The 57,671-nt window shown below is 72.5% G+C and carries 42 protein-coding genes, 1 pseudogene and 2 CRISPR repeat arrays; of the genes and pseudogenes, 27 read left to right on the forward strand and 16 right to left on the reverse strand.

The features are described from left to right. The first annotated feature begins 170 nt into the window (after positions 1-170). Together FHX40_RS00005 and FHX40_RS00010 are read left to right on the forward strand one after the other, a co-directional pair. Positions 171-920 carry a DUF3027 domain-containing protein gene (locus tag FHX40_RS00005; protein WP_244941574.1) on the forward strand — a complete coding sequence of 250 codons (750 nt, stop codon included), beginning with the start codon at positions 171-173 and terminating at the stop codon, positions 918-920. A gap of 108 nt (positions 921-1,028) precedes the next feature. Beyond that, complete coding sequence (locus FHX40_RS00010; RefSeq protein WP_142257678.1) at positions 1,029-4,139, forward strand: sacsin N-terminal ATP-binding-like domain-containing protein; 3,111 nt, start codon at positions 1,029-1,031, stop codon at positions 4,137-4,139. Positions 4,140-4,191: 52 nt separating this feature from the next. On the opposite strand, the gene FHX40_RS00015 is transcribed toward FHX40_RS00010, so the two are convergent. Then, complete coding sequence (locus FHX40_RS00015; RefSeq protein ID WP_229788777.1) at positions 4,192-4,545, reverse strand: DUF2530 domain-containing protein; 354 nt, start codon at positions 4,543-4,545, stop codon at positions 4,192-4,194. Between the two features lie 267 nt (positions 4,546-4,812). Between FHX40_RS00015 and FHX40_RS00020 the strand changes: the two genes are divergently transcribed. Beyond that, positions 4,813-6,243, forward strand: coding sequence for an NCS2 family permease (locus FHX40_RS00020; protein ID WP_142257679.1), 1,431 nt, complete (start codon positions 4,813-4,815; stop codon positions 6,241-6,243). A gap of 87 nt (positions 6,244-6,330) precedes the next feature. Here the strand turns inward: FHX40_RS00020 and pdxR are convergent, their stop codons facing one another. Then, positions 6,331-7,824: a MocR-like pyridoxine biosynthesis transcription factor PdxR gene (gene pdxR, locus FHX40_RS00025; protein ID WP_142257680.1), complete on the reverse strand. Its 1,494-nt coding sequence runs from the start codon at positions 7,822-7,824 to the stop codon at positions 6,331-6,333. Between the two features lie 140 nt (positions 7,825-7,964). Between pdxR and FHX40_RS00030 the strand changes: the two genes are divergently transcribed. From FHX40_RS00030 to cas2e, 12 genes are all read left to right on the forward strand, one after another. Beyond that, complete coding sequence (locus FHX40_RS00030; protein ID WP_142257681.1) at positions 7,965-8,417, forward strand: carboxymuconolactone decarboxylase family protein; 453 nt, start codon at positions 7,965-7,967, stop codon at positions 8,415-8,417. Positions 8,418-8,745: 328 nt separating this feature from the next. Next, on the forward strand, positions 8,746-9,195 hold the full coding sequence (locus tag FHX40_RS00035; protein WP_142257682.1) for a MarR family winged helix-turn-helix transcriptional regulator: 450 nt from the start codon (positions 8,746-8,748) through the stop codon (positions 9,193-9,195). A 20-nt stretch (positions 9,196-9,215) separates the two neighbouring features. Next, positions 9,216-10,673, forward strand: a complete 1,458-nt coding sequence (locus FHX40_RS00040; RefSeq protein ID WP_306465703.1) for an MFS transporter — start codon at positions 9,216-9,218, stop codon at positions 10,671-10,673. Positions 10,674-11,228: 555 nt separating this feature from the next. Next, positions 11,229-12,032: an SAM-dependent methyltransferase gene (locus FHX40_RS00045; protein ID WP_142257683.1), complete on the forward strand. Its 804-nt coding sequence runs from the start codon at positions 11,229-11,231 to the stop codon at positions 12,030-12,032. Positions 12,033-12,088: 56 nt separating this feature from the next. After that, positions 12,089-15,292: direct repeats of the CRISPR family, unit length 29 nt; unit sequence CGGCTCACCCCCACGTGCGTGGGGAGGAC. A 201-nt stretch (positions 15,293-15,493) separates the two neighbouring features. Next, positions 15,494-18,223, forward strand: a complete 2,730-nt coding sequence (gene cas3 / locus FHX40_RS00050) for a CRISPR-associated helicase Cas3' (RefSeq protein ID WP_142257684.1) — start codon at positions 15,494-15,496, stop codon at positions 18,221-18,223. Between the two features lie 29 nt (positions 18,224-18,252). Beyond that, positions 18,253-19,791 (forward strand): type I-E CRISPR-associated protein Cse1/CasA, encoded by a 1,539-nt coding sequence (gene casA / locus FHX40_RS00055; RefSeq protein ID WP_142257685.1) that lies wholly within the window; start codon positions 18,253-18,255, stop codon positions 19,789-19,791. Then, positions 19,791-20,459 carry a type I-E CRISPR-associated protein Cse2/CasB gene (casB, locus tag FHX40_RS00060; RefSeq protein ID WP_142257686.1) on the forward strand — a complete coding sequence of 223 codons (669 nt, stop codon included), beginning with the start codon at positions 19,791-19,793 and terminating at the stop codon, positions 20,457-20,459. The genes casA and casB overlap by 1 nt, the downstream gene beginning before the upstream one ends. Further along, entirely contained in the window at positions 20,456-21,577 is a 1,122-nt protein-coding gene (gene cas7e / locus FHX40_RS00065) for a type I-E CRISPR-associated protein Cas7/Cse4/CasC (RefSeq protein WP_142257687.1), read from the forward strand. Before casB ends, cas7e begins: the two co-directional genes overlap by 4 nt. Beyond that, complete coding sequence (cas5e, locus tag FHX40_RS00070) at positions 21,574-22,314, forward strand: type I-E CRISPR-associated protein Cas5/CasD (protein WP_142257688.1); 741 nt, start codon at positions 21,574-21,576, stop codon at positions 22,312-22,314. Before cas7e ends, cas5e begins: the two co-directional genes overlap by 4 nt. Continuing rightward, a complete protein-coding gene (gene cas6e, locus FHX40_RS00075) occupies positions 22,311-22,937 on the forward strand; it encodes a type I-E CRISPR-associated protein Cas6/Cse3/CasE (RefSeq protein WP_142257689.1) in 627 nt (208 codons plus the stop codon). The genes cas5e and cas6e overlap by 4 nt, the downstream gene beginning before the upstream one ends. Beyond that, entirely contained in the window at positions 22,934-23,932 is a 999-nt protein-coding gene (gene cas1e, locus FHX40_RS00080; protein ID WP_142257690.1) for a type I-E CRISPR-associated endonuclease Cas1e, read from the forward strand. The genes cas6e and cas1e overlap by 4 nt, the downstream gene beginning before the upstream one ends. 12 nt (positions 23,933-23,944) lie before the next feature. Then, complete coding sequence (cas2e, locus tag FHX40_RS00085; protein WP_229788909.1) at positions 23,945-24,268, forward strand: type I-E CRISPR-associated endoribonuclease Cas2e; 324 nt, start codon at positions 23,945-23,947, stop codon at positions 24,266-24,268. Positions 24,269-24,286: 18 nt separating this feature from the next. Beyond that, positions 24,287-26,384: a CRISPR direct-repeat array (repeat unit 29 nt; unit sequence GTCCTCCCCACGCACGTGGGGGTGAGCCG). Between the two features lie 460 nt (positions 26,385-26,844). Here the strand turns inward: cas2e and FHX40_RS00090 are convergent. Genes FHX40_RS00090 through FHX40_RS00100 form a run of 3 tightly spaced genes read right to left on the reverse strand, consistent with a single transcriptional unit; the run spans position 26,845 to position 32,028 of the window. Further along, positions 26,845-30,225: an ATP-binding protein gene (locus tag FHX40_RS00090; protein ID WP_189136214.1), complete on the reverse strand. Its 3,381-nt coding sequence runs from the start codon at positions 30,223-30,225 to the stop codon at positions 26,845-26,847. Continuing rightward, positions 30,225-30,950: a helix-turn-helix domain-containing protein gene (locus FHX40_RS00095; RefSeq protein WP_142257692.1), complete on the reverse strand. Its 726-nt coding sequence runs from the start codon at positions 30,948-30,950 to the stop codon at positions 30,225-30,227. Before FHX40_RS00095 ends, FHX40_RS00090 begins: the two co-directional genes overlap by 1 nt. A 1-nt stretch (position 30,951) precedes the next feature. Further along, complete coding sequence (locus FHX40_RS00100) at positions 30,952-32,028, reverse strand: endonuclease domain-containing protein (RefSeq protein ID WP_142257693.1); 1,077 nt, start codon at positions 32,026-32,028, stop codon at positions 30,952-30,954. A 632-nt stretch (positions 32,029-32,660) separates the two neighbouring features. Between FHX40_RS00100 and FHX40_RS00105 the strand changes: the two genes are divergently transcribed. Both FHX40_RS00105 and thpR read left to right on the forward strand, forming a co-directional pair. After that, the gene (locus FHX40_RS00105) at positions 32,661-33,809 is read left to right on the forward strand and encodes an endo-1,4-beta-xylanase (protein WP_142257694.1); all 1,149 of its coding nucleotides are present in this window, start codon (positions 32,661-32,663) and stop codon (positions 33,807-33,809) included. A 182-nt stretch (positions 33,810-33,991) separates the two neighbouring features. Next, a complete protein-coding gene (gene thpR, locus FHX40_RS00110; protein WP_142257695.1) occupies positions 33,992-34,591 on the forward strand; it encodes an RNA 2',3'-cyclic phosphodiesterase in 600 nt (199 codons plus the stop codon). 599 nt (positions 34,592-35,190) lie between these two features. Here thpR and FHX40_RS00115 read toward each other — a convergent pair. After that, positions 35,191-36,161 (reverse strand): annotated as a pseudogene (locus FHX40_RS00115) (aldo/keto reductase). Between the two features lie 128 nt (positions 36,162-36,289). Between FHX40_RS00115 and FHX40_RS00120 the strand changes: the two are divergent. Then, positions 36,290-37,462, forward strand: a complete 1,173-nt coding sequence (locus FHX40_RS00120) for a hypothetical protein (RefSeq protein WP_142257696.1) — start codon at positions 36,290-36,292, stop codon at positions 37,460-37,462. On the opposite strand, the gene FHX40_RS00125 is transcribed toward FHX40_RS00120, so the two are convergent. Then, the gene (locus tag FHX40_RS00125) at positions 37,440-37,826 is read right to left on the reverse strand and encodes a hypothetical protein (RefSeq protein WP_142257697.1); all 387 of its coding nucleotides are present in this window, start codon (positions 37,824-37,826) and stop codon (positions 37,440-37,442) included. The genes FHX40_RS00120 and FHX40_RS00125 overlap by 23 nt on opposite strands. A gap of 231 nt (positions 37,827-38,057) precedes the next feature. Here FHX40_RS00125 and lhgO point away from each other — a divergent pair, with 231 nt between their 5' ends. From lhgO to FHX40_RS00140, 3 genes are read left to right on the forward strand one after another with little or no spacing between them, the layout of a single operon-like run. After that, positions 38,058-39,239 carry an L-2-hydroxyglutarate oxidase gene (gene lhgO / locus FHX40_RS00130; RefSeq protein WP_142261449.1) on the forward strand — a complete coding sequence of 394 codons (1,182 nt, stop codon included), beginning with the start codon at positions 38,058-38,060 and terminating at the stop codon, positions 39,237-39,239. A gap of 34 nt (positions 39,240-39,273) precedes the next feature. Continuing rightward, positions 39,274-39,987 (forward strand): response regulator transcription factor, encoded by a 714-nt coding sequence (locus tag FHX40_RS00135; protein WP_142257698.1) that lies wholly within the window; start codon positions 39,274-39,276, stop codon positions 39,985-39,987. A 21-nt stretch (positions 39,988-40,008) separates the two neighbouring features. Further along, on the forward strand, positions 40,009-41,553 hold the full coding sequence (locus tag FHX40_RS00140; RefSeq protein ID WP_280525097.1) for a sensor histidine kinase: 1,545 nt from the start codon (positions 40,009-40,011) through the stop codon (positions 41,551-41,553). Between the two features lie 61 nt (positions 41,554-41,614). Here the strand turns inward: FHX40_RS00140 and FHX40_RS00145 are convergent, their stop codons facing one another. After that, on the reverse strand, positions 41,615-43,498 hold the full coding sequence (locus FHX40_RS00145) for an efflux RND transporter periplasmic adaptor subunit (RefSeq protein WP_170198658.1): 1,884 nt from the start codon (positions 43,496-43,498) through the stop codon (positions 41,615-41,617). A 193-nt stretch (positions 43,499-43,691) separates the two neighbouring features. On the opposite strand from FHX40_RS00145, the gene FHX40_RS00150 reads away from it, so the two are divergent. The 5 genes from FHX40_RS00150 (at position 43,692) to FHX40_RS00170 (ending at position 48,580) form a co-directional block, all read left to right on the forward strand. After that, complete coding sequence (locus FHX40_RS00150; RefSeq protein WP_142257700.1) at positions 43,692-44,861, forward strand: efflux RND transporter periplasmic adaptor subunit; 1,170 nt, start codon at positions 43,692-43,694, stop codon at positions 44,859-44,861. Then, complete coding sequence (locus tag FHX40_RS00155) at positions 44,858-45,658, forward strand: ABC transporter ATP-binding protein (protein ID WP_142257701.1); 801 nt, start codon at positions 44,858-44,860, stop codon at positions 45,656-45,658. The genes FHX40_RS00150 and FHX40_RS00155 overlap by 4 nt, the downstream gene beginning before the upstream one ends. Continuing rightward, complete coding sequence (locus tag FHX40_RS00160) at positions 45,655-46,911, forward strand: ABC transporter permease (RefSeq protein ID WP_142257702.1); 1,257 nt, start codon at positions 45,655-45,657, stop codon at positions 46,909-46,911. The genes FHX40_RS00155 and FHX40_RS00160 overlap by 4 nt, the downstream gene beginning before the upstream one ends. Positions 46,912-46,971: 60 nt before the next feature. Beyond that, the gene (locus tag FHX40_RS00165) at positions 46,972-47,667 is read left to right on the forward strand and encodes a DUF5666 domain-containing protein (protein ID WP_142257703.1); all 696 of its coding nucleotides are present in this window, start codon (positions 46,972-46,974) and stop codon (positions 47,665-47,667) included. Positions 47,668-47,848: 181 nt separating this feature from the next. Next, the gene (locus tag FHX40_RS00170) at positions 47,849-48,580 is read left to right on the forward strand and encodes a response regulator transcription factor (protein WP_142257704.1); all 732 of its coding nucleotides are present in this window, start codon (positions 47,849-47,851) and stop codon (positions 48,578-48,580) included. A 102-nt stretch (positions 48,581-48,682) separates the two neighbouring features. On the opposite strand, the gene FHX40_RS00175 is transcribed toward FHX40_RS00170, so the two are convergent. The 6 genes from FHX40_RS00175 to FHX40_RS00200 all read right to left on the reverse strand — a co-directional run bounded on the left by FHX40_RS00175 (position 48,683) and on the right by FHX40_RS00200 (position 54,358). Continuing rightward, on the reverse strand, positions 48,683-49,774 hold the full coding sequence (locus FHX40_RS00175; protein WP_142257705.1) for an SPFH domain-containing protein: 1,092 nt from the start codon (positions 49,772-49,774) through the stop codon (positions 48,683-48,685). A 4-nt stretch (positions 49,775-49,778) separates the two neighbouring features. Further along, positions 49,779-50,210: an NfeD family protein gene (locus FHX40_RS00180; protein WP_142257706.1), complete on the reverse strand. Its 432-nt coding sequence runs from the start codon at positions 50,208-50,210 to the stop codon at positions 49,779-49,781. A gap of 437 nt (positions 50,211-50,647) precedes the next feature. Next, the gene (locus FHX40_RS00185; RefSeq protein WP_268241043.1) at positions 50,648-50,947 is read right to left on the reverse strand and encodes an EF-hand domain-containing protein; all 300 of its coding nucleotides are present in this window, start codon (positions 50,945-50,947) and stop codon (positions 50,648-50,650) included. Positions 50,948-50,975: 28 nt separating this feature from the next. Beyond that, positions 50,976-51,428, reverse strand: a complete 453-nt coding sequence (locus FHX40_RS00190) for an ATP-binding protein (protein ID WP_142257708.1) — start codon at positions 51,426-51,428, stop codon at positions 50,976-50,978. Between the two features lie 153 nt (positions 51,429-51,581). Beyond that, positions 51,582-53,162, reverse strand: coding sequence for a serine/threonine-protein kinase (locus FHX40_RS00195; RefSeq protein ID WP_170198659.1), 1,581 nt, complete (start codon positions 53,160-53,162; stop codon positions 51,582-51,584). A gap of 194 nt (positions 53,163-53,356) precedes the next feature. After that, on the reverse strand, positions 53,357-54,358 hold the full coding sequence (locus FHX40_RS00200; protein ID WP_142257710.1) for a LacI family DNA-binding transcriptional regulator: 1,002 nt from the start codon (positions 54,356-54,358) through the stop codon (positions 53,357-53,359). A 599-nt stretch (positions 54,359-54,957) separates the two neighbouring features. Here FHX40_RS00200 and FHX40_RS00205 point away from each other — a divergent pair. Further along, positions 54,958-55,971 (forward strand): winged helix-turn-helix transcriptional regulator, encoded by a 1,014-nt coding sequence (locus FHX40_RS00205; protein ID WP_170198660.1) that lies wholly within the window; start codon positions 54,958-54,960, stop codon positions 55,969-55,971. 39 nt (positions 55,972-56,010) lie between these two features. On the opposite strand, the gene FHX40_RS00210 is transcribed toward FHX40_RS00205, so the two are convergent. Both FHX40_RS00210 and FHX40_RS00215 read right to left on the reverse strand, forming a co-directional pair. After that, a complete protein-coding gene (locus tag FHX40_RS00210; protein WP_142257712.1) occupies positions 56,011-57,177 on the reverse strand; it encodes a cation diffusion facilitator family transporter in 1,167 nt (388 codons plus the stop codon). Beyond that, a complete protein-coding gene (locus tag FHX40_RS00215; protein WP_229788780.1) occupies positions 57,170-57,586 on the reverse strand; it encodes an ArsR/SmtB family transcription factor in 417 nt (138 codons plus the stop codon). Before FHX40_RS00215 ends, FHX40_RS00210 begins: the two co-directional genes overlap by 8 nt. Positions 57,587-57,671: the final 85 nt, after the last annotated feature.

Genomic DNA, 57,671 nt, shown 5'->3' on the forward strand with positions numbered 1-57,671 from the left:
CTCGTCGGCCTTCGTCCTATCGCACCGGCTCGGTCCCGTCCGCTCGTGGCATGGGGGAAAATTGAACCGTGAGTCGTACCCGCACCCGAACCCCCGTCGCCGACCCGGCCTGCGTGGGACGCCGTCGACCTGGCCCGGAAGGCGGCCGAGGAGATCGCCCGCCGGGTGAGGTGGGCGAGCACCTGGGTTTCGACGTCGAAGGCGATCGCGTCATCACACATTACTTCGCCTGCCTGGACCGGGCCTACCGTGGGTGGCGGTGGGCCGTCACCGTGGCGCGCGCCGCCCGCGCCCGCCACGTCACCGTGAGCGAGACCGTGCTGCTGTCCGGCGAGGGCGCGCTGCTGCCGCCCACCTGGGTGCCGTGGAGCGAGCGGCTGCGCCCGGGGGACCTCGGGGTCGGCGACATCCTGCCCGCCCCGGCCGACGACGACCGGCTCGTGCCGGGCTACACGTCGGCCGACGACGAGTGCGACCACCAGATGATCTGGGAGCTCGGCCTGGGCCGGGCCCGCGTGCTCTCCGCCCACGGCCGTGACCTGGCGGTGCGCCGCTGGTACGGCGGCGACCACGGCCCGCACACCCCGATCGCCTACGCGGCCCCGGCGCAGTGCTCGACCTGCGGCTTCTACTGGCCGCTCGCGGGCTCGCTCGGGCACATGTTCGGCGTGTGCGCCAACGAGTACGCGCCGGACGACGGCCGCGTGGTCTCGGCCGACCACGGCTGCGGCGCCCACTCCGAGGCGGCCGTGCCGTCCCCGGCCACCGAGACCGCCCCGCCGATCCTCGACGACATGGGGTACGACCTCATGGACGAGCCCGACGAGCTGCGCGCGGGCGAGGAGGGCAAGCCCGGCGAGGACGAGGTGCCGCCGGGTTCGGTGGACGAGACCGCCTCCGAGCCGTTCGGCCATTCCTGACCCGAGAAGTGACGGCGGCGTCCGGCGGACCGGGCGTCGCCGTGTCGTTTGCCGGGCCGGCCGTACCGCCGGCCCCGTCACCAGGACCTTCGACAGGAACGCAGACTCATGAGCGACACCTTCGACACCGCGCGGATCCGGCGGACCGTGCTCGCCGCGTGGGCCGCCTCCCCGGCGCGGTTTCGCGAGGACGCGAACGCCGAGGAGGACTTCGCGCTCGGCGGCTACCGCGACCGGCTCGTGGTCGAGCTCGCCCAGAACGCGGCCGACGCGGCGGCGCGGGCCGGCATCTCCGGGCGGCTCCGCCTCACCCTGCGCGACGGGGTGCTCATTGCCGCGAACACCGGCGCGCCGCTCGACGCCGCCGGGGTGGCGAGCCTCGCCACGCTGCGCGTGTCGGACAAGCGCGGCGAGACGAACGTGGTCGGCCGCTTCGGGGTGGGCTTCGCCGCCGTGGTGTCGGTGTGCGACGAGCCGCTGATCTATTCCCGGGCCACCGGGGGCGTGCGCTGGTCCCGCGCCGAGACCGCCGAGCTGGTCGCCGCCGAGCCCGCGCTCGCCGAGGAGCTCGCCGCCCGCGACGGGCACGTGCCGCTGCTGCGCCTCCCGTTCCCCGCCGAGGCCGAGGTGCCCGAGGGCTTCGACACCGTCGTGGTGCTGCCGCTGCGCGACGAGGCCGCCGAGCGCGCGGTACGGCGCATGCTCGAGGAGACCAGCCCGGCGCTGCCGATCGCCATGCCGTCGCTCGGCGCGATCGAGATCGAGCTCGACGGCGAGATCCGCACGGTCACCGCCGAGGGCTGGCGGGTGGTCGAGGCGTCCGGCCGGTTCACCCCCGAGCAGGTGGCCGAGCTGTTCGCGGACCGGCCCACCGAGGAGCGCACCCGGCCGTTCTGGCTGGTGCGCTGGGCCGTACCGGTCGGGGACGGCGCCACCGGTACGGCGGGCGAGCCCGGCCCGCTCCCCAAGGACGTGCGGCCGGTGGTGCACGCGCCCACGCCCAGCGACGAGCCGCTCGACCTGCCCGCGCTGCTCATCGCCACGTTCCCGATGGCGACCGACCGCCGCCACGTCGCGCCCGGGCCGCTCACCGACTTCCTCGTCGAGCGGGTCGCCGAGACCTACCTCGACCTGCTCGCCGCGCTGCCGCGCACCCCGCGGCTGCTCGACCTCGTGCCGGGGCCGATCGGCCGGGGCGAGCTCGACGCCGCGATCCGGCGCGCGATCCTGCGCCGCCTGCCCGACACCCCGCTGCTGCCCGCGCTCTCCCCGCCCGCCGACGACGAGGACGGCACCTCCGGCTGGTCCGCCGGGGACCGCCCCGCCACCGCCGCCACCCCCGGCGACGGCGCCGAGGCCCCGTGGATCGTGTCCGGGCGGCAGGCCTCGGTGGTCGCCGGGCCCGCCGAGTTCCTCGCCAAGATCGCCGAGTTCGTGCCGGGGCTGCTGCCCGCGGGCTGGCCGTACCGGAGCCCGGCGCTGACCGCGCTCGGGGTGAAGCGGGTGGAGCTCGCCGACGTGGTCGACATGCTCTCCGGCGAGGCGGTCGAGGACAAGGACCCGGCCTGGTGGCGGTCGCTGTACGAGGTGCTGCCCGCCGACGACCTGGAGGCGATCGGCGCGATCCCGGTCCCGCTCGCCGACGGCCGCCTGGTGCGCGGCCCGCGCGGCACCCTGCTCATGTCCGAGCCGGGCGCGCGCATCGACCCCGAGGTGCTCGCCCCGCTCGGGCTGCGCATCGTGCACGCCGACGCCGCGCACCCGCTGCTGCTGCGGCTCGGCGCGGCCGAGGCCACCCCGCGCACCGTGCTGGAGGACCCGCTCACCCACGCCGCGGTGACCGGGTCGCTCGACGCCGACGACCCCGAGCCGGTGGCGCAGGCCGTGCTCTCCCTCGTCGAGGCCGCCGGGCTCACCCCCGGCGAGGCCCCCTGGCTCGCCGAGCTCGCGCTGCGCGGCGCGGACGGCGAGCTGTACCCGGCGAGCGAGCTGCTGCTGCCGGACGGCAAACTCAGCAAGATCGTCGCCCCGGACTCGCCGTTCGGGGTGGTCGCCGCCGACCTCGTCGCGCGGTACGGCCCGCGGGTGCTGGAGGCGGTCGGCGTGCTCGACGGCTTCGCCACGGTCGCCGACGCGGACGTGCTGCTCGACCCGGACGAGTGCGACCACGCGCTCGACCGCGAGGACGAGTGGCTCGAGGCGATCCGCGAGCTGCTGCCGGACGCCGACGTGCCGCCGATCGGCCGGGAGTTCTACGCGGTGCGCGACCTGGAGTTCGTCGCCGACTGGCGGGGCGCGCTCGAGCTGCTCACCCGGCCGCCGCTGCGCGCCGCGCTGCAGCCGATGCGGGTGCTCGCCGGCGGCGAGATCGTCGAGGTGCCCTCCTACACCGCCTGGTGGCTGAGCACCCACCCGGTGCTCGACGGCCGCCGCCCCACCACGCTGCGCGTGCCCGACGGCGACCCGCTGCTGTTCGGCCTGTACGGCGACGCGCCGGAGGGCATCGACCGCACCGCGCTCGCGCTGATCGGCGTGCGCACCACGCTGGCGGACCTGCTCGCCTCGCACGGCGGGCCGGACGAGCTGCTCGGCCTGCTCGCCGACCCGGAGCTCGAGGTCGACCGGGCCCAGCTCCGCGCGCTGTGGACCGCGATCGCGGCGGTCCCGCCGGAGCGGGTGCGGCCGCCCGCGGCGGTCCGGGCCGTGCTGGGCGGGGAGATCGTGGTCGCGGACGCCGAGGACGGCGCCGTGATCGGCCCGGACGGCACGCCGGAGGGCGCCGAGCCGCCCGGCTGCCCGGTGGTGGTCGAGGCCCCCGACCTGCTGCCGCTCGTCGCCTCCCGGCCGCTCGTGCTCGCGCCGTTCGACCTCGCCGAGGCGCTGTCGGAGGTGCTCGACCTGCCGCTCGCCGGGGAGATCGTGCCGGGCGAGGTCACCTCGACCGGCGTGGAACGGCCGGTGCCCCCGCAGGTCCGCTCGCTGCTGCCGACCGCCCCCGCCACCTATGTCGAGCACGAGCGGCTGCTCGTCGACGGTAAGCCCGCCGCGTGGCGGTTCCACGAGGGCGTCGTGCACGCCTCCGGGATCGAGGGGCTCGCCCGCGGCCTGGCCTGGGCGAGCGGCCAGTGGAGCGACCGCCTCGCCGTGGCGGCGTTGCTGCACAACCCCGAGGCGGTCCCGCTGCTGCTCGCCGAGGCCGACCTCGACGGCTCCGCCTGACCGAGCCTGAGCCGCCCGGGCGCACGGTCCCGCCTGGGCGGCGCGGGCCAGGTCAGCGGTTGTGCTCGGCGGGCGGCACCGCGTGCGGCTCGGCCGTACGCGCCTCGCCGGCCGTGCCGTTCGCCGACGTGTGGCCGGTGGCGGGTTCGCCGGTCGGCGCCCCGGTCCGCTCGTCGGTCGCGGGCCCGATCGGGTTACGGGCCTTGTAGCGGCGGGAGTACCACAGCCCGAACAGGCCGCCGCCGATGCCGGCCACGCAGGTCCAGACCCACCAGGGCTCCGCCACGGCGGGGCGCGCGATCAGCAGCACGACCAGCGCGATCGCCCACAACGCGGTGCCGACGAGGAACGTCGCCGTGTCGTTCGTCTTCATCGGCTGCAGGTCCGGGCGCTTCGGCTGGCTCACGTCTCAAGACTAAGCGACGGCCTCAGCCGGGGGCCGGAAGCGGGGAGGGCCAAAGCACCTGGTAAGAGCGGTTACGGTAACGTGAGCGTGGTTCGGTGCTGTGCGAAGCAGCGCGGGCCGCGAACGAATTGGTTGCGATCCCGTCACCGTCCTTCGGCAGGTCTTCCCGCATGTGAAACCGGCTGTCACGCTGCGCGCGTGAGCGTCACACGTGCCGCACCTTCCCCCAAATCCCCCAGTCCCCCAAAAACACCCTCGAGTAGTTCAATGGACCGTTTCTTCCGCATCAGTGAGCGTGGCTCCACCATCGGCCGCGAGATACGCGGCGGCCTCGCCACGTTCTTCACGATGGCGTACATCGTGGTGCTGAACCCCCTGATCATCGGCACCGCGCAGGACGCCGACGGCCAGTACCTCGGCGACGGCTCCGCGCCGAACTTCGCCCTCGTCGCCGCCGCCACCGCGCTCGTCGCGGGCGTGCTCACCATCGTCATGGGCCTGGTGGCGAACGTCCCGTTCGCCATCGCCGCCGGGCTCGGGATCAACGCGTTCCTCGCGTACGGCATCGCCTCCCACATGTCGTGGGAGGACGCGATGGGGCTCGTGGTCCTTGAGGGCATCGTCATCACGATCCTCGTGCTCACCGGCTTCCGGGTCGCGGTGTTCCGCGCGATCCCGACCGAGCTGAAGACCGCGATCAGCGTCGGCATCGGCCTGTTCATCGCCCTGATCGGCTTCGTGGACGCCGGGTTCGTGCGGTCGGGCAGCGGCGTGCCGGTCGAGCTCGGCATCGGCGGCACGCTCACCAGCTGGCCCGTGCTCGTCTTCGTGATCGGCCTGCTCGTCACCGCGGCCCTCGTCGCCCGGCGGGTCCGCGGCGCGATCCTCATCGGCATCGTCGGCATGACGATCCTCGCGATCATCGTCGAGGCGATCGTCGGCGCCGGCGGCTCGCAGACCGCGGACGGGCAGCCCAACCCCGGCGGCTGGCGGCTGAACGTGCCGCAGCTCCCGGAGAACATCATCAGCCTGCCGGACTTCTCGCTGCTCGGCCAGTTCAGCCTGTTCGGCGCGTTCGGCAAGGTGTCGGTGATCTTCGCGCTGCTGCTCGTCTTCACGCTGCTGATCACCGACTTCTTCGACACCATGGGCACGATCGTCGGCGTGGGCCGGCAGGCCGGTCTCGTGCAGCCGGACGGCACGCTGCCGAAGACCCGGGAGATCCTGCTCGTCGACTCGGTCGCCGCGATGGCCGGCGGCGCCGCGTCCGTCTCGTCGAACACGACCTACGTCGAGTCCGCGGCGGGTGTCGGTGAGGGCGCCCGCACCGGTCTGGCGAGCGTGGTCACCGGTGTGCTGTTCCTGCTCGCCACCTTCCTGTCGCCGCTGGTCGAGGTCGTGCCGCACGAGGCGGCCGCGCCCGCCCTGGTCGTGGTCGGCTTCCTGATGATGACCTCGATCAAGGAGATCGACTTCAGCGACTACGAGGTCGCGATCCCGGCGTTCTTCACCATCGTCCTCATGCCGTTCACCTACTCGATCGCGAACGGCATCGGCGCCGGCTTCGTCTCGTACGCGCTGATCAAGGTCATCAAGGGCAAGGGCCGCGAGGTCCACCCGCTGCTGTGGATCGTCGTCGTGCTGTTCGTCCTCTACTTCGCCCGCGGCGCGATCGAGATCCTGTTCGGCGTGTCCTGACGCCGCATCGGGCCGTCCCGGGGCACCCGCTCCGGGGCGGCCTTTCCTCTTTGCCCGATCCGGCCCGGGTACGGCCTGCCGTACCGGTCACCCGGCCGCCGCCTCGGCGGCCGTCTCCGCGGTGGCCGCGCGCACGGCGGCCGCGAGGCGGCGCAGGCCCTCGTCGATGCGCTCGAGCGGGATCGCGCCGTACCCGAGCACGAGCCCGGGCCGGTGCGGGCCGGGCTCGGCGTGGAACGCGGACAGCGACTCCACCCCCACCCCGAGCTGCCGGGCGCGGGCCACCGCCTCGCCGAGGTCGGCCGCCGCCCCGGGGGCCAGGTGCGCGCACAGGTGCAGCCCGGCCGCGGAGGGGACCGGGTCGAGCAGGCCGGCGAGGTCGCGGCGGAGCACGGCGAGGATGCGCCGGTGCCGGGCCGCGTAGACGCGGGTCGCCTTGCGGATGTGCCGGGCGAGCAGCCCTTCGTCGATGAAGTCCGCCATCGCCGCCTGCTCGTGGTACTGCCCGTGCCAGTCCGCCAGCCGTTTCGCGGCGAGCAGCGCGGGCCGCAGCGAGGCCGGGGCGACGAGGAAGCCGAGCCGCAGCATCGGCAGCGTCGACTTGGAGAACGAGCCCACGTAGATCACCCGGCCGCCCCGGTCGAGGCTCTGCAGCGGCTCCAGCGGCCGGTCGGAGAACCGGAACTCGCTGTCGTAGTCGTCCTCGATCACCGCCGCGCCGTGCCGCTGCGCCCACTCCAGCAGCGCCGCCCGCCGCGCCGCCGACATCGGCGTGCCGAGCGGGAACTGGTGCGACGGCGTCACGTAGACCAGCCGCGTCCCCGGCGGGATCGCGGCCACGTCGATGCCCTCCGCGTCCACCGGCACCCCGGCCACGCGGGCGCCGAGCGAGCGGAACAGCAGCCGGGCCGGTGGATAGCCCGGCTCCTCGACCGCCACCAGGTCGCCCGGCTCGATCAGCACCCGCCCGACGAGGTCGAGGGCCTGCTGCGCGCCCTGGGTGACGATCACGTCGTCCGCGCCCGCGCGCACCGACCGGGAGACCCCGAAGTGCCGCGCGATCGCCGCCCGCAGCCCGGCATGCCCGGCCGGGTCCGCGTACCGGCCGTCGGCGAGCGTCGCGGCCCGCAGCCTGCGGGCGACCAGCCGTCGCCACGACTCCAGCGGGAACAGCGTCGCGTCCGGCACGCCCAGCTTGAAGTCGTACGGCAGGGCTTCCCCGGCGGCGCCGCGCGGCCACACCGGGATCGTCCGCCACACCGGCCGCGGCGCGATGTCGCCCGGCGGGGCCTCGCGGGCCGGCGCCCCGGGCGTGCCGCCGCCGGTCCGCTGCGCGGCGGGCGGGCTGAGCGAGACGAACGTGCCCACGCCCACCCGGCCGGTGACGAACCCTTCGGCGGTGAGCCGGTCGTACGCGGCGGCGACCGTGTTGCGTGAGACTTGGAGCCGTTCGGCCAGCTCGCGGGTGGGCGGCAGCCGGTCGCCCGCGCGCAGCCGGCCGTCGAGGATCGCCTCGAGCAGCTGCCGGTAGATGCGGGCGGCGAGGTCGCCACGGCCGGTAAGGGTGACGTGCACCTCCATCGCCCGCGCCCTCCCGATTGGCCCAATGGACTTCGCTGGAAATTGGATCTTATGTGCGACAAATGACCTCTCTATGGTGGGGCACGGTCCAATGGGGGGCCGGTACGGCCGTGCCGTACCGGCGACGAGAGGAGACCGGCATGACCGCACGCATGAACATCGCCGAGCTCGAGCCCGGCGCGTACCAGGCGATGCTCGGCCTGGAGAAGTACCTGAGCCGGTCCACGCTGCCGAAGTCGTTGCGGTACCTGGTGGAGCTGCGGGCCAGCCAGATCAACGGCTGCGCCTACTGCGTGGACATGCACAGCCGCCAGGCGAAGGCGGAGGGGGAGAGCGACGCGCGGCTGCACGCGGTCGCGGTGTGGCGCGAGGCGCCGTTCTTCGACGAGCGGGAGCGCGCGGCCCTGGAGCTCACCGAGGCGGCCACCCGGCTGAGCGACGGCCACGGGGTGCCCGACGACGTGTGGCAGCAGGCCGCGAAGCACTTCGACGAGCACGAGCTCGCCCAGCTCGTGGTGCTGATCGCCACGATCAACGCGTGGAACCGGATCGGCGTCACCACGCACATGGTGCCCGAGTCCTACAAGGGCTGAGCGAATCCGGCCGGACACGAGGGGCGGCGGTGCGTACGGGGACCGCACCGCCGCCTTCGTCGTGCCGGGCCGTGGATGGTTTCGTGCCTCGTGGCGGTTGAAGTGATGGGTGGTTCGTCCGAGCTAATGGCGATACGCGCAGTGTGAGCCGATATCGGGGGCTTGCTTCGCATACGGGCGGATGTTCGGGTCATCCTGGAAGGACGGCGCCGAGGCCCGGCGGGTCGTCGGATGGGGGACGGCGGTGCACCGGCGGAGGCTCGGGAGCCGCGCCCTGCCGGAAGGGGAATAGGATGACGGACCCGATTGTTAGCAAAGGTAATGACTTATGCTAACGAATTCACCCAAGACGAGCCTGCGCGGCGATGCGAGGCTGGCCTCGGCGCTGCGCGTATCCCTGACCAGGCTCAACCGGCGGCTACGAAGGCAGGCCGCCGGGCACTCGCTGACACCCACCCAACTCGCGACGCTTGCCGCCGTGGAGCGGCATCCCGGAGTGACCCCCGGCGAGCTGGCCGAGCACGAGAAAATGCAGCCGCCGTCGATGACCCGGGTGATCTCCGTGCTCGTCGAACGCGGATTGGTCGAGCGCACACCGCACCCGACCGATCGTCGCCAGGTGACCGTGACCTGCACCGAGGCAGGGGCCGCGCTGCTGCGCCGGGAACGGCAGATGAAAGAGGCCTGGCTCGCGCAGCGGCTGAAGGAGCTCTCGCCGGAGGAGCGGGAGGCGCTGCGGGCGGCGGCGCCGGTGCTGGAGAAGCTGTCCCAGATGTAGGCGCGGGCGGTCCACAGGCTGTGGACGACCCGGAGGGCGAACCCGAAGCCCGGCCGGTGGACGGCGCGCCCCGGGCGGCGGCGGACGCCACGGCGGCCGGCCGTACCGGCGCGGTGCCCGCGCCGCGGCACCCCGGCGACGCGCCGGTCGCGCCCGCCGAGGCCGAGGTACGGCCGGGCCGTACCGGTGCGGACGACGCCGAGGCCGAGGCCAAGGCCGCCAAGGAGCACGGCGGCATGTTCCGGTCGCTGCGCATCCGCAACTACCGGCTGTACGCCACGGGCGGCGTGGTCTCGAACGTCGGCACCTGGATGCAGCGCACCGCCCAGGACTGGCTCGTGCTCGACCTCACCGGGGGCAGCGGCACCGCGCTCGGCCTGACCACCGCACTGCAGTTCCTCCCGGTGCTGCTGTTCGGCCTGTGGGGCGGCGTGATCGCGGACCGGTACCCGAAGCGGCCGCTGCTCGTGATCGCGCAGACCCTCATGGGCCTGCTCGCGCTCACCACCGGCGTGCTCGTGGTGACCGGCACCGCGCAGGTGTGGCACGTCTACCTGATGGCGTTCGCCCTCGGGCTCGTGGCCTGTGTGGAGACCCCGACCCGCCAGTCGTTCGTGGTGGAGATGGTCGGCCCCGACGACCTCACCAACGCGATCGCGCTCAACAGCTCGAGCTTCAACCTGGCCCGGGTGGTCGGCCCGGCCGTCGCCGGCATGCTCATCTACTGGCTCGGCGGCACCGGACCGATCTTCCTCATCAACGCGGCCTCGTTCGCCGCGGTGATCGGTGGCCTGCTGCTCATGCGCCGCTCCGAGCTCCACCCCGCCCCGCCGGTGCCCCGGCGCAAGGGCCAGCTCCGCGAGGGCCTGCGCTACGTACGGCAGAGCCCCGAGCTGCTCATGCCGGTCATCGTCGTGGCCTTCATGGCGCTGTTCATGCAGAGCTTCTCGACGAGCATCGCGCTCATGGCGCGGCAGGAGTTCGGCCAGGGCGCGTCCTCGTTCGGCATCGCCTCGAGCGCGTTCGCCATCGGCGCGCTCGCCGGTGGCCTCATGGCCGCGCGGCGGCGGCGCCCCACCCGGCGGCTGCTGCTCGGCGGCGCGGCGTGCTTCGGGCTGGGCCAGATCGTGGCCGGGCTCGCCCCGGTCTACCTCGCCTTCCTCGTGCTGCTCGTGCCGGTCGGCATGGCGCTCATCACCGCGAACACCACGGCGAACGCCACCCTGCAGCTCGGCGCCTCGCCCGAGATGCGCGGCCGGGTCATGGCCCTGTTCACCCTCGTGTTCACCGGCGGCGCGCCCATCGGGGCCCCGCTCATCGGCTGGATCGCCGAGATGGCGGGCCCGCGCGTCGGCATGATGGTCGCCGGCCTGCTCTGCCTCGCCGGCATCGCCTCCGCCCCGATGCTCACCCGGCTGATCGCCGGCCGGCGGCGCACGTCATCGCGCGTCGCCGTCGCCGCGGGCCACGCCTCCTGACCGCCCGGCCCGCGCCGGTCCGTCCCGCGACCCCCGCGGCCTCCGCGCCGCGGGGTGCGGGCGGCCCCGATGAAACATCCACGTCGATGCCATGTCGCAGAATCGTCACGAGATGAGATCGTGATTTCCATTGACAGGGAAACGCGGGTGTAACAGGATTCGCGCAGGCCGGAAAGTCGTGCGCACGCGTATTCGGGTGTGCCGCCTGCACCGTCATCGCTTCCGCGACACCCGCCGCCCACTTCCGCGGGGCCTCGGGGCAAAGCGCCCGGGGATCGTGCGGCAAGCGAAATGCGCGGGACGGCGGCGCCGTATTCCGCGTACGAAAACGGCGTACGACCTTTGGGTACGGCCGCTTGGCGCCCTCGACCGGGCCGCCGGGTCGGGCGGCCCCGTCCGGCAGGTGATCGGGCCGGTCACCGCGCCTACCGGGGCGGGGCAGGGCCTGCGCCGCCGTGCCGTACGGCCAGTGCACCATCGTTGCCCTTTTTCGCGACTGTTTTGTGAAGGTGAGCGGCGTATCCTGGGTGCCCGGCCTTTTATCTAGGGGGATTCGTGGGTGAGAGGTCGCTTCCGACGTTCGATCCATCGACACCGGCGGAGCCGCGCATCTACAACTACCTGCTCGGCGGCAAGGACAACTTCGCGGTCGACCGCGAGGTCGCCGACAAACTGGTCTCGAAGCGGCGGTATATCGGACGCTGGCAGTACCCCGCCATCGAAAACCGGCGCTTCATGGAGCGTGCCGTCCGCCACCTCGCCGAGGCGGGCGTCCGCCAGTTCATCGACGTCGGCTGCGGCTTCCCCACGGAGAAGGACAACGTCCACCAGATCGCCCAGGCCGTCGACCCCTCGGCCCGGGTCGTGTACGTCGACTACGACCCCGAGGTCCACGTGCACTTCCGCACCATGCTCGACGGCGTCCCGAACACCGTGGCGATCCGCGCGGACGCCCGCGGCCCCAAGGAGATCCTCGCCCACCCCGACCTGACCGCCCTGATCGACCTCGCCGAGCCGGTCGCGATCCTCCTCATCGCCATCCTCCACCACATCCCCGACGAGGACGACCCCGACGGCGTCGTCGCCTGCTTCCGGGACGCCATGGCCCCCGGCGGCTACCTCGTCATCTCCCACCTGACCAGCGACGGCCCACCCCCCATCGCCGCCCGCCGCTTCGAGCAGGCCTTCGAACCCGTCCGCGAGTCGATGACGTTACGCACCCGCGACCGCATCCGCTCCTTCTTCGGCGACCTCGAACTGATCGACCCCGGCCTCGTCGACGGCGGCCACTGGCGCCCCGACGAGGACGAAACCCCACCCTCCAACTGGCTCGCGGTCGGCGTGGCCAAGAAGCCTTAGCCCGGTCTGCCGAGCGTCCCAGGGCGGAGAGCGCGATAACACCCAGCGTGCCTAAGTAACGCACCCCCACGTGCGTGGGGAGGACTCAGGAACGAGGCCCGGGATTACGCGTTCCAGCGGCTCACCCCCACGTGCGTGGGGAGGACGTCGGAGGCCGCGTCGGCGGTCTCCGACGTGCCGGCTCACCCCCACGTGCGTGGGGAGGACCACGTCCCGGATCGCCTCGACGTGCCGGGCGGCGGCTCACCCCCACGTGCGTGGGGAGGACTAGACGCTGACGGCATGATCAGGCTCCGGGAAAGGCTCACCCCCACGTGCGTGGGGAGGACCCGAGGTCGAGCGCGATGGTGTCGGCCAGCGCCGGCTCACCCCCACGTGCGTGGGGAGGACGCCGGCACCGACCGGGCGAAACTGGTGAACGCCGGCTCACCCCCACGTGCGTGGGGAGGACCGGGCCTTGAGCGGGCCCGTGGCCAGGTGGACCGGCTCACCCCCACGTGCGTGGGGAGGACGCCCCGCCCTCCCCTCTGGGGTTGGGCGGGGCCGGCTCACCCCCACGTGCGTGGGGAGGACTCCACCTCGACCCGGGCGCGGACCGTTGCGACCGGCTCACCCCCACGTGCGTGGGGAGGACTCGATCGCAGCCGCGTTTCGCTCGGCCGGGTCCGGCTCACCCCCACGTGCGTGGGGAGGACGCGAGTTTCCAGCCGCCTGCCTTGTTGATGGCCGGCTCACCCCCACGTGCGTGGGGAGGACGTCACCGTTTGGCCCGCCTGCGCCGGGCCGTCCGGCTCACCCCCACGTGCGTGGGGAGGACCCCCAGCGGGGCGCTGGGGGCCGTCTGGGGGGCGGCTCACCCCCACGTGCGTGGGGAGGACGTCGGCTTGGTCGGCGTCGGTCCATGGCCGGTCGGCTCACCCCCACGTGCGTGGGGAGGACGGAAAGATCGTCATCGTGTTCCGGTTCTGATCCGGCTCACCCCCACGTGCGTGGGGAGGACGACAACTCGCGCAGCCGCTGCCCGTAGGTCGCCGGCTCACCCCCACGTGCGTGGGGAGGACAGCCGGATAGCCTGTCGGGTGTCCTTGCGCGACGGCTCACCCCCACGTGCGTGGGGAGGACGATAGCCCGACGGAAGGTCTCCGCCGCTTCTTCGGCTCACCCCCACGTGCGTGGGGAGGACGCAAGTCCCTGGTCACGGGCCTGGTCGCTCACCGGCTCACCCCCACGTGCGTGGGGAGGACAGCACCCCGTCGGCGACCAGCCGACCGAGCTGCGGCTCACCCCCACGTGCGTGGGGAGGACTTTCGCCCACCCCCAGCCTCTTGTAATTTCTGCGGCTCACCCCCACGTGCGTGGGGAGGACCGTGTATGGCTGAACTCGGGACATTGGCCCGCCGGCTCACCCCCACGTGCGTGGGGAGGACGGCCTGCTCGGCGAGCCGGCGCAGCCGGTGCGCGGCTCACCCCCACGTGCGTGGGGAGGACGGCCGGGGGTGGCTCCTCATCAGCTGGCAGGACGGCTCACCCCCACGTGCGTGGGGAGGACCAGCGCGGACGGCTGGTCAGCATCCCGCTGATCGGCTCACCCCCACGTGCGTGGGGAGGACTTTCGCGGGCCGTGGCTGTCGCTGGTCGGGCTCGGCTCACCCCCACGTGCGTGGGGAGGACCGCTGACGCCGAGCCGTGCCGCCGCTGTGTGCGGCTCACCCCCACGTGCGTGGGGAGGACGAAACTTCGCTCAGCCAAGCGCGCTCTGGAGTGGCTCACCCCCACGTGCGTGGGGAGGACCGGCGGGGGCGGGGGTCGTGCGCGCGGACCAGCGGCTCACCCCCACGTGCGTGGGGAGGACCGGAACCGGCGCCGGTAGGTGCGCCAGTGCGCCGGCTCACCCCCACGTGCGTGGGGAGGACGGGCACAACTCCGGGTTGCCCGCCTCCGGAATCGGCTCACCCCCACGTGCGTGGGGAGGACGGCTTTTTGTCCGCCTCTGGGGCGGAAGTGAACGGCTCACCCCCACGTGCGTGGGGAGGACCTCCCGGATCAGGAGCAGCCCGGCTCCGTACGCGGCTCACCCCCACGTGCGTGGGGAGGACACTGACTACATCGCGCGTCGCCTGGCCGTCGACGGCTCACCCCCACGTGCGTGGGGAGGACGGCATCTTCACCGCGGGTTTCTCGAACAGCGCAGGCTCACCCCCACGTGCGTGGGGAGGACCCCAGCCGACACACACCCCCTCTGACCTGCGGCGGCTCACCCCCACGTGCGTGGGGAGGACGGCCAGTCCTTGCCGAGCACGCTGCCGGCGTGCGGCTCACCCCCACGTGCGTGGGGAGGACGAAGGCCTTCGGCAGGTCGCCGCCGAACCCGGCGGCCTCGGCTCACCCCCACGTGCGTGGGGAGGACGCGGCCGAGGCGGCCTTCCGGGCGGTGGACGACGGCTCACCCCCACGTGCGTGGGGAGGACTGGCTGGGCGGAACGTAGGTCGCCTCGTACAGCGGCTCACCCCCACGTGCGTGGGGAGGACGCCGATGTTCTCGGCCGGGGTGGCCGAGAAGATGGCTCACCCCCACGTGCGTGGGGAGGACGATCGGTCTTCCATCCGAGGATCCGTCGTACGCGGCTCACCCCCACGTGCGTGGGGAGGACAAGATCGCCAAGGACAACGGCATAACCGACGCCGGCTCACCCCCACGTGCGTGGGGAGGACATGGCCGCGATCGACTCGGACGACCGGACAAACGGCTCACCCCCACGTGCGTGGGGAGGACATCGCGGCGTACCGCGGCGGGCGGCCGGAACGCGGCTCACCCCCACGTGCGTGGGGAGGACTGCACGTACATGCCGATGCGGACGGCCGCCTGCGGCTCACCCCCACGTGCGTGGGGAGGACGATCCCGGACGACCGCACATTCCCCGAACTCCGGCTCACCCCCACGTGCGTGGGGAGGACGGCTCGCTGCCGGTGGCGATGCGCCGGGACACCGGCTCACCCCCACGTGCGTGGGGAGGACACCACCCGGTCGAAGGCGCGGTCCGACACCGACGGCTCACCCCCACGTGCGTGGGGAGGACTCCCGCACAGCGCGGAGATCCGCGCCAGACGGCGGCTCACCCCCACGTGCGTGGGGAGGACGTGTCCAGCGCGCCGACGATGGCTTTGATCTGCGGCTCACCCCCACGTGCGTGGGGAGGACTCGATCGGCCTCGGCCAGCGTTCCCGCTCGGCCGGCTCACCCCCACGTGCGTGGGGAGGACCCTTCGCGACCTGCGATGTTATCGGAGCGCTGTCGAGTTTTCGAGAGGGCAGCAGGTCTTGGGTCGGCGAATGTTGACATAATCGTGAACGTTGTACACGTCTGGCAAAACTATGAAATTGTCGCCATCAGGGTCTAGAGTGATTGGCCATCACATGACGTACATGTCGCCTGTAGCTGGGCTTGAGCTGAGGCAGGTGGTATGGCCGACAGTCCAGATGTTGATCTTGAGCTGTGGGGCAAATCCCGAGGGTTACGGGGCAGCAGGTACCCGCTGATCTGCCACCTACTCGACACGGCCGCCGCGGCAGAGGCGCTGTGGGACGGCTACATCTCCCCCGGCTTGCGGCGGGTTGTGGCCGCCGAGCTTGGCGTGGACGAAGGGCGGGCGCGTGGCCTGTTGGCCTACTGGGCCGGGTTGCATGACATCGGTAAGTGCACGGCGGGGTTTCAGAAGCAGGACGAGGATGGATTCGCGCGGCTCAACGGCTATCCGAGCGTAGATGCCGAGGCGATTAAACATGCGTTCGCCGCTCATGTGTGGCTGGGGCAGGCCTTAGTGGGTGCCGGGTATCGCACCGGCCGCAAATCGGCGCCGGCCTTCCGGGTCGCTCAGTTGCTCGGCGGGCACCATGGGACATTCGCCCCCTTCAACCACTGGGAGTTCACCGACCCGCTTGGCTCGGTCCCGGCTCTCGGCGAGGGGCGTTGGGAGGAACAGCGTCAGGCGATCGCCGAAACGGTGTATGAGCTGGTGGGGCGACCGGAGCCGCCGCAGCGGATCTCCGCCGCCGGAGCCGCGCTGGCGTGTGGTCTGGTGATCCTCGCGGACTGGCTGGTCAGCCAGGACTCCTTCCTGCTCGAGCGAATCGGGGAAGGGCTTCCGAAACGCGGCGACGTCTCCGGTCTGAAGCGCCACCTGAGTCGTAGTCGGGCGGTGCTCCCGGCGGTGCTGCGCGAGGCCGGACTGGGGCGGCTCGGCTTCAAGCCGGGCGGGTTCACCGACGACTTCCCGTTCCAGCCGAATGACCTGCAGAAATCGCTCAGTGAGCGACTGCCCGCCCTCCTCGACGGGGATCCAGGTCTGCTGTTGATCACCGTGCCGATGGGGGAGGGGAAAACCGAGGCGGCCTTATTCGCGGGCAGGCTCATGGGCGAGGCGGCGGGGATGCCGGGCTACTTCTTCGGCCTGCCCACCATGGCAACCTCGGATCAGATGTTGCGGCGGGTGGACGAGTTCCGCTCACGCCGGGTCGAAGGGGCCGATTCCCTGACCCTTCTCCACAGCATGGCCTGGCTGAACGCCGCCTACACGGGTGAGGGCGAGGAATCCGGCGTCCTGACCAGCGATCCGATGGCGGCTCGTTGGTTGATGGGCAGCAAACGCGGGCTGTTGGCCAATCTCGCGGTAGGCACGATCGACCAGGCGCTGCTGGCCGTACTGCGGGGCAGGCACAACGTACTCCGGATGCTCGGCCTGTCCGGGAAAGTCCTGATCGTCGATGAGGTGCACGCCTATGACGCGTTCATGCAAGGCCTGCTCAAGCGGCTTCTGGAATGGCTGGGGGCGTTGCGGGTTCCGGTCGTGCTGTTGTCGGCCACGCTCCCGGCGGGAGTGGGCCGCCGGTTGGCCGAGGCGTACCTCGTAGGGGCGGGCATCCGCGACCCGCAGGTGCCGCAGGTCGTCTATCCGGGCTGGATCTACGCCAGCCCGAAGCATGCGGCGTCGGTGCCGGTGCGGTGCCCGGAACGGCGCTTGCGGGTTGAGACTCGGGACGTGCCTCTCGATGCCGAGGGGCGGCCCGACCGGTCCGCAGCTCTTCGGGAAGCCCTCGGCCCATTGGTCCGCGAGGGGGGCTGTGCGGCGGTCATCTGCAACACCGTCGCCGAAGCGCAGCTCACCTATCTGGCCCTGCGTGAGTGGCTCGACGAGGTCGTGCCGGCCGAGGCGGACGCACCGCAGTTGCGGCTGCTGCACTCGAGGTTCGAGGCTCATCGGCGCGAGAAGATCACCCAGGAGGTGGTGAGCTGGTTCGGCAAGGACGCCGCGGACCGCTCCCGCCGGTCGGCGATCCTGGTCGCCACGCAGGTGATCGAGCAATCGCTGGATCTGGACTTCGATCTGGTCGTGAGCGATCTGGCGCCGATCGCCCTGCTGCTGCAACGGGCGGGCCGGTGCCACCGGCATGCCAAGTTCGATGCCGAACGGCCGCAGTGGGCGAGGGACATGCGGCTGGTGGTGCTCAACCCCGTCGACGCCGACGGAAAGCCGGTGGTGCCACGGGCATGGCCGTTCGTCTACCCCGCCGCGCTGCTTCGCCGTACCCGGGAGGTGCTCGCGCGCCTGCCGGAGGGGCGGGTGATCATTCCCGGCGACGTCCAGGGTTTGGTCGATCAGGTATACGACGAGTCTTTCGGTGATGCGGACACCCCGATCACCGAGGAGGACCTGGAGCGGCTCGCGGATGAGCAGACCAAGGACCTCTACGCGCAGATGGCGGCGATCCCGGCCCCGCTCGGTATCGACGACCTGTCGAAGCTGAGCGGCGACGACTTCGTGACGGAGTACTCCACCCGCTTGGGGGCCGACTCCGGGCGCATCGTCTGCTGCACGAGGGACGCCGACGGCCGGCTCATGCTCGGTGACGAGTCGCTTCCCGTGGACCCGCAGGGCAAGAAGGGCGACCGAACCTGGTTCACGAAAGACCAGGTACGGCTGGTGCTGAACCACAGCATTCCGGTCCCCGGCACGTGGCTGCGTGGCGCGTCCGACGGTGCGGCGACCCCGCCCACGTGGGCCGCGAGTCCGCATCTCAGCGAGATCGTGGTGGTCGAGCTGTCCGGAGAGCAGGGTGTGGGTCTACTCGGGGATCGCGAGGTTCGTCTGTGCAAGGACCTCGGATTGTCGGACCTGCCCGCTGGCGTCTGCTGACGCCGACCGTCCTTAGGTGCGAGAGTGCGATGTCCTACGACTTACTGACCCGTGCTTGGATCCCGGTACGGGAAGGCGAGACCCGCTCGAAGATCGGCCTCCGAGAGCTATTCCTGCGTGCGCACGAGCTGACGGACATCGAGGCGTCACCCCCACCTGCCGCGTCCGGGCTGTGGCGGGCGCTGACGGTGATGGCCGCGCGCATTACCGGCCTGGACGACACGTCCCTGCCCATCGAGGAGTGGGGCGAGCTGCAGGGCGAGGTGTTGGACGCAGGGCGGTTCGATCCGGCCGCGGTGGAGAAGTACTTCGCCAAATTCGCGGGGCGCTTCGACCTGTTCGACGAGGACAGGCCGTGGCTGCAGGATCCCCGGCTCCGGGAGCAGTGCAAGACGAGCTCGGGCGTGAACAAGCTGGTCCTCTACCGTCCCGCCGGCAACAACCAGGTGTGGTTCAACCACGTGACCGCCCGGAACCCGCTCCCGGTTCCGGCCGACGAGGCCGTGTTCCACCTGCTGATTCAGCTCTATTACGGTCCGTCCGGCCAGTGCACGCCGAGGACGGTGAACGGAGTATCGGAGAGAAACACCAAGGCCGGGCCGCTGCGGAGGACGCTTTCGTTCCACCCGCTCGGCCGTACCGTGTTCGAGTCGCTCGTCGCCGGTATCCCTCCGGCACGCGAGCTCGATACGGGAGGTGTGGATCTCGCTCCTTGGGAGGCCGACGAGCTACCGGACCCCCTGGGCGTGCCGCCCAAGCCGAGCGGCATCGCGGGTGTTCTGACCGGCCGGTTCCAGCACGCCGTGCTGCTGGAGGGTTCTCCGGACGGGGAATCGGTGACCGATGCCTGGATTACATGGGCGTGGCGGAATCGGGACCTCCCGGCCAGGGATCCCTACCTCGTCTACCACCAGACCAAGGACGGGGAATACCTGCCGCTCTCGGCCGAGGCGCATCGGGCGCTCTGGCGGGACTTCGACTCGCTGATCCTGGAGGACGTGGGCGACGACCGTCGGCGTCGCCCCGTGGTGCTGGCAGCGGTCGAGGATCTGCGGGGCACGCTGCTGCCCGTGCTACGTGTCCGGGCCTTCGGTGTCGACCAGGACGGCCAGACGCGGGACAAGGAGTGGGTCACAGGTGTGACCCCTGCGCTGCTGGCCTTGGCGCGGGAACCGGAAGTGGCGCGGGCGGTCAGCGAGATGCGGCAGGCGGCCGAGCGGGTCGAGGTTCACCTCCGGGGCGCGTTGCGTCAGGCCTGGATTGCGATCAACGACCCCTCCAACGGCGATGGCAAACCCCAACGCAAGGACATCTCCGAGGGGCCATGGCCTGGGAACGCGTCGTTCCGGTACTGGCCGCGCGCCGAGCGGATCTTCTGGCGGCGGGTGCGCGAGCGGGAGTTCGGCCGGGCGGTGGAGGAGTTCCTGCGGCTGGCGCTTGAGATCTATGACGAGGTGACCGACAGCGCGGGCATGCTGCCGCGGGCCAAGCGAGCCATCGAGCTTAAACGCGGACTGATCTTCAAAACTCGCAAGCCGGGTGGCAAGACCGGCCGAGGTGACGGGTGATGGTGAATCTGAAGGTAGCGGACGCATACGTGGCCCATGTCCGCAGGCAGGTGCGGGAACCGGGACGGCGCGCGGCCCTGCGCCGAAGTCTGGGGCGGCCCGTGGAGGACGTCGTCACTCGCCTCGCACACGCCGTGGTCGCTCCGTGGCTGCCCGCCGACCGGACCTGGCATGCGGTGGAGAGGGCCTATTACTCGGTCGCCGCGCTGATCGCCGCGCAGCCACGTGACCGACAGAGTGCGAACACGACGGCGGAGCCGGACGAGGAGGAGAGCGTCAGCGAACCGTCGTCCGACGAGAGGGCCGGCGACGACAGCGCTAAGGCGGCGACAAAGGCGATCCAGCGGCCAACGGTGAGCCTCGGCGGCACACTCGGCCAGGCCGTACGCGACAAGAAACTCAACGCCGACTCGATAGAGGCCCGGCTCCACCTGCTGTGCCGGCAGGACGTCGCCGGGCTGCACCGGATGCTGCCCGGTCTGTTCCACCAGATGGCCGCCAAGGAGGTCACCCCCGACTGGGGGCGGCTCCTGGTCGATCTGGCCCGGTGGGAGCGTGATCGCGACCACGTGACCAAGCGGTGGCTACAGGACTACTACCGGGCGATCCACAGAGACGACGAGCACGAGCAGACCGACGACAACGACTCAGAGAGCGAGGACCGGTGACCACCCCGCGATTCTTGGACGTGCATGCCCTGCAGACCGTGCCGTTCGCGAACCTCAACCGCGACGATCTGGGCTCGCCGAAGAGCCTGGTGTACGGCGGGGCCACCCGGACCCGGGTGTCGAGCCAGTGCTGGAAGCGCGCCATTCGGCTGGAAGTCGAGCGGGCCATCGGGGACCCGGCGGTCAGGACGCGCCGGGTACCGGCCGAGATCGCGGCGCGGCTGCGGGCCCGCGGCTGGTCCGAGGAAGCGGCGCAGGCCGCGGGGAATCAGGTCGTGCTGTCGGCCAACAAGAAGGAAGGGCTGAAGCTGGAGGACAACGGCGGCACATCGGTGCTGCTGTACCTGCCCAAGGCGGCGCTCGACGCCCTGGCCGATCTGGCCGAGGAGCATCGGGAGGCGATCGAGACGACCATCGGGCAGAAGAAGCCGAAGCCGGTGCTGCCGGTGGACAGGGTCGGTGAGCTGCTGTCGGAACGCAACGGCGTCATCAACCTGTTCGGGCGGATGCTGGCCGAGCTGCCCGGGGCGGGGGTGGACGGTGCGGTACAGGTCGCGCACGCGTTCACCACGCACGAGGTGGCGCCGGAGATCGACTTCTTCACCGCGGTGGATGACTGCCTGCCCGAGGACGCTGTCGGCAGCGGCCACATGAACAGCGCGGAGTTCAGCGCCGGCGTGTTCTATCGGTACGCCAGCGTGGACCTTGCGGGGCTGCTGGCCAACCTGGGCGGGGACGCTTGCATGGCCAAGGAGCTGTCCTCCGAGTTCTTGCGTGCGTTCATCTCCTCGCTGCCGACCGGCAAGCAGACGGCCACGGCCGCCAACACACTGCCCGATCTGGTGCACGTGGTGGTGCGTACGGACCGGCCGATCTCGTACGCGGCCGCGTTCGAAGCGCCGGTCCGCCCGGAGAACGGCATCGCCGAGCCGTCCCGGGCCCAGCTCGCCCGGCATGCCGCGCGGCTGGAGCGGCTGTGGGGCACGAAGGGCGTCGTGTATCGCGGCTACGCGTGCATCGACGAGAAGCCGCTGAGCGGGCTGGGGGACCCGGTGGAGTCCTTCGACGAGCTGGTCGAGGGGGCCGTGACGGCCGCGTACGGAGGTTCCGCGCAGTGAGCGGCCTGGTGCTGCGGCTGGCCGGGCCGCTGCAGTCCTGGGGCGAACACAGCGTGTTCGCCCAGCGCGACAGCCTGCGCTTCCCGACCCGATCGGGGCTCATCGGCCTGCTGGCCTGCGCCGAAGGGCTGCCGCGTGGCGCGCCTCTGGCCCGTTACGATGCGCTGCGGTTCACCGTGCGGATCGACCGTCCCGGCGTGCGGATGGTGGACTTCCACACCATCGGAGGCGGCATGCCGAAGGGCGTACCCCGGCCCGACGGCAACCAGCGCCCGGGTGGGCCCAACGCTATGGTGACTCGGCGCCAGTATCTGGCGGACGCCGTGTTCACCGTGGCCGTGGAGGGCCCGACGGATCGGCTGGCCGAGATCGCCGAGGCGCTGCGCAACCCCCGCTGGCACCCGTACCTGGGGCGACGCTCCTGCCCGCCGGACCAACCGCTGCTGCTGCGGGCGGACGTGGCCGATCCCGTGGGCGAGCTGCACACCCGGGTGCCGGTTGCGCGGCGACTGCGTGAGCAGGAACCGCCTGAGGCGGAGTTCGTGGTCGAGGATCACCCGGACGCCGCCGGCGCGGTCACCGAAGTTGCCGACGTCCCGCTGAGCTTCAACCGGTACGACCGGCGGTATCGCACGCGGACGGTGAGCATCGTCAGCCGATCGCTGCCGAAGGAGCTGTTCGTGACCGGCGAGCGGTTCTGGGAGCGGCTCGTTGCCTACATGGAGGAGGAGCGGTGACGGCCTGGCTGATGCGCATCCTGCCCGACCTGCGCCGCCGGGACGTCAACGACGACCTGGCCGACCTCGACCGGCTGCACAAGCGGTTGATGTCGCTCGTCCCCGACGGCCTGGGGGAGAACGCCAGGGCCAAGGCCGGGGTGCTGTTCCGCCTCGAGGAGACCCGGCAAGGCATGCAGCTGCTGGTGCAAAGCACGGTGAAGCCCGACATCGGGCGGCTGCCGGACGGTTATGGGGAGATCGCGGTACGCGAACTGGGAGCGCTGCTGGATCGGCTGCGGCCCGGTGCGCGGGTGCATTACCGCATCGCCGCCAATCCCTCCAAGCGGCTCGGCAAGAGCGCGGGCAAGGACGCCGGCAAGGTGAAGCCGCTGCGGGGCGCCGCGGCCGAGGAGTGGTGGGTGACCAAGGCGGCATCGCACGGCCTGGCCGTCGCTACGGTGACCTCGCAGCCACGCCCGGACATCCGCGCCAAGGGCACCGCCGTGCGACACGCCGTGGTCCGGTTCGACGGAATCGGCGTGGTCACCGACCCCGACGCGCTGCGCGCAGCCGTACTGACCGGGATCGGCCGTGGCAAGTCCTACGGCTGCGGGCTGCTGAGCCTGGCCTGGGCGCGATGACCGGAACCGCGCGGCGTAGACTCGCCGCCCCCACCCTGGCCATGCTGCCCAGGATCGCCGATTCGCTGTCGTTCCTGTACGCCGAGGCCGTGCGCATCGTGCAGGACGACACGGGAGTCTGCGCCCAGGTCGAGTCGCCCAAGGGGGTGGACCGGGTGAACCTGCCGACCGCCGCACTGGCCTGCATCCTGCTCGGCCCCGGCACCTCGATCACCCAGCCCGCGATGGCCACGATCGCCCGGCACGGCACCTCGCTGGTATGCGTCGGCGCCGGTGGGGTGCGCAGCTACGCGGGGATCATGCCGGCGTCGCTCACCACGCACTGGCTGGAAAAGCAGGTGCGCGCCTGGGCCGACGACCAAACCCGCCTCCAGGTGGCGATCCGGATGTACGAGATGCGGTTCGGCGTCGGCACCGCACCCGCGGGCGCCACCCTCGCCAAGCTTCGCGGCCTGGAGGGCCAACGAATCAAGGCCCTCTACCGGATGCTGGCGACCAAGCACGGCATCAAACGTTTCAAACGCAACTACGACCCGGACTCGTGGGACAGCCAGGACTCGATCAACAAGGCCATGTCGGGTGCCAACTCCTGCATGTACGGCGTCGTTCACGCTGCCGTGCTGGCGCTGGGCTGCTCCCCTGCACTGGGCTTCATCCACAACGGCACACAGATGTCCTTCGTCTACGACGTCGCCGACCTGTACAAGGCCCGGGTCACCATCCCACTCGCGTTCTCGTTGCACGCATCCGCCGATCCGGAGCGTGAGGCTCGGCGGCGGCTCCGGGAGGAGTTCCGCGCGCTGAAGTTACTGCCGCAGATCGTGGCCGACATCCAGACGCTGCTCGACCCCGAGAGTACTCCCGCAACGGCGGGCGACCGCAGCGTCGATGTGGTCCACCTCTGGGATCCGCATCTCGGCCCGCTTCCCGCCGGTGTGAACTATGGCGTTGATTCCTTTGACGCATACGACTCGTTCGACCTGCAGGTGGAGTGAGCGATGGCATCGATGGTCGTGATCTCCACTACGGCGGTCCCAGATCACGTAAACGGAGCGTTATCACGCTGGCTAATCGAGCCGTGTCCCGGGCTTTTCGTGGGCACGGTATCCGCCCGTGTGCGCGACGAACTCTGGTCGGCGGTCAGTGCGAGCGTGGGCGACGGCATGGCCGTCCTCATCCACCCGGCCGACAACGAGCAGGGTTTCGCGCTACGCACGTCGGGTCAACGTCGTCGACACGTAGTCGACTTCGACGGCCTCCAGTTGATCAAGTTCGCCGCCGAGACAACTGACACCTCATCTGATCAAGAAAAACCTCAAGTGAAAATGTGAAACCGCAGTTCAGGAAGTGTCCTCCCCACGCACGTGGGGGTGAGCCGACGGTGACGTCGAGGAAACGGCCAGCGTTTTCGTCCTCCCCACGCACGTGGGGGTGAGCCGCCGGCCCATTCGATCTGTCCATCCCGGTCGATGTCCTCCCCACGCACGTGGGGGTGAGCCGCACTATGTTCCAGCATCACGGCTCTGACTGACGTCCTCCCCACGCACGTGGGGGTGAGCCGCCCAAGAAGGCCCAGCAGTACTCCCCTGAGGAGTCCTCCCCACGCACGTGGGGGTGAGCCGGCCCGCGCGGCGCGGGCCGCGAGCAAGGGAGGGTCCTCCCCACGCACGTGGGGGTGAGCCGTAGATGCGGACACGGTGGTCGGTGCCGCGGCAGTCCTCCCCACGCACGTGGGGGTGAGCCGGCCGTGGGCCTGGCCGCCTCGTCGAGGCCTGCGTCCTCCCCACGCACGTGGGGGTGAGCCTGCACTCTGGACCGCGCCGATCACTTGATTCGTGTCCTCCCCACGCACGTGGGGGTGAGCCGGTAGCCAATCGCATCGGCGGAGAGACTACGTAGTCCTCCCCACGCACGTGGGGGTGAGCCGGGTGACGCACCCACCCCCGAGAGCGTCACCCCGTCCTCCCCACGCACGTGGGGGTGAGCCGCGCGTCATCGAGCTCGTGATCAAGGGTGACGCGTCCTCCCCACGCACGTGGGGGTGAGCCGCCGTCCTCTTGTCGGCACCGGTGACCTGGCCGGTCCTCCCCACGCACGTGGGGGTGAGCCGGTGGCGGCACCCTTAGGCGGGTAGAGGTTGATGTCCTCCCCACGCACGTGGGGGTGAGCCGTATGAGGGCGACCACAGATGGTTCCGGTGTGTGTCCTCCCCACGCACGTGGGGGTGAGCCGCCGCGCACAACGCCGGCGCTCAACGTCCGGTAGTCCTCCCCACGCACGTGGGGGTGAGCCTCGACCACATCCGCTACCTACAGCAGGTCGGCCGTCCTCCCCACGCACGTGGGGGTGAGCCGGTGTTGTGCAGCACCTGGATCAGCGGCACACCGTCCTCCCCACGCACGTGGGGGTGAGCCGGACCCGCTGGTCGCGACGCTGGCGGCGACGGAGTCCTCCCCACGCACGTGGGGGTGAGCCGCGTCCGGTGCCCTTGCAGTTGCCGCACTTGACGTCCTCCCCACGCACGTGGGGGTGAGCCGCGGACGGCGTCCATCGTGCGATCCTTTCTGTAGTCCTCCCCACGCACGTGGGGGTGAGCCGAGGACCTACCACTGCCCGAACCCCGACTGCCGGTCCTCCCCACGCACGTGGGGGTGAGCCTTCAACGGGCAGCGCGTCAACACGCGCGTCATCGTCCTCCCCACGCACGTGGGGGTGAGCCGCGTACGGAGCCGGGCTGCTCCTGATCCGGGAGGTCCTCCCCACGCACGTGGGGGTGAGCCGATGGAGCGGCGCAACACCGGCCCGGCACGGCTGTCCTCCCCACGCACGTGGGGGTGAGCCGGCCGGCCTGCGCCCCACCGACGTCGTCGCCCAGTCCTCCCCACGCACGTGGGGGTGAGCCGGCCCGGGACATCGGCCCCGGGCCTTCGTGCTGGTCCTCCCCACGCACGTGGGGGTGAGCCGGTGGCTCATCGGAGAGACCTTTCTTGGTCAGGGTCCTCCCCACGCACGTGGGGGTGAGCCGCCGCCCTCACCCGCCCAAACCCGAGAGAGAGGGTCCTCCCCACGCACGTGGGGGTGAGCCGACCAGGTGGGTGGCGTCGCCCACTCGGCTGATGTCCTCCCCACGCACGTGGGGGTGAGCCGCCTTCGCATGAGCTGAGCCAGCTCATCGTGACGTCCTCCCCACGCACGTGGGGGTGAGCCGTCGGTCAGACCGAGCAGCTCGCGGACGCGGGGGTCCTCCCCACGCACGTGGGGGTGAGCCGCACATCGACGCCGTCGCGCAGGCCGCCCGGGAGTCCTCCCCACGCACGTGGGGGTGAGCCGACGCGCCCGAGCGCGGCCTGGAGGCCGCTACGGTCCTCCCCACGCACGTGGGGGTGAGCCGTCGATTCCGCAGACCAGCGGTTTGCTGGGGCTCCCAATACACGTGGGGGTGAGCCGGTGACGGTCACGGTCCCGTCCACTGCACTGATGTCCTCCCCAGGTGCGTGGGGGGCAATCAGCGGGTGTCCACTGCTCCGGCCGGGGCATCCTCCCCCATGCGTGTTGGGGTGAGTCGCGGCGGCGTATGTGCTGGCAGGCCGTCCTGCCTCCCCACGTAAGTGGGTGGGCTGCGTTCTCAGTAGCCCTCGATAACGTGATTTCGTCATCAAGAACGTGGGCGGGCCGTCGTAGGGACGGACGGGACTAGGGTGCCGTCGTCGCCCTCCCGCACGTGCGGGGTGAGCCATACGACGTTGTCGAGGTTCGGATTCGAGGCCTCGTTTTTCTCATTCCATGCGTGAGTTTTCGCCGGCGCCCGGCCCGGCTGACGTCGTCTTGCTCCGCGAGCTGCGCCGGCCGTGCCTGGGGATCGGGCCGCCGCCCGGCGCCCCGCGACGGCGCCGGGCGGCGGTGGGCGTCAGGGGCGCTTGGCCCGGTCGATGACCTCCTCGGCGGTGAGGGGGGACGGGGGGTGGTAGGTGAGGCACAGCGGGGTGCGGATCTTGACCATGGGGCGGCCCTCGGTCGCGACGTAGAACTCGCCGCCCTTGAGGCGGGCGATGTCGGAGACGGTGCCGCCTTTGGCGCGGGCCATCTCCTGGGCGGCGGTGATCTGCACCGGGGCGTTCAGCCGGCCGTAGAACTGGGTCGTGGCGTTGCCGGGGATCTGGTTGTGCAGGCCCTTCGGGGCCTGGGTGGCGAACACCAGGCCGAGGCCGTACTTGCGGGCCTGGGAGGCGAGGGCGAGGGTGCTCCGCGTGCAGGGGGTCATCGCGCCGGAGGGGGCGAACGTCTGGGCCTCGTCCATCACCAGCAGGCCGCCGAGCGGGCGGTCGCTGGGGTGCTTCTTCACCCAGGCGAACAGCGACATCTGGAGCTGGTTGACGAAGCTCTGCCGCTGCTCGTCCTGGGCCAGCCCGATGAAGTTGATCACCGAGACCCTGGCCCGCTTGCCGGGCGGCGGGGTGAGCAGGACGCCCGGGTCCATGGGGGTGCCCTCGCCGTCGAACAGCGGGTCGTTCACCCTGGCGGCCTTGAGGGTCTGCGCGATGTCCGACGCGATCTTCTCCGCGCCGTCGAGGGTGCTGACCCCGTCCGGCAGGGAGTCGAGCAGGTCGATGAGCCCCTGCAGGCCGGCGCCGCCTCGGCGGGCGTAGAACGTGATCGCCTCGCGCAGTACGGCCTGGCCGTGCAGGGCCTTGGGAGAGGCCCCGGTGAGTTTCGCCCGGGGGACGAGCGACTCGACGGCGACGTCCACCGCCTCCCGGAACTCGTCCGGGTCGTCGCGGACGCTCGAGAAGTCGGGCAGCGGCTGGAACGTGAGCGGCCGCCCGGCGGTACGCCCCGGGGTCCAGACCGTCACGTCGACGTCGGCGAGGTACTCGGCCGCCTTCGCCTCATCGCCCGGCCCCCACGCCTCCGGCGGGGCCGGCCACGGGTCGCCGAGCCGTGCCAGGTCGTTGTTGGGGTCGAGCACGATCGCGGACACGCCGCGCAGCGCGCACTCCTCCACGAGGCGGCGGATGAGCACGGTCTTGCCCGAGCCCGAGCCGGCGAAGATCACCACGTGCTTGCGCAGCGCCTCCAGCGGCACGGTGACCTCGGCATCGGTGGCCATGACCCGGCCCACGGTCACCGGCGCCGCGGCCGGGTGCGTCGGCCCACCGGTTGCCCCGCCCGTGGCGCTCTCGTCGCGGTCCGGCAGGGGGACGTCGTCCTTGGACCGGGCGGGGACGTGGTCGTCGCGGGGTTCCGTACCGCCGGCGGGGGCGGTGCCCATGCCGCTCGGCCGCCAGTCGTCTCCCGGGACGAAACCGCCCGCGCCCCGGGCCAGGGGTGAGATTCCACCACCGTTCGACGGGCCGGGCTTGGCGTCGGCGAGCAGATCGCCGACCTTGGCGAGCGCGCTCTGGCCGTTGGGGCCGAGGCCACCGGGCGGCTTGCCGGGCGAGGGCGGCGGCAGCTGGTTGCCGGGGACGGGCGAGTCTGGATCGCTCCAGGAGGCGAGCGCCTCGCGGAGGAAGCTCACCTGCTCGGCGGGCCTGCGGGCGGCGAGCCACTGGCCCAGGTGCGGCGGGTTCTCGTTGATCAGCGTGCGGAGCGCGGTGAGGATCCGCAGGTCGTCCTCGGTGAAGCGGAGCACGCGGCCGCCGGCGTCGAGGAACCTGGCGACGGCCTCCTGCGTCTTCGGCCCGGTCGGCCAGTCGGCGTTGCGGAGGATGAAGAGGCGGCGCTTCGGCACGTCCGCGGCGAGGCCGGCCTCGACCACCGCCTTGCGCAGGCGGGTGATGACCGCCCGGGCGTTCGTCGCGGAGATCGCGCGGAACGCCCAGTGGAACTGGTCCTCGGTGGACTCGTCGAGGGCACGGCGCAGCCGGGCGTGCAGGGCGGGGTTCGCGCTCGGCTCGGAGTCCTGGCTGAAGCTCGCGCCCGCCTCGCCGAGGCCCGTCACCCACGCCTCCAGACCGGCCGCGAGCAGCGACGGCATGACCTGGTCCTCGGTCGCGGGCTTGGTGGCCATGCTCACGTCCGCCGACGCGCGCAGCGACTCGAACCGGTCGTCGAGGGCGCGCAGCCTCTGCTCCTCCGGGTCGGGCTGGATCGGCCCCGGCTCGGGAATCCGCTCCTCGAGGCTCTCCATCTCCCGGATCTCGCCGTTGAGCAGGCACGAGCGGATGTGCTCGTCGATCCGGATGAGCAGGTCGCGCGGGGTCCGGTTCACGGCCTCGGCGAACACGCTCGGCTTCACCGGCCAGGTCGGGTACGGCGGGGTGTAGTCGAGTGCCTCGTACCGGGCGGCGAACCGCTTCTCCACCAGCAGCCGGGCGGTCTCGGGGTCGGTCAGCACGCCGAGCTGGGTGGCGAGCTGGAACCGGTCCTGCACGGTGTCGGTGGCGTGCGTGGCGATCAGCTCCCAGGTGTCGGGCAGGCAGGAGACGATCGTCAACGTACGGCGGGTGTGCTCGCGCAGCGACATCAGGCCGTGGGCGACGTGTTCGATGAGCAGCACCCCTCGCCAGTCCTGATCCGCGTGCATGGACCTGATGCCGCACTGGGCGACGAGCATGTCGATCTGGTCGACCGCGATCACCGACGGCCCGGTGAGGGCGAGCAGCCGGGAGATGTCCCGGACGATCTCCTGCGGTGACTTGTTCACCTGCCGGATGCCCCAGCTCGCCCACTCGCCCGGGGTCTCCTCGATGCCGCTGGTGAGGTACGCCTCGCCGATGTCCTGGGCGGTGAAGTCCGCGGAGGCGCGGAGGACGAGGGCGCGCAGGGTGTCGCGGCACTGCCGCATCACCAGGTTGTCGATGCGGGCGACGGACTGGACGAACCTGTCCAGCGTCTCCCGGGTGATCGGCGTCTTGCCGCAGATCGCCGCCCAGTCGTCGGACGGCAGCTCGGCGAGGACCGAGAGCCGGGTGAGGAAGGTCTCCAGCTGCGATTTGCCGTCGTCGCCGATCCGGCAGAGCCCGTCGAGCATCGCCACGACGACGCTCTCCCAGAAGCTCCGCGCGTCGAGCAGGCCGACGAGGAAGAAGTACCCGTCCCGCAGCTGCACCTGCTCGCGCGCCCAGCCGAGTAAGTGCGTCTTTCCGGTGCCGCGTCGCCCCTTCACCACGACGCCGATGGGGCTCGCGTCGCTGCTGTCCCGTGCCTCTTCGATGCCGCGGAGCACGAGGTCGGCGGTCCGCTGGTGCAGCGTGTCGACGTGGTACGGCGAGCGTCGCCACACGTGGTCGGGCGCCTGCGTGTAGTCGAGCCGCAGGCCGGCGAGGATCGATCTCGGGTCTGCCATCACATCACCTCGATGGAGATCAGATGGCTGTCCTGGCCGCCGATGCGCACGGCCGCGGCGCGCTCCTCCGGGGTGAGCGCCTTCTGGTTGGACTGCGGGTCCACGAACACGTCCGGCTGCAGGTTCATCCTGATCAGCGCGGCGTCGACGTCCTCGCGCGGCAGGTCGGCGAGGAGCTTGCGGAGCCGGACGAGCGGCACGTGGCGGCCCGGGCTCTCCGCGAGTTCGAAGTAGGCGGCGCGGATGCGCTTCTCCACCTCCTCAGGCGACGGCGGCATCGCGGCCGCGGGCTCCTGGGAGGCCGCCGGGGCGGTGGAGCTCGGGGCGGGCGCCGCGGTCGCGTCGTCCTCGGGGGCGGGCGTGTCGGCGACCGTGTCGGGCTGGAACACCTCGGCCAGGCTCTGACCGGTGCGGTTCAGGTAGCGCCGCAGGCCGCGCAGCAGGGCGAGGCAGGTGGCGGCGGCCGCACCCGTCCCCAGCCGGAGGTCGTCCCGCTCGATCTCGGCCATCGCGCGCGCCCAGCCGCGGTCCGTGAGCGTGTGCGCAAGGGCGCGCCCCTGCTTCCGGCTGTCCACCAGCCCCAGCTTGTTGAGCCGCCTCCGCGGCCTGCCGGTGAGCGTGTAGCCGTACCGCTCAGCGAGATCGACGTTGGAGACCTCGTCGGCCTCCGCCATCAGGATGAAGAGCGCCCGGAGCTCTTCTGCGGACAGTTCCGTCTCGGACATGTCATCCTTCCAACGTTCCACGATGGCGAGCACGCCGGCGCTTCTCGATGAAGCGCCCGATCTGGTGGACCACCGCCTGGACGTCGTCGAGCACCTGGTCGTCGGTGAAGCGCAGGACCGCGTAGCCGTCCAGCTGGAGCTGGACGTCGCGGCGTCGGTCGGCGCGGAACTTGAGCGGGCGGCGGTGGTCGTCGCCGTCGACCTCGACCACGCAGCGCTCGGCGCGCCAGATGAGGTCGACGCGGATCGGCGGGGTGAGGGGATCGGACTGGTAGGTCTGGTTCCAGGCCCGGCCGGTCGCCCAGGGGCACTTGGCGAGCGCGGTCTCGAGCAGCTGTTCCGCCCGGCTGGCCGGGTGCGGTTTCCCGGCCACGGCCGGGAAGGTGACGGTGGGTTCGTCGTCGACGGGCGGCCAGGGGGCGGCCCCGCCGGTGTCGTGCGCTCCGCCGTACGGGAGGAGCACGGGTACCGTCTCGAGCCGGTCGACGGCGGTCAGCGGGGCGCCGGTGAGCCAGACGCCGAAGCCGCCCGCGTGCGCGAGCCATTCGGCGCCGGCGACGAGTAACTCCTCCTCGGACGGGGTGAGCCCGTCGGGGACCTCGAGGAGGATCGCGGTGTGCGTGCGGCCGTAGCTCGCCGCGAGCACCCGGGCGAGCCCGGCGGCGCGCACCTCGCGGGGGAACCTGCGTAACGATCGGCTCGTGGCCGCGTCCCCGTCGTCGCAGAGCGCGGTCTCGGCCAGCTCGGCGAGGAAGGGGCCGAAGTGCGGGCTGCGCGCGGCGAGGCGTAACGCGAGCATCCGTACGGCTCGCGCGGCCGGTCCGCCGCGGCGTGCCGGGCGGGTCAGGCCCGCGGCGTCGGGCAGCCAGGCCGGGAACAGGTCGACGGCCGCCCGTTCCAGCGTGTCGAGGGCCACGCCGACCATCTCGGGCAGCGAGCGCGGATGGCCGAGGGAGTACGCGATGATCGCGGGCGCGTCCTCGGGCAGCACCTCCAGGTCGGCGGCGAGGGCGGCCCGATCGGCTCCGTCGAGGCACACGACACGGCCCGTCGGCAGCTGCGCCCACCACCGTGTCATGATCCCTCGCCTTCCTCCCGTGCCTTTGGAGGTTATCGGGACGTCATTGGTCAGGAGTGGCAATTGGAAAGAGTTCCGATAACGGTTCGAAAAGGGGCTGATCAGTCAGAAAACTGTCAAGATCGCGGTAATCCCGATGTCGTCCGCGATCTTCTTGGGTCGGGCGGGTCCGCGACGTGCGCGCCCGGTTCCGCCGTGCTTCGGGGCGGCCGGGCCGGGGGTTTTCGGTCGGCCGTTCCGGGGCCGGGTTCGCCAAGGTGGCATCGTTCCAATCGGACGCCCCGCCGCGCCGCCGGGGGCCGCGCCGCGGGCCGGGCGCCGGAAATTCGGAACGCGCCCTGTTTACGTTCGCCGTTCCCTGATTTTTAATGTCAGTGATTAAGATTCGTGTGCGGCCCGGATAATCAGAATAATCATCATAAGCAATTCGGCTGCTTTCCCCGGACTTCGACCCGGGTTCGCCGCCCGGGGCGAATCCGCAGCTCACGGCGGTGGGTTTCGGACCCGCCGATCAGGGCTTGACGACCATTGACCGGATACGTAATCTTCCCCGGGAAATCTGCAAGGCCATTGGTTGTTGCCGGCGACCGCCGATGGGTCTCCCCGTCTCCGTCCACAGGAGTGACACAAAAATGAGGGTGGGCCGATACATCGCCATCACGGTTGGGGCCTCCGCGCTGCTCGTCTCCGGGGTGGCGCCGGCGGCGGCGGGTACGCTGCCGACGTCCGGGACGGCCGCCGGCGCGGCGTCGCAGGCCGGGCACGATCAGAAGCAGGTACCGCTCCGCAAGGTGGCGCCGAAGGGCTTCGCGATCGGCGTGGCCGTCGCGGGTGGTGGCCACCATCTGGACCAGGAGTACCCGGACCCCTTCAAGTACGACGAGGAGTACCGGGGGGTGCTCGCCAAGCACTTCAACTCGGTCACTCCCGAGAACCACTTGAAGTGGGACTTCGTGCACCCGGAGCGGAACAAGTACCGGTTCGGGCCCGCGGACGCCATCGTGCGGTTCGCCCAGCAGAACGGGCAGAAGGTCCGCGGCCACACGCTGCTCTGGCACAGCCAGAACCCCGACTGGCTCACCAAGGGCAAGTTCAGCCGTAAGGAGCTCCGCAACATCCTCAAGGAGCACATCACCAAGGTCGTCGGCCGCTACCGCGGCAAGATCGACCAGTGGGACGTGGCCAACGAGATCTTCGACGACAACGGCAAGCTGCGGACGAAGGAGAACATCTGGCTGAAGACCTTCGGTCCGAGCATCATCGCCGACGCGTTCCGCTGGGCGCACCAGGCCGACCCGAAGGCGAAGCTGTTCTTCAACGACTACGGCGCCGAGGGCATCAACAAGCGCAGCGACGCCTACCTCAAGCTCATGAAGAAGCTGCGCAAGCAGGGCGTCCCGGTCCACGGCTTCGGCGTCCAGGGCCACCTGAGCCTGAACTACCCGTTCCCGAGCGACATGGCCAAGAACCTCAAGCGGTTCTCGGACGCCGGGTTCGAGGTCGCGGTCACCGAGGTCGACGTCCGCATTCCGCTCAACGGCGGTGACGCGAGCGAGGGCCACCTGAAGAAGCAGGCCGACTACTACCGCCGCGCCCTGGAGGCGTGCCTGAGCGTCAAGCGCTGCAACTCCTTCACGCTCTGGGGGACCACGGACAAGTACTCGTGGGTGCCCGTGTTCTTCCCGGACGAGGGCGAGGCGACGATCTTCAACGACGACTTCAGCCCGAAGCCCGCGTACTTCGCCCTGCAGGAGACCCTGGCGAAGGCCCGCCGTCGCTGACCGGCGCGGCGAGCCCGCCCGCCCCGTGAGCACGCGGCCCGGCCCCCGGAACATGGGTGGCCGGGCCGTCGTGTGCGGTACGGCACCGCCGGCCGTGCCGTACCCGGCCGGGATGCCCGTCCGGGGCACGGTGACACGCGGGGGCGTGGCAAGGTGAGGGGGAGGACCGAGGGGAGGACGTCGTGCGGTTGTTCGTCGCCCTGCTGCCGCCCGATGACGTGCTCGCGGAGATCGAGGAGGCCGTCCGTGGCCCGCGGGCGAAGTGGCCGGAGCTGCGTTGGGTGCCCGAGGAGCTGTGGCACGTGACGCTCGCGTTCCTCGGCAACGTGGACGAGGAGCTCCTCCCCGGCCTGCAGGACCGGCTGGAGCGGGCCGCGGCCCGCCACCCGGTGCAGCAGGTGGCGTTCGCGGGCGCGGGCGCGTTCCCGTCGGCGGGGCGGGCGAGCGTGTTCTGGGTGGGCATGCGCGGCGCCGCCGAGGAGGAGCGGGAGCGGCCGGTGCTCGGCCGGCTCGCCCGGTCGATCGCCGCCGGGGCGGAGCGGGCCGGGGCGGCGCCGGACCGCAAGCGGTTCCACCCGCACCTCACGCTCGCCCGGTGCCGGGAACGCACCGACCTGAGCCGCCTGGTCGCGGCGATGGAGTCGTTCGCCGGGCGGCGGTGGGAGGCGACCACCGTGTACCTGATGCGCAGCCACCTGGGCCGGTCGGTGTGGTACGAGCCGATCGCCTCGTGGCCGCTCCGGGGCGACCTGGCGGACCGACCCGCCGCCGGGGCCGACTAGGCTCCATCGCGTGGACCGTCCCCGTCGCTGGCTGCTTCCCACGGTGCTCGCGCTGCTCGTGCTCATCGTGGTGATCGGCGCGCTCGTCTCCTGAGCGCGCGCCGCCGCTCCGGCACGAGAAGGGCGTGACCGTTGTTCCGGCGTGCGCTCGTGCGCCATTCCCGGGCGATGCCGTCGGCTGCTTACGGCGCGACGCCGTATTGAACGCCGTATTGGACATCCGCTGTCGAAGTGGAGCCCGGCCTACCGATTCGCTGAAGCGGTCCGGCGGCTCCGGGCCGAGCCGCCGGCGGCGATAGGGGAGGGCGAGGACAGAGCCTCCACAGTCACCGTCGGCGAGGACCGGCGGCGACGTGCTCCTCGTCAGCGACTGCCTCAAACAAATGCGGGAGTGCGCGGGCGGCCGGCTTGCCGAGCAGGGGGACGAGCCGTACCCGCAGGCGCTGCGGGAGGCCGTCGGCCGCCACGACCGGCTCCGGGGCGGCGACGCGGGCGCCGCCGTACCGGAGCCGGAGGCGGCGGACACCGGCCCGGCGACGGGGTACGGCACGGCCGACGCGGGCCGGCCGCGCCGCACCTCCGGACTCCGCCGGTGTGGCCTACCAGGCGTACGCCTCGGGGGCGGGGCCGCCGGGGCCGGGGAAGATCTCGTCGAGGGTGGCGAGCGCCTTCTCGTCGAGCTCGATCTCGAGCGCCCGGATCGCGCCGTCGAGCTGGTCGATCGTGCGCGGGCCGATGATCGGGGCGGTGACCGCCTGCCAGCGCAGCAGCCAGGCGAGGGCGACGTTCGCCGGGTGCTCGCCGAGCTCGTCGCAGAACGCCTCGTAGCGTTCGATCTTCGGGCGGTGCTTGGTCAGCTCCTCGGTGATCCGTGGCGTGGCGGACCGGCCCTTCTCGATCTTGCGGAGCACGCCGCCGAGCAGGCCGCCGGCGAGCGGCTCCACGGGATCACGCCGATGCCGTAGTCGGCGCAGGCGGGCAGCACCTCCAGCTCGACGGTGCGGGTGAGCAGGTTGTAGTGCGACTGCTCGGACACCAGGCCGGTGAAGTTGCGCCGCCGCGCGGTCTCCTGGGCCTTGGCGATGTGCCACCCGGCGAAGTTCGACGATCCGACGTAGAGGATCTTGCCCTGGGTGCGCAGGACCTCCATCGCCTCCCAGATCTCATCGAACGGCGTGTTCCGGTCGATGTGGTGCATCTGGTAGAGGTCGATGTAGTCGGTCTGCAGCCGCTTGAGCGAGGCGTCGCAGGCGCGCCGGATGTTGAGCGCCGACAGCCGGTCGGTGTTCGGCCAGTCGCCCATCGGGCCGTACAGCTTGGTGGCGATCACCGTGCGCTCGCGGCGGCCGCCGCCCTTGGCGAACCAGCGGCCGATGATCTGCTCGGTGACCCCCTCACCCCGCTTGGCGCCGTACGTGTTGGCCGTGTCGAAGAAGTTGATCCCGAGCTCGTGGGCCCGGTCCATGATGGCGTGCGCGTCCTCCTCCGAGGTCTGCGGGCCGAAGTTCATCGTGCCGAGACAGAGCCGGCTCACCTTGAGGCCGCTGCGTCCGAGCTGTGCGTACTCCATGCCCCTCACCCTACGGAGAAGGGGCCTTCATCCTGCGGATGAGACGCGCACGCCCGGCGGTGGGCGATGGTGATCCATTGCACGAAACTGAGCGGCGGAATGTCGGTCAGGCAGGGCATTATGGCGGAATGGGGTGCAGAACGGGGGCCATCCTGGTACGCCTGCTCGCCGTCCTCGGCGTGATCGCCGTCTGGACGGGGTTATCGGCACCCGGGGCGTACGGCGCGGGCGGTACGGCACGGGCCGCGGACGGGGCGGCCGGCGGCGCCGCGGCGCAGGCCGGCCCGCCGAACGGGTGGGCGAAGCAGCGGACGCGCGAGCGGAATGGCGAGGAGATCCTCTTCCACTTCACCGACCCGCGGATCACCGAGTCGAGCGGGCTCGCCGTCTCCCCGACGCACAAGGGCATCTACTACACCCACAACGACAGCTCCGACGAGCCGCGGTTCTTCGCGGTCGGCGCGGACGGGCGGACGCGCGCGACGTTCACGCTGGCGAACGCCACCGCCCGCGACTGGGAGGGCATGGCGGCCTCGGTGGACCGCGCGACCGGCAAGGGCGTGCTGTGGTTCGCCGACATCGGCGACAACCTCAACGGGGCCTGGCCGGACATCTCCGTCTACAAGGTGATCGAGCCGGAGCGCATGGCCGACGCCACGCTGCGCGCCGTCCGCTACCGGTTCCGGTACGAGGACGGGCCGCGCAACGCCGAGGGCATCATGGTGCACCCCGGCACCGGGCGGCTGTACGTGGTGAGCAAGGAGTTCTCCGGGTCGATCTACGCGGCCCCGACCAAACTGCGCACCGACCGCGTCAACATCCTGCGCCGGGTCGGCCCGGCGCCGATCATGGCGACCGACGCGGCGTACTCGCCGGACGGGTCGAGCTTCGTCATCCGCACATACTTCTCCGCGTCGATCTACCGCGCGCCGGGCGAGCTGATCGCCCGGATCCCGATGCCCGCGCTCGACCAGGCCGAGTCGATCGCCTACACCCCGGACGGCATGGCCCTGCTCACCGGGAGCGAGGGCAAAAACAGCCCGGTCTACCGGGTGCCGCTCCCCGAGGATGTGTTCAGCAAGGTGGCGGCCGAGGCCACGCCGGAGCCGACGGCCACGTCGCGCGGCGAGACCGCGGTGCAGCCGGAGGCGACCCGCCCGGCCGGGACGACGGGCACGGCCGCGGCCGCCGCGGACGAGGGGCGCGAGGAGGGCGTCCCGGTGCAGATGATCCTGCTGTGGCTCGCGGTCGCCGCGGGCGCGACCGGCGTCATCGCGCTCATCGCCCGCGCCGCCCGCTGACCGGGTCGCGCGGGGCCGGCGGACCGCCGCGCAGCGCGTTCTCCACGAGCTCGATCGCCTTGGCGAGACGGACGAGCCGCGGGCCCTCGCGGCGGTAGACGTCGTGCACCGCGTCGATCGCGTGCGGCGGCAGGTGGTCCTTCAAATCGACGGCGGCCCGGCGGTAGCCGGTGCGGGCGGCCTCGATCGCCGAGTGCACGTGGTAGCGGGCCATCCGCGCGAGCGCGAGCGGGTAGCGGCGCAGCACGCCGTACGCGCGGTAGTCGGGTGGCACGGCGTCGAGGAGCCAGTCCACCGCCGACAGCTCCCAGTCGGGGGCGCCGGGCGGCCGGACCTCGGGCGGCCATCCTGGAGGCACGTACACGGCCCTCCAGTGTATCGATGATCTGTTCGAATTGTGGTCGTTTGTCCCGTTCACCGATGGATCGGGCGTGTCCACCGACGGGATCGCCGGGCCGGTAGCGCAAGGCGCGCAAAGCTAGAACAATGACGCACTGTGAGTGACCAGAGCGAGCAGGCCGCCGGGCGTCCCGGCGCGCCGCGCGGCGACGCCGTACGGCGCCGGGCCGGCGCCCCCGCCCGGGGAAGCGAGAAGATCGCGGTCGTCGGGGCCGGGATCCTCGGGCTCGCGGTCGCGCGCGAGCTGGCGCGCACCCGGGGCGCCGAGGTGACGGTGCTCGACAAGGAGGACCGCGTCGCCGCCCACCAGACCGGGCGCAACAGCGGGGTGGTGCACGCCGGGATCTACTACACGCCCGGCTCGCTCAAGGCCCGCCTCTGCCGGGACGGCGTGGCGATGCTGCGCGAGTACTGCGCCGAGCACCGCATCCCGTACGAGGAGGTCGGCAAGCTGGTGATCGCCGCCACCTCGGCGGAGCGCGCCGGGCTGCGCCGCATCGCCGAGCGGGCCCGCGCCAACGGCGTGCCCGGCATCGCCGAGCTCGACGCGCTCGGCCTGCGCGAGGTCGAGCCGAACGCGGTCGGCGTCGGCGCGGTGCACTCCCCGCACACCGCGATCGTCGACTTCCCCGCCGTCGCCCGCCGCCTCGCCGCCGACGTGGCCGAACTCGGCGGCACGGTACGGCTCGGCCACCCGGTGCGCGGGCTGCGCGAGCGCGCGGGCGGCGTCGAGGTGCTCGCCGGTTCCTGGCGGCAGCGGTTCGACCGGGTGGTCTGCTGCGCCGGGCTCGGCACCGACGCGGTCGCCGCGCTCGCCGGACGGCCCGGGGACGTACGCATCTTGCCGTTCCGCGGCGAGTACTACCGGCTCGCCGGGGCCGCCAAGGACCTGGTGCGCGGCCTCATCTACCCGGTGCCCGACCCCCGCTTCCCGTTCCTCGGGGTGCACCTCACCCGCCGCATCGACGGCGAGGTGCTCGTCGGCCCGAACGCGGTGATGGCCCTCGCCTACGAGGGCTACACCTGGCGCACGGTACGGCTCCGCGACCTGCGCGCCATCCTCGGCTGGGAGGGCACCTGGCGGCTCGCCGCCCGCCACTGGCGCACCGGCCTGCGCGAGGTGTACGGCTCGCTCGCCAAGAAGGCGTTCCTCAACGCGGCCCGCCGGTACGTGCCCGCGATCGGCGAGGCCGACCTGGTCCGCGCCCCGGGCGGGGTGCGCGCCCAGGCGGTCGCCCGCGACGGCACGCTCGTGGACGACTTCGCGATCGACGTGTACGGCCGGATCGTGCTGGTGCGCAACGCGCCCTCGCCGGCGGCCACCTCGAGCCTGGCGATCGCGCGGCACATCGCCTCGGTGGTCGCTGAGAGAACCTGAATGTTTCCGGCCACCTTATGCCCCAACCGCCACTATGGGGGGCGTGACCGAATCGCCTGAAGCACGCCTGCTCGTCGTCGAGGACGAGCCCAACATCCTGGAGCTGCTCGCCGCGAGCCTGCGATTCGCCGGATTCGACGTGAAGACGGCCGCCGGCGGGCGGGACGCGGTCGCCGCCACGCAGCGTCACCGGCCGGATCTCATCGTCCTCGACGTGATGTTGCCCGACATGGACGGATTCGACGTGGTGCGCCGCCTGCGCTCCGGTGGCGCGTACACGCCGGTGGTCTTCCTCACCGCCCGGGACGCCACCGAGGACAAGATCAAAGGGCTCACCCTCGGCGGTGACGACTACGTGACCAAGCCGTTCAGCCTGGAGGAGGTGATCGCCCGCATCCGCGCGGTGCTGCGCCGTACCGCCGGGGACCCGATGACCCCGCCGCCCCGGCTCACCTTCCACGACATCGAGCTGGACGAGGAGACCCACGAGGTGTGGCGCGGCGGCGAGCCGGTCGCGCTCTCGCCCACCGAGTTCAAGCTGCTCCGCTACTTCATGGCGAACGCGGGCCGGGTGCTGTCGAAGGCCCAGATCCTCGATCACGTGTGGAACTACGACTTCCGCGGCGACGCGGGTATCGTCGAGTCGTACGTCTCGGTGCTGCGCCGCAAGATCGACAACCGCGAGCCGCGGCTCATCCACACCCTGCGCGGCGTCGGCTACGTGCTGCGCCGTCCCCCGCAGTCCTGATCGTCCCCTCTCCCCGTCCCCGTGAAGGTCCTCTCCCAGCGCACTCCGCTCCGGATCAAGCTGATCGCGGTGATGCTCGCGCTCGTCGCCGTGGCGCTCACCGTGTTCGGCGCGGCGAGCGTCTGGATGCTCAACGATCACCTGATCGCGCGCCACGACCGCACGCTCGTGGCGTTCTCCATGGAGCTGGAGCGCAACCTGTCCCGGTTGCCCGGGCCGCCGCCCCGGCAGCCGCGGATCCCGCCGGAGATGGTGGCCCGGGTACGGGACCCGAACGGGCAGATCACCACGACGCTGATCGGCGCCGCCGTGGAGAACGCGTCCTGGCCGGTCGCCTTCCCGGATCGGCCGCGGGTGATCGAGACGGCCGCCGCGGAGAACGGCGAGCTGCGCTGGCGGACCCGGACGGCGACGATCCAGGGCGTGGGCACGCTGGAGACCGCGATCGGCCTCACCTCGGTCGACCAGATCATCTTCCGGTTCGCGCTGATCGAGCTCACCGTGGGCGGCGTGGTGCTCGCCGCCCTCGCCGTCGTCGGCGTGGTGACGGTACGGCACAGCCTGCGCCCGCTGCGGCAGATCGAACAGACCGCCGAGGCGATCGCCGCGGGGCGGCTGGGCCTGCGGGTGCCGGACCACGACCCGCGCACCGAGGTCGGGCGGCTCGCCCGGTCGCTCAACACGATGCTCACCCAGATCGAGACCGCGCTGCGGGACCGCGCCGCCTCCGAGGCCGCGGCGCGCCGGTCCGAGGAGCGCATGCGCCGCTTCATCGCGGACGCCTCGCACGAGCTGCGCACCCCGCTCACCTCGATCCGCGGGTTCGCCGAGTACTTCCGGCAGAACCCGGAGGCCGACCCGGCCGAGCTGCTCGCCCGGGTGGAGGCCCAGGCCTCCCGGATGGGGCTGCTCGTCGACGACCTGCTGCTGCTCGCCCGGCTCGACCAGCAGCGGCCGCTGCGCACCGGGCCGGTGGACCTGCTCGCGATCGCCGCGGACGCGGTGCACGACGCCCAGGTGCTCGCCCCCGACCGGAGGATCTCGCTGTCCGTGGCGGGCGGCGCCGCGCTCATCGTCACCGGGGACGAGGCGCGGCTGCGGCAGGTGCTCGGCAACCTCGTCAACAACGCGCTCACCCACACCCCGGCGGGCACGCCGGTGACGATCCGGGTCGGCACCCGGTACCGCGACGGCCGTACCGGGCCGCCCGGCCCGGTCGGGGAGGTCGCGTTCATCGAGGTCAGCGACGCCGGCCCGGGGCTCACCCCGGAGGAGGCCGAGCGCGTCTTCGAGCGCTTCTACCGCTCCGACCCCTCCCGGGCCCGGCGCGGCCCCGACGGCCCCGCCTCCTCGGGCTCGGGCCTCGGCCTGTCGATCGTGGCCGCGCTCGTCCGGGCGCACGGCGGCATCGTCTCGGTGGAGACCGCCCCGGGCGAGGGGGCGACGTTCCGGGTGGTCCTGCCGCTCGCGCCGGAGGCGCTCAACGGCGGGCTCGACGATGCCGAGCCTGACGCTTCCGAGCCCGAGGACACCGAGCCGGAGCGCTCCGGGCCGTCCCCGGCGTAGCGCGCCCCTCGGCCGACCGGGATCCCGTGGACTTCCCGCGCGCGGCCGCCCCGGCCCGGGGTCAGGACGGGGTGGCCGAGGGGGTCGCGTCCAGGCCGGGGAAGGAGCCGTCGGGGAACTCGCCGGAGGAGGCGGAGGCGGGGAGGACCACCTTGTCGCCCTCCTGCAGCCCTTCGACGATCTCGACGTACTGGTCGCCGCGCACCCCGGTGCGCACCGTGCGCTCGGCGGTGCCGTCGCCGGTCGCCACCGTGACGACGGCGGTGCCGTCGGAGCGCAGCCGGGCGGCCTGCGCGGGCACGTAGACCGCGTCGACGCTCTCGCCGGTGGTCACGGTGATCGTGGCGTTCTGGCCGAGCAGGAGGTCCTTCGGCCGCCGGGTGAACGCGATGAGCACGCCGTACCGGACGAGGTCGCCCGAGGTGGTCGCGGTCGGGTCGATGTGCACCACCCTGCCGGCGTGGCGCTCGCCGGGCCGGGTGGCGAGGATGACCTCGGCCTTCTGGCCCACCTTGAGCTTCTCCACGTCCGACTGGGTGACCATCGCCTTCACCTGGAGCTCGTCGAGGTCGCCGAGGGTGATGAAGGCGGTGTTCGCGGAGACGGAGTCGCCGGCCGCGCCGGCGATCGAGAGGATCGTGCCCTTGCGCGGGGCCCGGATCACCACGCCGGCGAGGGCCTCCTTCGCCGCCTGCAGCTCGCTCTTCGCCTGGGTCACCGCGGCCTCGGCCTGCGCCTCGCTCTGGCCGCCGCCCCCGGTACGGCTCCCGCCCGCGCCGCCTGCGCCGCCGGACCCGGGGTTGCCGATCGCGCCGCGGCCCTGGCCCTGCCCCCGCGCCTGGCCGTTCGCGCCGCCCTGGCCCTGGCCGCCCTGGCCCTGGTCCGTGCCCTGGCCGCCGCCGGCCGTGCCGCAGGACGGGGTCGTGCTCGGGGTGGCCGAGGGCGTGCCGGGCACGGAGCCGCCGTCACCGCGGGCCTGCGTGCTCGCCGGGGGAGAGGTGACGAGGCCGCCGCCCGGGCTCGTCGGCGTGGGCTCCACCGCTGGCGGCCGCGTCGCGGTCGGGGCGGGGGCCGGGGTGGCCGTCACGGTCTGGGTCACCGTCGCGGTGACGGTGACCGTCGGCCGCACGGTCACGGTCTGGGTGACGGTGACCGTCGGGGTGGCGGTGACGGTCACGGTGACGGTGGGGGCGGGCTGCGCCGTCGGCGTCGCGGTCACGCTCTGCGTCGCGGTGACCGTGGCCGTCGGCTGGGGCGTCGCCGTCTTGCCGGAGGCCGGGTCGGGGGCCGTGCCGTACCCGGTGAGGGTGTAGGCGGCGGGCCGCACCACGAGGCCGCCGGTGGCCGCCTCGGCCCGCCCGTCCCGGGACGTGGTGCCGCGCGACCGCGTGGCGGAGGGCAGGCAGGACGGGTCGGCCGTGGGGGAGGAGGTCGCCGTGGGCCGCCCGGCCGTACCCGAGGAGCCTCGGCCGCTCGCCGTGGCGCCCCGTCCGGCGGCCGAGGCGCCGCCACCCGCCGCCGCGGTGCCGCCGGAGCGCCCGGCAGCCGCCGAGCCCGCGCCGCCGGTGCCGTTCCGGATGTTCTCCAGCGTCTCCTCGGCGGCGGCGAGCCTCGCCTTGGCCTCCTCGTACCGTTCGCGCGCCCGGGTGCCGTCGATCTTGGCGAGGAGTTGGCCCTCGTCCACCTTGTCGCCGACCTTGACGTACACCTTCTCGACGGTGCCGTCCGCGCCGAACGCGAGCTCGCGCGTGTTCGCGTCCACCGTGGTGCCCGCCGCGGACACCACGGACGTGACCGTCCCGCGCGCCGCCGCGACGAGCGTGGCCCGCGCCTCGGGGGAGGTGTCCCCGCCCCCGAGGGAGAGCAGCGCCGCGCCCAGCACGACGACACCGGCGAGCACGATGGCGCCGATCTTGACGACCGTGGACGAACCTGGCGACCTCATGGGGGCCATGCTGCCGTGGCCATGTGACCCCAGCCTGCGGCGACGCTGAAGGTTTCCTGAGAATCCCGCCCTCGGACGTTTACGGCATCGGCCCGGGGTGGAAGGCCGGATGTGGCCGGTGCCGAAGAGTTATCAGGAAACGTTCAGGAACGGCCCAGCCGGGTTCCAGCGCGGTGTAGCAGAGTCGAGGCTCGTGAAGCTGTCGACGAAGCGCAGAGCGCTGTTGCTCAACGGGGCGCTCGCGGTGCTCCTCGTGGCCGGGGCCGGGGTGGCGTACGCGTCCCTCAACGGCGGGGGACGGGAGGCGCCCGCCGTGTCCGCGCCGACCGCGCGGGTGACCCGGGCCACGGTGACGGCCACGGTGTCGGCGTCCGGGTCGGTGGAGAGCGCGAAGACCCGGTCGCTGAGCTTCGGCGTCAGCGGCACGGTGTCGAAGATCCACGTCAAGCCGGGCGACAAGGTCCGCAAGGGCCAGGTGCTGGCCCGGCTCGACGACAGCGCGGCGCGGGAGAACCTGGAGGCCGCGGCGGCGGCGCTGGAGGCGGCGCGGGACGCGGGCACCGACACCGCGTCCGGGTACGCGCAGTACGTCAGCGCCCGCAACACCTACCGGGAGGCCAGGCGCGCCCTCGCCGGAACCGTGCTCAAGGCCCCGTTCGCGGGCACGGTCACCGCGGTGAACGGCACCGTGGGCGGCTCCGCGAGCGGCACCTCGTCGTCCGCCGGCTCGTCCGGCTCCTCGGGTTCCTCGCGGGGCGGCGGCGGGGCGACCGGCAGCGCGCAGGGCTCCTCGGGCGGGTCCGGCGGCGGGTTCATCGAGCTCGCCGACACGAGCAAGCTGCAGATCGTCGGCAACTTCACCGAGGCCGACGTCACCAGGATCAAGGTGGGGCAGCCCGCCACGTTCACCTTCGACGCGCTCACCGGCGTCACCGCGCAGGGCAAGGTGACCCTCATCGACCCGGTCGCCCGCACCGGCGACAACGTGGTGCAGTACGCGGTGACGATCGCGATGACCGAGGTGCCCGAGGAGGTACGGCTCGGCCAGACCGCGACCGTGCAGGTCGTCGTCGACGAGGCCGAGGACGTGCTCGCCGTACCCGCCTCGGCGGTGACCACGGCCGGTGGCCGGTCCACGGTGACCGTGCTGGAGAACGGCGTCGAGGTGCGCCGGACCGTCGAGGTCGGGGTGAGGGGCGACACGCTCGTCGAGATCAGGTCCGGCCTCGACGAGGGCGACGAGGTGGTCCGGCGGGCCACCACCGGCACGAACGGCACCACCGGCGGAAGGATGCCCGGGTTCGGCGGCCGCGGCGGCTTCGGCGGCGGTCCCGGCGGCGGCTTCGGCGGAGGCCCCCGGTGAGCGGGACGGCGCCCGCGACCCCGGTGCTCGACGTGCGCGGCGTGACCAAGGTGTACGGCCGCGGCGCCACCGAGGTGCACGCGCTGCGCGGGGTGTCCCTCACCGTGGAGCGCGGCGACTACGTGGCGATCATGGGCGCGTCGGGCTCCGGCAAGTCCACGCTCATGAACATCCTCGGCTGCCTCGACGTGCCCACCTCGGGCCGGTACCTGATCGACGGCATCGACGTGGGCAGGCTCGACGAGCGGCGGCTCGCCCTGCTGCGCAACCGCAAGATCGGTTTCGTCTTCCAGTCGTTCAACCTCATCCCGCGGATGAGCGCCCTCGCCAACGTCGAGCTGCCGCTGGTGTACGGCGGGATCAGACCGGCCGAGCGGCGCCGCCGGGCCCTCGCCGCGCTCGAGCAGGTGGGCCTCGCCGACCGGGTGCACCACGAGCCGAACGAGCTCTCCGGCGGCCAGCAGCAGCGGGTCGCCGTGGCCCGCGCGCTCGTCACCTCGCCCGCGCTGCTGCTCGCCGACGAGCCGACCGGCAACCTCGACACCAAGGCCACCGCGGACGTGCTCGCCATCCTCGACCGGCTGAGCGCGGCCGGCCGTACCATCGTGCTGATCACCCACGAGGACGACGTCGCCGCGCACGCCAAGCGGGTGATCCGGCTCATCGACGGCGAGATCGTCGAGGACCGCCGCCGGGTGCCGGTGGACGCGCCCCCGCCGAGGTTCACACCGGAGTACGGCACGGCGCCCGCCGCGGGCGGGATAGCCGGGATCGGTGAAGGGCCGGTCGGGCGATGAGCGCGGTCGAGATCCTCCGGTTCGCGCTGCGCGGCCTGCTCGCCAACAAGCTGCGCAGCGCGCTCACCATGCTCGGCATCATGATCGGCGTCGCCGCGGTGATCCTGCTCGTCGCGGTGGGCCAGGGCACCTCGGACGCGATCACGTCGAACATCGCCCGCCTCGGCTCGAACACGCTCACCGTCACCCCGTCGTTCACCGGCGGCATGCGCGGCCCGGGCGGCTTCGGCGGCGCCGGGCGGGCGGGCGCCACCGGCCCGCGTACCCAGGCCAAGCGGCTCAGCCTCGCCGACGCGCGGGCGCTCGCCGACGCCTCGGCCGCGCCGTCGGTGAAGACCGTGTCCCCGGTGGTGACCGCGGCCGCGCTCACCGCCACCTACGAGGGGGCGAGCCACACCATCGGCCGCCTCGTCGGGACGTACCCGAGCTACTTCGAGGCGTCGAACCGGCCGGTGGCGAGGGGCTCGTACTTCGTCAACGACGACGTGCTCGCCTCCCGCAAGCTCGCCGTGATCGGCACCACCGTGGCCGGGGCGCTGTTCGGCGAGGTGGATCCGGTCGGCAGGCAGATCACGATCAGCGGCGTGCCGTTCACCGTGGTCGGGGTGCTGAAGGAGACCGGCACCCAGGGCGTGCAGGACGCCGACGACATCGTGATCGCGCCGCTGCCCGCGGTGCAGCAGAGCCTCACCGGGTTCGGCCCGCTCGACCAGATCGTGGTGCAGGCGAAGAGCGCCGACGTGGTGGACGACGCCGAGGCGGAGATCACCGCGATCCTCAACGAGCGCCACGGCATCACCGGTACGGCGAGCCCCGACTACCGCATCCAGAACCAGGCGGCCCTGCAGGAGACGGTGAGCACCGCGGCCGGCACCTTCACCGTGCTGCTCGCCGCGATCGCCGGGATCAGCCTCGTGGTCGGCGGCATCGGCATCACGAACATCATGCTCGTCACCGTGACCGAGCGGACCCGGGAGATCGGCATCCGCAAGGCGATCGGCGCGACCCGGGGCGCGATCCTCGGCCAGTTCCTCGCCGAGGCGACCATGCTCAGCCTCGCCGGCGGCCTGCTCGGCGTCGCCATCGGCGTGCTCGGCAGCCGGTTCACCATCGCCGGGATCCAGCCGGTGATCGTGCCGGGCTCGATCGTGGCGGCGCTCGGCGTGTCCGTGGCGATCGGCCTGTTCTTCGGCGTGTTCCCGGCGAACCGGGCGGCCAAGCTGCGCCCGATCGAGGCGCTGCGCCACGACTGAGCCACCACCGGCCGGTACGGCCCGGCGGCGCCCCCGCCGCGAAGGGAGAGGACCAGACAGATGACCGCGACCAGACCCACACCCGACAGGCAGACCGGCGCCCGCCGGCCGGGGGAGGACCCGCTCGCCACCTCCCCGTTCGGCTCCGACGTCGACGCCGAGCTCGCCGCCGCCCCGCGCCGGGGCGTGTCGAAGGTGACGGTCGCGCTCGGCGCGGGCGTGATCTTCGTGGCGGGCGTGATCGTCGGCATCCAGGCGCACAAGGCGTTCGGCGGCGACGACGCCCGGGGTGGCGGGCAGGTCGCCGCGGGCGGGGGCGCGGCCCAGCGGCCCGGGGCGGCCGGCCAGGCGGCCCAGGGGCAGGGCGGCGGCTTCGGGCGCGGGCAGGGCGGCCGGGGCGGCGGCTTCGGCGGCGGCCCCGGCGGCGGGGCCACCATCGGCACGGTGAGCCGGGTCGACGGCGACACGATCTACCTGGAGACGATGCAGGGCACCACGGTCACCGTGCGCACCGGCGAGGACACCCGGATCCGGGTGACCAAGGACGGCACGGTCTCCGACCTGGAGCAGGGCACCACCGTGATCGTGCGCGGCACGCAGGCCGACGACGGCAGCGTCGACGCCACCGAGGTGAGCCAGGCCTCCGGGCGCGGCGGCGGCCCCGGGTTCGGCGGCGGGCCCGGGTTCGGCGGCGGGCCCGGCGGTGCGCCGGGCGGCGGCCGAGGCCGTGACGGTGGCCAGGGCGGCGCCGGATGACGGTGCGACCGCCCGACCAGGGCCGCCGGCCGTACGGGACCGGCCGGGCGTGGGAGGGGATCCGCCGCCCGCCGGACACCCGCCCGGCCCCGGCCCCGCCGCGGCCGTGGTGGCCCGGCACCGGCGAGGCGCCCGGCCGCGACCCCGGGAAAGGATCAGGACCGGCGGACGGAGCGGAACGATGACCAGCGCGAACGCCACCATCAGGCGGCCCGAGGGCCTCCTGCTCGTGGTCGACGACGAGCCGAACATCCGGGAGCTGCTCTCGGCGAGCCTGCGCCACGCCGGGTTCGACGTGGTCACCGCGGCGGACGGGCGCGAGGCGCTGCAGCTCGCCGAGCGCTGCCGCCCCGACCTCGTCGTGCTCGACGTGATGCTCCCCGACCTCGACGGGTTCGCGGTGGCGAACCGGCTGCGCGCGAGCGTGCGATGGCTCCCGGTGGTGTTCCTCACCGCCCGGGACGCCACCGAGGACAAGATCCTCGGCCTCGGCCTCGGGGACGACTACGTGACCAAGCCGTTCAGCCTCGAGGAGATGCTCGCCCGCATCCGCGCGGTGCTGCGCCGCAGCCGGGGCGAGCACACCCTTCCGGCCCGGCTCCAGGTCGCCGACCTCGAGCTCGACGAGGAGACCCGCCGGGTGTGGCGGGCGGGCAGGCAGGTACGGCTCTCGCCGACCGAGTTCAAGCTGCTCCGCTACTTCATGCGCAACGCGGGCCGGGCGCTGTCGAAGGCGCAGATCCTCGAGCACGTCTGGCACTACGACTTCGGCGGCGACCACAACGTGGTCGAGTCCTACGTCTCCTACCTCCGCCGCAAGGTCGACAACCGGGAGCCGCGCCTCATCCACACCCTGCGCGGCGTCGGCTACGTGCTGCGCGCCCCCCGCGAGCCGGAGCCCTGCTCGGACTAGGCGACCCGGCGGCATCGGACACCGGTACGGCCGGCCGTACCGGTGTCCGGCACCGTGCCGTGCGGTGCGCCCGGCGTGGCATCGATCCCGCGGGCGGGCCGGTCACTCAGCGGGCTTGGCGGGGTCCTTCGCCGGCTCGGCGGCCAGGTCCTGGATCGGGTCCGGGGTGGCGGCGCGGGCGGAGATCTGGCGCGGGCCCGCGCTCTCCTCGGCCTCGGCCTTCGCCTGCGCGGCGGCCTGCTCGGCCTGGCGGGCGGCCTCGACCGCGGCGGCGGCCGACGCGGCGGTGGCGGCGTTCTGCTGCTCGGTGGTGGCGGCGCGCGGCAGCGACTCGGTGAACGCCTTCGACACGCTCTGCAGCGCGGCGGTCACCTCGCTCGGGATGACCCAGAACGTGTTGCCCTGGCCCTGCGCGAGCTGCGGCAGGATCTGCAGGTACTGGTAGGCGAGCAGCTTGGGGTCCGGGTCGTTGCGGTGCACGGCCTGGAAGACCTGGTCGATCGCCTTCGCCTGGCCGTCCGCCCGGAGGATGAGGGCGGACCGCTCACCCTCGGCGCGCAGGATCGCGCTCTGCTTCTCACCCTCGGCGGTGAGGATCTGCGACTGACGCTGGCCCTCGGCGGTGAGGATCGCGGCGCGCTTGTCCCGCTCGGCGCGCATCTGCTTCTCCATCGCCTCTTTGATCGTCTTCGGCGGGTCGATCGCCTTGATCTCGACGCGGTTGACCCGGATGCCCCACTTGCCGGTCGCCTCGTCGAGCACGCCGCGCAGCTGGCTGTTGATCGTGTCCCGGGAGGTGAGCGTCTTCTCCAGGTCCATGCCGCCGATGACGTTCCGCAGCGTGGTCACGGTGAGCTGCTCGATCGCCTGGATGTAGTTGGCGATCTCGTACTCGGCGGCGCGCGGGTCGGTGACCTGGAAGTACAGGACGGTGTCGATGTCGACGACGAGGTTGTCCTCGGTGATGACCGGCTGCGGCCGGAACGACACGACCTGCTCGCGAAGGTCGATCAGCGGCCGGACCCGGTCCACGTAGGGGATGACGAAGTTGAGGCCGGGTTCGAGGGTGCGGAAGTACCGGCCGAGCCGTTCCACGTTCGCGGCGCGGGCCTGCGGAACGATGCGCACCGCCTTCAGCACGGTGACGATGGCGAGGAACGCGACGACGATACCGGCGATCAGGGCGGCGTCCATCGAATCACTCCCTGGGGTAGACGAGGGCGGTGGCTCCCTCGATCTCCATCACGTCCACGGTGGTGCCGACGGGGATGACGATCGACTCGTCGTAGGAGCGGGCCGACCACTCCTCCCCGTCGATCCGCACCCTGCCGTCGCGGGCGGTCACCTCACGGACGACGTACGCCGGTTTGCCGACGAGGGCCGAGACGCCGAAGCGCCGCGGCGGCGGCTGGATCATGTGCCGCCGGGCGATCGGCCGGACGACCCACAGTCCCGCGATCGACGCGACCACGAACACGATCAGCTGAACGGGCACCGGCACCCCGAGGGCCGCGGTCACGGCGGTCAATGTGGCCGCCAGGCCGAGCAGTCCCAGGGCCGCCGTCAACGTGAAGACCTCGGCGATGCCCAGCACCGCCGCGAGAATCAGCCACAAGACCCACGAGTCCACTGTCCCGGCCTCCTAGACGGAGAACGTCTCGCGACACCGGATGGTTCCGCTCTCCCCCTGACCACCGTAACTCCACCGGAGAGCGTTATCACGATGGGAAAAGAGGTTCAAGGGTCAAACCTCCCCGCCCTCGGGCCCGCGAAACGGAGGCGGGGGTGCGCGCGGCCGGAAAACGCCCTGCCGAGGTGCCGACCGCCTGGCCGAATGCCCAGGTCAGCGGCTGGTATGGCAGGTTCGCGAGGGAAAATTCCCGATGCCTGTTGAAAAAATTGGGACGAGGTGCGGCGCGGTACCCGGGGGACGGCCGCCCGGCCATTTCGGCGCGCCGCCACGGCCGTGCCCGGCCGGGGAAATGATCGTTTCCATGGGCGCCCGTTTCCGGTCCGGGCCCGGGCGGGCCGGACGGCGATTTCCCGCGGCCCGGGGCCGTGCGGCGCTCAGCGGGCCGAGGCGAGGTACGCGGAGAACTCGTCGAGGTTGATCCGGCCGTCGCCGTCCGCGTCGATGGTGGCGATCGCCGCCTGGGCGGCCTCCAGGGTGATCGGCTGCCCGAGGACCTCCATGAGCCGCGCGAACTCCTGCGCCGAGATCAGGCCGTCGCCGTCGGCGTCCACGAGGTCGAAGGTCGCCGCGTACTCGCTCACTGTGGTTCCTCGCTTTCGCCGGGGCCGGTGGTGCGCAGGTGGATCTGTAGCGTAGCGAGGACAAAGCGGTGGTTTCCGGTGTTTTCCGGGAATCGCCGCCGGTCCGGTACGGCCCGCCGGGTCAGCCCGCGGGCGAGCCCGCCGCGCCGTCCGCCGCGGCCGCGTGCGGCGGGGCCGCGGGGCGCCGCATGCGCAGCCGTACCACCGAGCCCCGGTCGTCGGTGGCGATCTCCACGGTGTCGCACAGCTCGCGCATGAGCCACAGGCCGTACCCGCGCGGCGCGCCGGGCGGGGGCGGGGACATGCCCGCGTCCGGATCGGTGAGCAGCCCGGCGGTGTCGCTGATCTCCGCGACGACGTGCTCGGCGTCGCACCCGAGCGCGAGCGTGCCCGGGCCGTCGGTGTGGTCGAGCACGTTGCCGAGCGCCTCGTTCACCGCGAGCACGAAGTCCATGCGCCGCCGCTCGTCGAAGCCGAGCGAGGCGAGGTAGTCGTCCACCTGCCGGCGGAGGAAGGAGAGGTCCTCGTTGATCGGATAGCGGAGGAACGCGCCTCGCTCGGGTGGTCCGGACATGGGCACCTCACGGCGACGGCCGTCCGCGGCGAAGCGGCGGCGGCTTCGGGGGCGGCGATGGGGGCATGGCGCCCGCGCGTATTCACCTTAGGACACCGCGGTTGTACGGCGCGTGCCCGGGGTGCCGGCGGATCCGGCGTGGCGGTGGGCGGCTCAGGCCGGGTCCCACCCGGGCGGCGGCGCGTCGTGGCCGGGCGTGCCGTGGATCAGGGTGAGCCGCACCCCGAGCCCGCCGGCGAGATCCGCCCGGACCGCCCTGACCGCGTACGGCCGGGCCGTGTCCCCCCTGACGGCGCCCGGCCCGGCGGTGCCCGCTCTGATCGGGCCCGGCCGCTCGCGGACCGGGAACCCGCCGGAGGTGTCCGCGCCCTTCCGGTCCGGCTCGTCCGGTTCCCCGGCCACGGGGTGCACCACCCACGTCAGGTCGAGCGCCGCCTCGGGCCGCAGCCGCTCCCGCGCGGCGCCCCCGCGGCGGGCCGCCTCGTAGCGGCCGATCGGCCGCGCCGGTTCCGGCCGCCGCGGGACGGATCGCGCGATGCCGCCCCCGGCCGCCGGTGCGCCCCCGGCCCGGTCACCGTCCCGCCCGCCGGTCCGCCGGTCGGGTACGGCCGGGCGGCGCCCGCCCTCCCGCTCGGCCGGCGGGGTGACCGTGCGCGGCTCGGCCGGCCGGACCGCCCGGCCGCCGTCCCCGCCGGACGCGCCGGGCACGCCGCCGCCGGCCTCGGGCACGCGCGCGGGCGGCCGGGCCACGGGCCCGTCCGCGACCCCGGCGGTCCTGGTGGCCTGCCGGTCGCCGATCCCGGACAGCACCGCGATGCCCGCCGCGAGCGCGACCACGGCGAGGCCGGAGATCGCCGCCCAGGCGGGCCGGATGTGCCGCCTGCGCCGCCGGGCCGCGGCGCGGGCGAGGATCTCGGCGGCCTGCTGGGCGCTCGGCCGTTCCTCCGGGTTCTGGCTGAGGCAGCTCCGGCAGAGCCGGGCCAGCTCCGGGGGCAGGCCCGGCACCTCGGGCGTGGGCGGCGGCCCGATCCGGCGCACCACCTCCAGGGCCTCCCAGGTGCGCTCCGGGTAGGGCAGCTCGCCGGTGAACATCTCGAACAGCATGACGCCGAGCGCGTACACGTCGATCGCCGGGTCGGCGGTCACCCCGCGCAGCCGCTCCGGCGCGACGTACGGCGGCGTGCCGTAGTCGTTGAGCCGCTCGTCGCCCTCCTCGCCGGTGATCGCGGCGATGCCGAAGTCGATGAGCTTCGGCCCCTCGGGGGTGAGCAGCACGTTCTCCGGCGTGACGTCGCGGTGCACGATGCCGCGCTCGTGCGCGAGCGCGAGCACGAGCGCGATGCGTTCGGCGAGGCGGGCCGCCTCCCACCAGGGCAGCGGTCCCTCCTGCAGCCGCTCGGCGAGCGGCCGCCCCTCCAGCAGCCGCATCACCACGAAGGCGGCGATCCGCCCCTGGGTGGTGACGGTCTCGCCGTAGTCGTACACCTCGATCACGTCGGGGTGGTGCAGCCGGGCCGCGGTCCGCGCCTCACGCCGAATGAGCTCACGGCAGATCGGCTCGCCGTCGAGCGGCCCGTCCTGCACCTTGATGGCGACCGTGCGCTGGATCGACTCGTCGAAGGCACGCCAGATGGCCGACATGCCGCCCTCGGCGAGCCGTTCCAGTAGCCGGTAGCGGCGGATGAGCAGGTCGCCCTCGCGCAGCCCGCGGCTGCGTTCGCTCTCCGGTTCCACGGCTAGATACTCACCCGACAACACGGGATCCGGCGATGATTTCCCGCCCGAGTCGCGCGAACGGCCGATCGCGCCGCCGGCTCCGCCCGGGCCGGGGAAGCACCGCGCCGGCCCTCGCGCGAGGGCCGGCGGGCAGAGGCGCCGGGGCCGGGCCGCGGGGGCCATCCCGGCCGCAGGCGCCCGGGAACGCGGCGTCACGCCGACTCACGCACCACCAGTTCCGCCGGGAGGATCGGGTTCTGGTCCGGGGTGGAGCCGGAGATGCCGGAGAGCAGCAGGCGGACGCCGACCGCCGCGAGGTCCTCGATCGGCTGACGCACGGTGGTGAGCGGGGGCCGGGTGTGCCGGGCGAGCGGCACGTCGTCGAAGCCGATCACGGCGACGTCGTCGGGCACCTTGCGGCCGGTCTCCCGCAGCACGTTGATCGCCGCGGCCGCCATCGTGTCCGAGGCGGCGAAGATGGCGTCGAGGTTCGGCATGCGCTGGAGCAGCCAGCGGGTGGCGTGCACGCCCGAGGCGTGGGTGAAGTCCCCGTACGCCACGGGCACGTCGTGGACGCCCGCCTCGTTGAGCCGGGTGCGGAAGCCGTCGATGCGCTGGCGGGCGGCGGGCAGGTTCGCCGAGCCGCCGATCATGGTGATGTGCCTGCGACCCTGCAGCAGCAGGTGCTCGGCCGCCTGGCGCGCTCCGTCCGCGTTGTCGACGTCGATGAAGGGCATCTCGAGGCCGTCCGGCGGCCGGCCGATGCACCGCACCGGGACGCCGGAGGCGGCGAGGGTGACCGCGAGCGGGTGCCCCGACCGGGCACCCACGAGGAGGACGCCGCTCACCGCGCCGGCGACGAGCGGCGTGGCCACGGTGGACACCGTGGTGGCGGCGGCGCTCATCACCATCGTCGCGATTCCGTTCTTGCCCAGGGCGTCCTCGATGGCGGCGAGTAGGCGTGCGTAGAAGGGTTCGGCGAACACGCGATGGATGGGATCGCAGACCACGGCGGCGACCAGGCGGTCGGAGCGCCGGGGGGAGGAGCCGCGCGGCGCCCTGCGCCGCACGTAACCGAGCCGTGAGATGGCCTCGTGGACCTGCCGGCGTGCCGAAGTGCTCACCCGTACCGAGCCGGTGAGCACCCGGGAGGCCGTAGCCGGCGAAACCCCCGCCGCTGCCGCAACCTGCGCGAGGGTGGGCTGTTCTGCCATGGACTCTCCTCGACGAAGGCGTGGGAGCGCTCCCAAGACAGTAGCACTGATTGCGGCCCGTTTACAGACATTGCGTTAAGAGGAATGTTCTAGGACCTTTTAGCGACCTTTCCAAACATTGCCGGGCAAGTTCGCGAAAAGCTTCTTGTCAAGAAGTGGAATGTAAGATCACGATGGGGATCCGGGAGGTCCCCATGATCAAACTCGTCCACCGCCGCCGCCGCGCGGCGTTCCGGTGCGGCGCGGGCCGCCGCCCGCGTGCGTCCGGACCCGGCCCGCCGGCCACCCGATCACGTGGCCGGTCACGGGCGCGCCGTACGGCAGGCCACCGGGCGACGGGCGGCGCGGACCTGCGGCGCGGCCGGCGCCGGGCCGGTACGGGCCACGCCCCGGATTATCCTCCCCGCCCCGTCGTGCCGATCGCCCGCCTGGGCCGTATCGCACGGTGGCACGCGGAGCCGTACCGCGCCGCGCGATCCGGCGCGCTGTGCGGGGCGGCCGTGAAAGTGCCTGGTGGGACGCTGAAATCCGGCGCGAGTTTGACCATTATTAGTCACTTCCCACACCATTTGACGCTCACGGGTGATGGAGGTGAGGCAGTGGGAACGGGGGCGGCCCTCCCCAGCGCGATCGGCCAGGCGTTACTCGCCCTCGGCGATCAGTGGACGCTGCTGATCCTGCAGCGCGGGCTCACCAAGCAGGTGCGGCGGTTCGCCGACTGGCGGGACGAGCTGGGCATGTCCGAGTCGGTGCTGTCCGCCCGGCTCAAGGAGATGGTGGCCGGAGGGCTGCTCGAGCAGGTCGCGTACACCAGCGGCGGCACCCGTCACGAGTACCGGCTCACCCCGCGCGCGGCCGAGCTGTGGCCGATGCTCGTCGCGATCTGGTCGTGGGAGCGCACCTGGGTCCACCATCCCGATCCGCCGCCCGACCTCATCCACCAGGTGTGCGGGGCCCGGGCCGACGCGGTGCTCGGCTGCGGGGCCTGCGGCACCGCGTTCGTCACCGCCCGCGACACCGCGACCGAGCGCGGCAGGGAGGCCACGTTCGCCCAGGTCGCGGTCGCCCGCCACCACCGCAGGACGGTGCGCGAGCGGCTGCCCGACGACGCGCTGTCCTACCTGCCGGAGACGATGGCGATCCTCGGCGACCGGTGGAGCACGGTGGTGCTCGCCGCCGCCTTCCTCGGCATCCGGCGGTTCGCCGACTTCCAGGCCGAGCTGGGCATCGCCCCCTCGGTGCTCAGCGACCGGCTGCGCCGGTTCGTCGAGGCCGACGTGCTCGCCCGGGTGCCGACCCCGAGCGCGCGGCCGCAGTACCGGCTGACCGACAAGGGGCTGTCGTTCTTCCCGGTGTTCGCGTTCCTCGTCGACTGGGCCCGGCGCTGGTACACCGGCGCGCCCGGCACCGAGCTGACCATCCGGCACACAGGCTGCGGGTCGGTGCTCGTGCCGGTGCTGCGCTGCACCGCGTGCGGCCGGGTCATGGAGCGCGACGCCGTGCGCTTCGACATCCCGACGCCGGGGCACGACGCGGCGGCGGAGCCCTGCCCGGCGATGCGGGAGGCGGGCCGGCGCCGGTGCCGGCGCAGCCGCGCCGCCTGCCGCATCTGACGGCCGCGGCGGCCGGTGCTCACAAGCAGGCCTTGCCGGTCAGGCGTCCTCGCCCCGGGTGTGCACGGGGCCGTGCGGCCGGGCGCAGTGCGGTTCCTCCGCCTGGTCGCCGATCCGGCCGATGGTGAGCAGCCGCGCCGGGGCGTGGTCCACCTGCAGGGTGGTGTGCTCGATGCCGTACTCGTCGTGCACCATGCGCTCGGCGGCGAGCCGTACGGCGTGGCAGTCCGCGCCGGGCTCCACGAGGATGTGCGCGGACAGCGCGGGGTAGCCCGAGGTGACCTCCCAGATGTGCAGGTCGTGCACCTCGACCACGTGCTCGAGCGCGGCGGTGCGGCGGCCGATCTCGGCCGGGTTCATCCCGGCGGGCGCGGCCTCCATGATGATCCGGGCGGCGTCGCGGACGAGGCCCCAGCCCGCCTTGAGCATGAGGGCGGCGACGACGAGCGCGGCGATCGCGTCGGCCCGGGTCCACCCGGTGAGCCAGATGACCACGCCGGCGGCGGTGGTGCCGATGAACGCGTACAGGTCGTTGAGGATGTGCTGGAACGCGCCCTCGACGTTGAGGCTGGCGCGGTTCGCCCGGTTGAGCAGCATCGTGGCGGCGATGTTCACCACGATCCCGGCCGCGCCGGCGGCGACCACGAGCGGCGCGTCCACGTCGGGCGGCTCGACGAGGCGGTGCACGCCCTCGTAGACGAAGTAGCCGCCGAGCAGCAGCAGCGTGGCGCCGTTGAGCTGGGCCGAGATGATCTCGGCGCGCTTGAGCCCGTAGGTGAAGCCGCCCTGCGGGGGCCGGGCGGCGATCCGCATCGCGACGAGGGCGAAGACGATCGCGGCGGCGTCGGTGAGCATGTGCCCGGCGTCGGTGATGAGCGCGAGCGACCGGGCGATGACGCCGACGACCACCTCGACCACCATGTAGCCGACGATCAGGATCAGCGCGGCGGTGAGGTAGCGGCGGTCGGCGTCGGCGCCGATCGCGTGCCCGTGGCCGTGTCCATGGCCGTGTCCATGGCCATGACCATGGCCGTGGCCGTGTCCGTGGCCGTGCGCGCGCCTGCGGCCGCGCCCGAGCCGGAGACCGAGGCGGCGGCCGGCCGCTGGCCCGTGCGGGCGGTCGTGACCGGCGCCGCGATCGTGCTCGGGGCCGTGGCCGCTGTCCGGGTCCCGGCGCGGGTGCGCCAGGGGGGACCGCTCACCCATCGCCCTGCCCCCCGGCCTCCCCGTCGCCGTGGCGCATGTGGGTGATGGCGAGGTCGAAGAGCATGCGCACGTGGGAGTCGGCGAGCCGGTAGTACGCCATGCGGCCGGCCCGCCGTACCTTCACCACCCGGTGCATGCGCAGCAGGCGCAGGGCGTGGGAGGCGGCGGACATGCTCTGGCCGGTCGCCGCGGCGAGGTCGCACACGCACATCTCGCCACCCTCGAGCAGCGCGGTGAGCAGCCGCAGCCGGCCCGGGTCGGCGAGCAGCCCGAACACCTGGGCCAGCTCCTGCACCGCCTCGTCCGACGGCATCACCCTGCGCACCGCCGCCACCCGGTCGGCGTCGACGACCGAGGTGGCACAGGAGTCGGTGGGGAGCGAGACCACGACGTTTGAACGATCATTCACATGTTCGAGTATAGGAACGTCGTTCGGGGCAGTACAAGATGTCGGATATGTAGCTGTCATAGCTGGTTAGTGACTATTTGTGAAG

It is taken from the genome of Thermopolyspora flexuosa (assembly GCF_006716785.1).
In the GTDB taxonomy this organism is placed as follows: Bacteria; Actinomycetota; Actinomycetes; order Streptosporangiales; family Streptosporangiaceae; genus Thermopolyspora; species Thermopolyspora flexuosa.

Bases quoted from the DNA above. Each gene is read 5' to 3' on its own strand.
- FHX40_RS00010 (WP_142257678.1), top strand. From the start codon at position 1,029: ATGAGCGACACCTTCGACACCGCGCGGATCCGGCGGACCGTGCTCGCC.
- FHX40_RS00020 (WP_142257679.1), top strand. From the start codon at position 4,813: ATGGACCGTTTCTTCCGCATCAGTGAGCGTGGCTCCACCATCGGCCGC.
- pdxR (WP_142257680.1), bottom strand. From the start codon at position 7,824: ATGGAGGTGCACGTCACCCTTACCGGCCGTGGCGACCTCGCCGCCCGC.
- FHX40_RS00030 (WP_142257681.1), top strand. From the start codon at position 7,965: ATGACCGCACGCATGAACATCGCCGAGCTCGAGCCCGGCGCGTACCAG.
- FHX40_RS00035 (WP_142257682.1), top strand. From the start codon at position 8,746: ATGCTAACGAATTCACCCAAGACGAGCCTGCGCGGCGATGCGAGGCTG.
- cas3 (WP_142257684.1), top strand. From the start codon at position 15,494: ATGGCCGACAGTCCAGATGTTGATCTTGAGCTGTGGGGCAAATCCCGA.
- casA (WP_142257685.1), top strand. From the start codon at position 18,253: ATGTCCTACGACTTACTGACCCGTGCTTGGATCCCGGTACGGGAAGGC.
- casB (WP_142257686.1), top strand. From the start codon at position 19,791: ATGGTGAATCTGAAGGTAGCGGACGCATACGTGGCCCATGTCCGCAGG.
- cas1e (WP_142257690.1), top strand. From the start codon at position 22,934: ATGACCGGAACCGCGCGGCGTAGACTCGCCGCCCCCACCCTGGCCATG.
- cas2e (WP_229788909.1), top strand. From the start codon at position 23,945: ATGGTCGTGATCTCCACTACGGCGGTCCCAGATCACGTAAACGGAGCG.
- FHX40_RS00090 (WP_189136214.1), bottom strand. From the start codon at position 30,225: ATGGCAGACCCGAGATCGATCCTCGCCGGCCTGCGGCTCGACTACACG.
- FHX40_RS00095 (WP_142257692.1), bottom strand. From the start codon at position 30,950: ATGTCCGAGACGGAACTGTCCGCAGAAGAGCTCCGGGCGCTCTTCATC.
- FHX40_RS00100 (WP_142257693.1), bottom strand. From the start codon at position 32,028: ATGACACGGTGGTGGGCGCAGCTGCCGACGGGCCGTGTCGTGTGCCTC.
- FHX40_RS00105 (WP_142257694.1), top strand. From the start codon at position 32,661: ATGAGGGTGGGCCGATACATCGCCATCACGGTTGGGGCCTCCGCGCTG.
- FHX40_RS00120 (WP_142257696.1), top strand. From the start codon at position 36,290: ATGGGGTGCAGAACGGGGGCCATCCTGGTACGCCTGCTCGCCGTCCTC.
- FHX40_RS00135 (WP_142257698.1), top strand. From the start codon at position 39,274: ATGGGGGGCGTGACCGAATCGCCTGAAGCACGCCTGCTCGTCGTCGAG.
- FHX40_RS00145 (WP_170198658.1), bottom strand. From the start codon at position 43,498: ATGAGGTCGCCAGGTTCGTCCACGGTCGTCAAGATCGGCGCCATCGTG.
- FHX40_RS00160 (WP_142257702.1), top strand. From the start codon at position 45,655: ATGAGCGCGGTCGAGATCCTCCGGTTCGCGCTGCGCGGCCTGCTCGCC.
- FHX40_RS00165 (WP_142257703.1), top strand. From the start codon at position 46,972: ATGACCGCGACCAGACCCACACCCGACAGGCAGACCGGCGCCCGCCGG.
- FHX40_RS00170 (WP_142257704.1), top strand. From the start codon at position 47,849: ATGACCAGCGCGAACGCCACCATCAGGCGGCCCGAGGGCCTCCTGCTC.
- FHX40_RS00175 (WP_142257705.1), bottom strand. From the start codon at position 49,774: ATGGACGCCGCCCTGATCGCCGGTATCGTCGTCGCGTTCCTCGCCATC.
- FHX40_RS00190 (WP_142257708.1), bottom strand. From the start codon at position 51,428: ATGTCCGGACCACCCGAGCGAGGCGCGTTCCTCCGCTATCCGATCAAC.
- FHX40_RS00200 (WP_142257710.1), bottom strand. From the start codon at position 54,358: ATGGCAGAACAGCCCACCCTCGCGCAGGTTGCGGCAGCGGCGGGGGTT.
- FHX40_RS00210 (WP_142257712.1), bottom strand. From the start codon at position 57,177: ATGGGTGAGCGGTCCCCCCTGGCGCACCCGCGCCGGGACCCGGACAGC.